Genomic DNA, 57,671 nt, shown 5'->3' on the forward strand with positions numbered 1-57,671 from the left:
ATAAGAGCAAGCTCTTAATCCATTCGCTCGACTTGCATGTATTAGGCACGCCGCCAGCGTTCATCCTGAGCCAGGATCAAACTCTCCAATAAAGTTAGTTTGTCTAGCATCATAAAATAAAAATTGACGTTTCACGTTGTTTGTTTCGTTCAGTTTTCAAAGAACTACTTAGTCGCTCATTTGCGACTTCCTTATGTTAACATCTTCGTTTTTCGATGTCAACTAAGTTTTTTAATTTCTTTTTTATCGTTTTCTGCGTTTCCGCATCAGCGACGGTTATTAATATATCATGCAGTACATACATGGTCAATACTTTTTATAAAAAAATTTCACATCCCGTTAAAAGTTTAAAAACATGTTTCAAAAATCATTATAATCTCCCTTCCTTCTGCATTTCATATCTTATCACTTTACCATATTTCTGCACGATAGAAAATTCTAAATTTTATGTTATATTATTGTTATAGGAGCGTGGTGAGAATGAGCATTAAGTATTCAAACAAAATCAATAAAATCCGGACCTTTGCATTAAGTTTAGTATTTATCGGCCTCTTCATTGCATACTTAGGAGTCTTTTTCCGTGAGAACATTATTATTATGACAACATTTATGATGGTTGGCTTTTTAGCTGTTATCGCTAGTACAGTCGTTTATTTTTGGATTGGTATGTTATCTACTAAAACTGTACAAATTATTTGTCCAAGCTGCGATAAACCTACAAAAATGCTCGGTCGTGTCGACGCATGTATGCATTGCAACCAACCTTTAACAATGGATCGAAATCTAGAAGGAAAAGAATTTGATGAAAAATATAATAAGAAGAGCTATAAATCATAGGCACATATGAGTACAGTAAGGAAAATGTATCCTTACTGAGCTAAACATTAAAAGGTGATTTCTTGGTTAAGAAATCACCTTTTGTATTTATTCTTAATTAAATTAGATCTCCACTGAACATTTTAACTCCTTCTGAACCTAACGTAATTCCCATATATAATAAAGAAAGAGGTTGACGTAAAGCCGTCAGCCTCTTTCTTTATTATATATTACGCCTTATGACACTCTGGACAAACGCCATAAATTTCTAAGCGATGACTATTAATAACGAAGCCTGTTGTTTTTGCAGCTTCCTCTTCAAGTTGTTCCAAACCTCCATAAGGAAAATCAACAATTTTACCACATTTTTCACAAATCACATGATAATGTTGACTTGTAACATAATCAAATCTACTTGAAGCGTCTCCATAAGTTAATTCCTTTACAAGCCCAACCTCTTTAAATACACGTAAGTTATTATAGACAGTTGCAACACTCATATTTGGAAACTTACCTTCTAATGCTTTATAAATATCATCCGCTGTTGGGTGCGTCATTGATTCCACAAGGTACTCTAAAATAGCATGACGCTGTGGAGTAATGCGTACACCCGTATTTTTCAGCATTTCTAGCGCTTCTTTTAATTCTTCTTTGACCACCGTCATGCACCCCGATTCTATACGGATTATTATTTTATAATTCTTATAAAGAGTGTACTCCTTTTCTTATAAATCGTCAATATTTCTACTATAAGTATGTGGTTTATTTTTGTATATAGCCTTATTCTTATGTATCTTTCCCTATTTTTTATGCATTTACAATAGAAAAAAAGTGCGACATAATCGCACTTGGAATACTATCATCTGAGGAGGTATGCCCTACACTTCACTTTATGTAAGACAATAAAATATGTATAGACACTCGCCTTACTTCTGTATATTTTATCTCCACAATGGATTTACTTTATATAAGAAAGAACATCTTCAATATGTCCCTTCACTTTCACTTTACGCCACTCTTTTACAAGCTCACCGGCTTTATTAATCAGGAATGTAGAGCGCTCAATTCCCATGTACTCTTTCCCAAAGTTCTTTTTCAATTTCCAAACATCGTATAATTCTGCTACTTTATGATCCTCATCTACTAAAAGTGTAAATGGAAGTTCATGCTTCTCAATAAATTTCAAATGTCTATTTGCCGAATCCGGACTCACTCCAAGAATAACCGTGTCCTTCTCTTGAAATAATCCATAAGAATCACGGAAATCACACGCTTCAGTTGTACACCCTGGAGTCATATCTTTCGGATAAAAATATAGAACTACATTTTTACCACGAAAATCAGCTAAGCGAACTTGTTCCCCGTTACTTCCCTCTAATGTAAATTCTGGAGCCATTTCTCCTACTGTGATCATTGTTATCACTCCTACTCTTTTCTTTTACTATAACAAATGCTTCCTTATTTTTCATTGTCTATTACAGACCTCATCACGAAAGCAAACGGTAATGTATATCCAATTAGCGCTTCTCCAATTGCAATCCACCGCCCAATTCCAATTGGAGATATATCACCATATCCAACAGACAATAAAGTAACTGCGCTAAAATATAAACAAATTTCAACGAGTTGAAAAGAGTGAGCGTTTAAGCTTTCTCCATCCTCTTTCAAAACTGCAAAACCCATTTCTTCTAATACAACATAACTTAATCCAAACGCAATTAGTACAGTTGTATAAATCAAAAATAATGTGGCTAGATTATACAGCGAAAAAAAACGCGTTGAATCTGAATAGGAACTCCATAACAATTGGACACTTCTCAAAATAGCAATTGCTACAATTAATAGAATAAATCCCCATAACATGTCCTCCACCTCATTTTATATGTATGAGACAGCCATTGGATTTATCCCTTAGAAACAAACAAGCTTTTATAATTAATTCCCTGCACCACGGTACCTTTTTACCCCTTGATTCCAAAGAGTAATTGCAATCGTAAAACAGATAACACCAACGAGCGGTGTTGCAAATGCATAGCTATTCCACTCTGTTTTTCTTAAAAAGTACGCTGCTGGATACACTCCGACAAACGCAAATGGTAAGACAAACGTTAAAATGAAGCGAATCACACGGTTATAAATATTAACAGGATAGCGGCCATAATTCCCTATGTTATACATTAGCGGCATAATCGAACTTTTCGCGTCCGACCAAAAACCAAGACTTGCAAGCGTAACAAATATTCCTCCGTATACAAGTGCGCCCCCTCCTACCATCAACAAGAATAAGAAGATATCGTACCAGTAAAAAGATAATTGCAACTCCACTGCTGCGTAGCCCATTACAATCATTCCCGTAATTGCTCCAATTAAAGATTCAAGCTCCATTCTTTCTAAAATAATTTGAAATAAACTATGAATCGGTCTCGTTAATATGCGATCCATTTCTCCTTTAATAATGTAACGATCATTAAAGTCCCATATGTTAAAGAAAGCTGAGAAAATGGCAAACGGCACTAAAAAGAAACCATAAATAAAGATGACTTCTTCTCTACTCCAACCTTTTAATGCTTGCGTATGTCCAAACACAACAAGAATAAAGATTAAATTAACAGCCTGTAGTGATAAATCAGAAAGTAATCCAACGATAAAATCGCCCCGATACTCCAATTTTGTTTTTATATATTGACTTGCATATTGCAAAAATAGTTTTATATATATCATCTCATCATCCCCCTTGTACAATTAGACGTTTTCTCGCCGTTCTCCACATGAGTACAATCGGAATAATAAGTACAATGGCCCAAATTACTTGGAATAATAATGCCTCATACAATTTACTTCCTTGTATACCTTCTGAGAAAATCATACTCGGAATATAACTAATAGCCTGAAACGGTAAAAACATCATTGCCTTTTGGGCCCATAACGGATAAAAACTAATTGGTAATAATAGACCTGAAAACAAATCAATAACAACACGTTTTGCATACATAATTCCACTATTATTAAATAAGAAGAATGTGAGCATTCCCGTCATTAAATTAATTTGTGTATTAATAATAAAACTAAATATTAAAGATAAGAAGAAATATAACCACGTTTGAAAGTTCGTTGTAATTTGCAATGAAAATAATAAGGTAACGATGACCATACCCGGAATGGAAAAGAAGGCAAAGCGAAATATTCCTTCACCAAGACCTTGCATCACTTTCATCCCTAAATAGTTATATGGACGTATCAGTTCTACCGCTACACGTCCTTCTTGAATCTCCATCGCAATTTCCCTGTCTATATTATTAAAATAAAAAGCACGTGCCATCCACGCAATTGCGATATACGTAGTCATTTGCGAAATAGATAAACTTTCAATATTCTCTTTTCCGCTATAAATTGCTTGCCATAAAAAATAATACGCACCGATATTAATCGTATAAATTAAAATCCCGCTATAATAATTTGTGCGATACGCAAGCATCATTAAAAAGCGAATTCGAATCATTTCAATGTACTTACCCATGTTTAATACCTTCTTCATAAATGTTACGAATAATTTCCTCTGTAGACACTTCGTTAATTTTTAAATCTTTAATTTGAAAGGCTTGTACCACTTTAGAAATAAGCATTGAAATAATAACTTCTTCATTCGGTATTTTGGCAATCCACGCGTTTTCCTCTTTCGCTTTCGACCAAACGACATGACTATCTGGCATAACCATTGATAAAGCCTGATAGGAAACTGGTGCGACAAACTGAAAATGTATTTCCTTCTCTGCTCCCCACTGCGTACGAAGATTATGTAAAGAACCGTCATACATAATATTTCCTTCATCCAGCATGATAACGCGCTCACATAATGCTTCAATATCAGTAATATCATGGGTTGTTAATAAAATTGTTGTTTTATAACGTTCATTCATTTCTTTTAAAAATTCACGTATTTTCAATTTCACAAGTACATCTAGCCCAATTGTTGGTTCATCTAAAAATAATAACGGTGGATTATGAATTAATGCCGCCGCTAATTCACAACGCATTCTTTGACCTAAAGATAACTTTCGAACTGGCTTGTCTAACAAAGGACCAATATCTAACGTTTCGATTACGTGCTCCATATGTTCCTTATACTGAGCGTCTGATACACCGTACACTTTTTTTAATAAACGAAACGATTCTTGCACGGCAATATCCCACCAAAGCTGCGAGCGTTGACCGAAAACAACACCAATTGTTCTTACAAATTCTTCCCTCTGCTTATGTGGGTTCATCCCATTTACTAAAATGTCTCCTGATGTCGGAGTCAAAATTCCCGTAAGCATTTTAATTGTCGTTGATTTACCGGCACCGTTCTCACCGATATATCCAACCATTTCACCTTGTTTCACAGTAAAAGATACATCATTTACTGCTGGTACTATTTTATAATTACGATTTAATAAATCGCGAAATGCACCCTTTAAACCTGGACGACTTGAATAGGCTGTAAATTCTTTACGTAACCCTTGTACCTCAATTACCGATTTCATAACCGGACCCCCTTCCTAAATGTCACAACGAATAGTTTACCCAACTGCCTTCTCTATCACAAACAATACGTCTTTTCGAAAAACATGTTAGAATAATACATAGATTTTTGTAAGGAGATGAATGGTAGTGAAATTCACAAAATCAGAAGCATTACATAAAGAAGCTTTAGAACATATCGTTGGCGGTGTTAATAGTCCTTCTCGTTCTTTTAAAGCAGTTGGTGGCGGCGCTCCTGTTGCTATGGAACGTGGAAAAGGTGCTTATTTCTGGGATGTAGACGGAAATAAATATATCGATTATTTAGCAGCATACGGTCCTATTATTACTGGACATGCTCACCCGCACATTACAAAAGCAATTACAACAGCTGCTGAAAATGGTGTACTTTACGGAACTCCAACAGCGCTAGAAGTAAAATTTGCAAAAATGTTAAAAGAAGCAATGCCTGCATTAGATAAAGTTCGCTTCGTAAACTCTGGTACTGAAGCTGTAATGACAACAATTCGTGTCGCTCGCGCTTACACAGGCCGCACAAAAATTATGAAATTCGCTGGTTGTTACCACGGTCATTCTGATTTAGTACTTGTAGCAGCTGGATCTGGCCCTTCTACACTAGGAACTCCTGACTCAGCAGGTGTACCACAAAGTATCGCTCAAGAAGTTATTACCGTTCCATTTAATAATGTAGAAACTTTAAAAGAAGCATTAGATAAATGGGGACATGAAGTAGCAGCTATTCTTGTAGAACCAATCGTTGGAAACTTCGGTATTGTAGAGCCAAAACCTGGCTTCCTTGAGAAAGTGAATGAACTTGTTCACGAAGCTGGTGCACTAGTAATTTATGATGAAGTTATTACTGCTTTCCGCTTCATGTACGGTGGTGCTCAAGACTTACTTGGCGTAACACCAGACTTAACAGCGCTTGGTAAAGTTATTGGCGGCGGACTTCCAATCGGTGCTTACGGTGGTAAGAAAGAAATTATGGAACAAGTTGCCCCTCTTGGACCTGCATATCAAGCTGGTACAATGGCAGGAAATCCTGCTTCTATGGCATCTGGTATTGCTTGTCTAGAAGTTCTTCAACAAGAAGGGCTTTATGAAAAATTAGATGAACTTGGTGCAATGCTTGAAAAAGGAATTTTAGAGCAGGCTGAAAAACATAATATCGATATTACATTAAACCGCCTAAAAGGCGCTTTAACTGTATACTTCACAACAAATACAATTGAAGATTACGATGCAGCACAAGATACAGACGGAGAAATGTTCGGTAAATTCTTCAAGCTTATGCTGCAAGAAGGAATTAACTTAGCACCTTCTAAATACGAGGCATGGTTCTTAACGACAGAACATACAAAAGAAGATATTGAATATACAATTGAAGCTGTAGGTAGAGCATTTGCTGCTTTAGCAAACAATAAATAATCCCGCCATTAAAAGGAAAAAAGAAAGCACACCTTTCTTTTTTCCTTTTTTCTATTTCATAAATCCCTCATTAATAGTATAATTATTCATAATTATCTGTTTAATTTTATTTTATATCCTTACTATCTTTGTATACAAGGCTGCTCACGCCTCAAATAGTAAGATTATTCAAACTTTCATAAGAGGGGGGATTGACGGATGCTCAATAAAACAAACACATGGACACCGTCTTTATTTCGAGATTACAAAAATGCGGAACACGATGCGTGTGGAATCGTTTCCGTTATGGAGAAACGAAAAATTCCTACAAAAGAAAATATTGACCTTTGCATACAATCGCTCGTCAAAATGAATCATAGAGCTGGTTTCATTAATGGCGAAGGCGATGGAATCGGTATTCACATTGATGTACCAAAATCACTTTGGAATGAAAAATTAAAAAGTAGCGGATATAATCCAACGATCGTGGATCATCCCCACTTTATCGTTGGACATTTTTTTCTAAACAAAAACGAAAATATAGTTAATTTAAAAAATCATATTCGTACACAACTAAACAACGAAAACTTTGCAATTCTTTTCGAAAGTGATGATGTAATAAACTCCGATGCACTCGGTCCACTTGGTAAACAAGAAGAACCTTTATTTTGGCAAGTTGCTCTTATCGCAGAAAATGAAGTTGCAAATATTGAGCAAACATTATTTACAGTAACGATAAAAATAGAAGAAAATGAAGCGATTCATGTTGCTTCCTTAAGTCGTGATCACGTTGTATATAAAGTTCTCGGTGCTGGGGATACACTTGTTGCCTATTACAATGATTTACAACACCCACTTATTGCTTCAACTATGACACTAGGACATAATCGCTATTCTACTAATACATTATCTAACTTCTTTCGTGTACAACCATTTAGTATCCTCGGACATAATGGTGAAATTAACACAATTGCAAAATTACGCGATCAAGCTGAAATGATTCACGTTCCACTTACTGCTGGGGGCAGTGACTCCCAAGATTTAAACCGCACCTTAGAAACTCTACTTGTTCAATACAACTACAGTTTATTTGAAGCAATGGATATACTATTCCCGCCAATTATTAATGAAATTAAACTTTATGAACCACATTTACAAGATTTATATACGTATATACGTGAAGCATGGGGCCATTTTGCACAAGGTCCAGCTGGCATTATTTCACGTTATAAAGATGAAGCTGTTTTCAGCGTGGATTCCCTCGGGCTACGACCAGTATGGAAAGTAGAGACAGAAAGCTCTTATATTTTCTCTTCTGAACCTGGAGTTGTATCCCCAACTGAATATGTAGCAGAACCAAAACCACTCGCTCCAGGGGAAAAAGTCGGACTAAAGTGGAATGAACAAGATGAGCTTGTTCTTTATGAATATGACAAATACCAAGCTCGAGTATATGACCGTTTTAAAAAACGAGTGGATACTAAAGATTATCATTTAAACTTATCTACCCCTGAAACGAAAGAAATCCAAGGATTATGTGATTCTATGCAAGTTGACACAAAACAATACGTTGCTTTCGGATGGGATCGTGAACATATTCAGCTTCTTGAACAGATGGCAACAAAAGGTGTGGAACCAATTCGCTCACTTGGGCATGACTCACCACTCGCTGCACTTGATACTGATAGACGAAATATCGCTGACTTCATTAAGGAAAGTGTAGCTGTTGTTACAAATCCAGCAATCGATCGCGATCGAGAAGTTGAACACTTCTCCACACGAACGATACTTGGCAAACGTCCAAGTTTATTGGCTGATGCTAAACAGCCATTTGTAGTTGAGATGCTTTCCCCAATCATTTTAGAAGGAAGTGTAGCACAATCTATTGTAGAAGAATTACACACAATTACGTACGAGCAACTTATACAACTATTCAATACTCATAGCTCTATCGCTACAATCTCTGCTACATTCAGTCAGGCAGAAACTTTACAATGTGCCTTAAGTCGAATTAGTTCTGAAGCGATAACAGCCGTGAACGATGGAGCTTCCCTATTATTAATAGACGATGCTGACGCTCACCTAAATGGACGATTATGGATTGATCCGCATTTAGTTACCGCGAAAGTACATCAAGTATTAAGCGAAAATAAGTTACGCCGAAACTGCTCTCTCGTTATACGTTCTGGTGCCCTTCGCTCCTTACACGATATCGTCACACTGTATGGATTAGGAGCAGATAGTATCAATCCATATTTACTATTTGCAACCGTAAATGATGGGACAAAAACACCAATTACGAATTTATATCATGCACTTAATAAAGGACTGGAAAAAGTCATTTCAACAATTGGAATTCATGAATTGCGTGGTTACGGTCGCCTCTATTCTTCTATCGGGTTACATGAAGAAATCGCAAATATATTGCAAATTACAAATTTCTTAGGTTCAAATGATTTAGCTTTTTCTCTTGAATCACTTGCTGAAGATGCACAAATGCGAGCGAACGATTATAACAATCCTAAAGTTAGAATGCGAAAATCTTTTCATATATTCCCGCGAATTTGGAAAGCAATCGGCGATGTTGCAAAGGGAAACTCTTATGATGATTACCGTGAAAAATTAAGTGAATTAGAAGAAAATAACCCAATCGCAATTAGACATCTTGTTCAAACGAAAGAAACAAAACATGTCGTTCCGGCTGAAGAAGTGTCCATCAGTATTCAAAATCATGATTTACCATTTATTATTAGTTCCATGTCATTCGGTTCTCAAAATGAAATTGCCTTTCGTGCATATGCAGAAGCAGCCGATCAACTAAATATGATTAGTTTGAACGGTGAAGGCGGCGAAATTAAAGATATGATTGGAAAATATCCACATACACGTGGACAACAAATCGCGTCCGGACGATTTGGCGTAAACGCCGAACTACTCAATTCATCAAACTTAATTGAAATAAAAATTGGGCAAGGTGCCAAGCCTGGTGAAGGTGGACATTTGCCAGGTTCAAAAGTAACAGCCAAAATCGCTGAAGCGCGTAATGCTACAATTGGCTCTGATTTAATTTCACCTTCTAACAACCATGATATTTATTCGATTGAAGATTTGGCTCAAATGATTACAGAAATTAAAACGGCTAATCAGCTTGCAAAAGTAGCTGTAAAAGTTCCTGTCGTCCCTAACATTGGAACAATTGCTGTCGGTATCGCTAAAGCTGGTGCTGATTTTATTAACATTAGCGGATTTGATGGTGGTACAGGTGCCGCACGTATTCACGCATTGCAACATGTAGGGCTTCCTGTAGAAATTGGTGTGAAAGCCGCTCACAATGCTTTATTAGAAGCAAATATGAGACATAAAGTAGAAATTTGGGCTGATGGTGGTATTCGAAGTGTGAATGATGCCTTGAAAATTATGCTCCTTGGAGCAAACCGCATTGGATTTGGTACATTATCCATGATTGCAATTGGCTGTACAACTTGCCGCGGATGTCATCTAGATACTTGCCACGTTGGAATCGCAACACAGATTGAATCTGAAGCTCAAGCGAAAGAACACGGATTACGCCGCTTCGTCCCGCGTGAATTAGAAAGCGCCGTGGCTGGATTATTACATTTATTCACTACTTTTGGCGAAGAACTAAAACGATTAACAGGAAATCTCGGCTATACAAATTTACAAGAAATTGTCGGGCGTTCCGATTTATTAGAACAAGTTCGAGGCAAAAATTTATTAAACTTATGTAATTTACTACAAACGATAGAACATCCATCTGGTACAAAAACAGAACACGTACTAGAAAAACAATTTGAAACAATTCATTCTCCTCATTCAAAAGAATTAGTAGGCGTTGGCGTAGAGCAACGCGTTATGGGTGGTCTAGAATCTTGTTATCGCGTTCGTAGTAAATTATATGAAGACACGAAGCTTGAACCACTTACATTAAAGTATACGAATGGCTCGATTCCTGGAAATGGATTAGGTGCTTACAATAGTGAGAACTTATTTATACACGTAAACGGCGGCGCACAAGATGGTATTGGTAAAACCTCCTTTGGTGGTGGTATTTATATAACAAAAGCAAAAGGAAAAGACGGTCTATATTATAACGGTTCTGTCGGAAAAGGTTTTGGATACGGTGCACAAAAAGGGGCGCTATACGTTCAAGGTAACGCTGATGCTCGCGCTGGCATTCGCCTCTCTGGAGCAGACATGATAATTGGCGGACGCATGATAAAGCCACTCCGCGAAAAAGAACAAGGGAATATAGGAGCATACTCTAATATTAAAGGTTTCGCTTTTGAATATATGACAAATGGGCGCGCGCTTGTTTTAGGAGATCCTGGTCCATGGATTTGCGCTGGTATGACTGGCGGTGTTGTTTATTTACGCCATGATTCAAGCTTAGGTTTAACAGAACAGGCCTTAAAAAGAAGAATCGCAAAAGGAGCAAATGTTACATTACAACCACTTAGTAAAAATGGTGTGCAAGATGTGACCGAGTTATTACTAGATTATATCCGTGTATTAAATGAACATGAGCAATACGAGGAAGTTGCTTTATTGACACCGTTATTCGATGATATGCAGCAACAGTTTTTTGAAATCATCCCGAAAAAAGAGCAGGCTGATCCATCTATCTCAACAGAGTGATATGCCTAATTTTCATCTTCAAGAAAAAAATTGACGAAGTACACTTCTCATAGTAATCTATAGTAACAATTTGAAACCTGCTGAAATTCAGCAGGTTTTTTTACTAAAAATTGATGTTTAAAAAGAATTAGGAAAAAGTATAAAATGAATCTTAATTTCTTATTAACGTCACTAAAATATCACTTGCTAACATATTGTAATGAATGTATAGTATCATGTTGTACATTCATTATGACAAGAGAAAGGATCTTATTAAGGGTATGAAACTTGGTGCTCGCATTTTAAAAACGGGTATTGCCATCACATTAGCTTTATTTGCTTGTATTTTACTTAACTTACCGAGTCCAGTATTTGCGGGAATCTCAGCTATCTTCGCTGTTCAACCGTCTGTATACCGTTCGTATTTAACTGCACTTGAACAAATTCAAGCAAACGTCATTGGTGCGGTATTCGCTATCGCATTCGCTACTGCTTTTGGACATAATCCTTTTATTATTGGATTAACATGTATATTAGTAATTGCTCTTACATTGCAATTACGATTAGAAAACACAATATCAATTGCTTTAGTAACAGTTATCGCTATTATGGAGTATCAAGGTGAAGATTTCTTTAGTTTTGCCTTACTTCGATTTGCGACGATTATGGTTGGAATTATTGCGGCTTCACTTGTAAATTTAGTGTTTATGCCGCCAAAATACGAAACAAAGTTATATCATCGCATCGTTGATAATACAGAAGAAATTGTAAAATGGATTCGAATGAATAGCAGGCAAGCTTCTGATTTTACAACATTAAAAACTGATATTGATCGTATGAAAGAAAAAATGATCAAACTAAACCATTACTATTTGCTGTATAAAGAAGAAAGAAGCTATACGAAAAAAGTAAAGTTCGCAAAAATTCGTAAGCTTGTTTTATTCAGACAAATGTTAGCGACAACAAGTCGTGCTTTAAGTACGTTAAAATCATTACATCGTACTGAAAACGAACTGCGCTATATGCCAGAAGAATTCCAGGAATCTATTCAGAACGAACTTGATTCATTAACACATTATCATGAACAAGTTTTATTAAAATTTATTGGTAAAGCAAAAAAACAACAATCTGTTGAAATGCTTGATGAAGTTGAAACAGGTAAACAGGAATTAATTGATATCTTTATGGAATATCAAAACAAGGATGATGAAGAGGCATATAAAACATGGCTACATCTCTTCCCTCTTATTTCTGCTATTATTAACTATAGTGAAGAAGTAGAGCATTTAGATTTACTTGTGGATAGCTTCTACACATACCATAAACCAGAAGCAGAACTCAAAATCGATGATAAAAAAGAAGACGAATAAAAAAACAGCTCCTTTTACGCTAAAGGAGCTGTTTCTGTTATATGTTGAAGTTGATATAAATTGTGGTAATATCCTCTTTTTTTCATTAATTCTTCATGAGATCCTGTTTCTTTAATTTCACCATCTTCAATGTAAATAATCGTATCCACATGCGTAATCGTCGCCAATCGATGTGCAATTATGATCGTCGTTCGATCAGCAGCTAACGTTTGAAGCGCCTCTTGAATATATCGTTCATTTTCTAGATCCAAAGCGGAAGTCGCTTCATCTAATATAAGTAACGATGGATTCTTTAAAAACACGCGTGCAATCGCTACACGTTGCCTTTGCCCACCAGATAACTTCACACCGCGTTCCCCGACGACAGTATCATAACCATCAGGTAACTCAATAATAAAATCATGAATTTGCGCAGCTTTGGCAGCTGCAATTACTTCTTCCTCTGTAGCTTTCGGATTCCCATATAAAATATTTGCCCCGATTGTATCGCTAAATAACAAATTATCTTGCAGTACAATTCCAATATGGCTACGTAAATTTCTCATATCATACTTTCTAACATCTATCCCATCTACATAAACTACGCCTGAAGAGACATCATAGAAACGCGGGATTAAACTAGCAAGAGATGACTTCCCTCCCCCACTCGCTCCTACAAGTGCTACCTTCTCTCCTGGTAACATAGTTAACGAAAGGTTATGTAATACCTCTTTTTCATCCGAATTGTAACGAAAAGATACATTATCAAATATCACTTCACCATTTAATTTTTTCGTTTGTACCGCACTTGGCACATTCACAATATCGTATTTTTCATCTAATAGTTCAAACACCCGATCCATCGATGCAAAAGACTGTGTTAATGTCGTAGAGGAATTGACAAGGCGGCGAAGTGGACTATACAAACTATCCATATATCCAACAAAGGCAACCATAGTTCCTAAGGTTAACTGCCCCTGAATCACTTCATACGCCGCAAAACCGATCACGAGTAACGGCCCTAAATCTGTTAACGTATTTACTGCCGAAAATGTTCTCGCCGTCCAACTCGTATGTGTTAACGCTTTCGTCAAAAATTCATTATTTCTTTTTTCAAATTGCTTCCCTTCATACTCTTCTAATGCAAAGCTACGTGTCACTTGCATCCCTTGAATACGTTCATGTAAATACCCTTGCATCGTTGCTAACGCTTGTGAACGCTCTTTCGTCAATTTTCGAAGACGCCCGAAAAAATATTTCACTGCCACTACATAAATAGGTAAAATTAATAGCGCAACAAATGTCAATTTTATATTCATAGAAAACATAACAATGATAGCGATAGCAATTGTTGCCGTGTCTAACCAAACATTCATCAAACCAGTAATTACAAAATCCTTCGTTTGTTCTACATCATGAATGACGCGCGAAATAATCTCCCCTGTTTTTGTATTCGAATAATAACGTAAACTCAACTTTTGTAAATGACCAAAAATATGTTTTCGCAAATCATATAGTATTGTATTTGCGATACGCTGCGCAAAATATTGACGATAATATTCAATCGGTGGTCTTAACACTGCAAAAATAAAAAAAGCAATCCCAATCGCTGTTACTAGTTGAGACGTCTTATCTTGAAGTGACCCTCCGCCCTGAATGACATCATCAATAATATACTTTAATAACCACGGCATAATGAGCGGGATGCCGAATTTAACTAGACCAATCATAATCGTAATAGCAATAAGCCATCGATATGGTTTAACAAATTGCAAATATCTTTTTATACCTTGCACATAATCCCCCCTCTAATAGGACAAACCTGCGGGGAAATCCCCTGCAGGTTTGTTTTAATTTCTGTACATTAAATATCTCTCATACCACATATCTACAAAGTCTGGTGCGAATGGCCCTTTTCTTTGATGAATCCATTGTGTTAATTGTGCTACATTTCGTTTTAAAATCGTATCAATCACAGGTGGATATTGCATAATTTGACTATGTTTTTCATATTCATCTTCATCTAAAAGCGTATATGTCATATCTGGATACACTTTAATATCTAAATCATAATCAATATACTTTAACGCTTCAGAATCATATGCAAAAGGTGAGCTTAAATTACAATAATAATATACTCCCTCTTCCCTTAACATTCCAATTACATTAAACCAATAGTTTGCATGAAAATAACAAATTGCTGGTTCACGAGTAATCCATGTTCGGCCATCTGATTCCGTCACTACTGTACGATCATTCGCTCCGATTACAAGGCTCTGTGTCCCTTTTAAAACCGTTGTCTCTTCCCACATTCTATGAATGGAGCCATTATGTTTATAACTATGTATTTGTACTTTTTCTCCTTCTTTGGGAAATCCCATATATGCTCCCTTCCTTCAACTGCAAATGCCCTTTGAACTGCATTCACTTTTTTTCTATTATAACTTTTTTGTCGAAATTTTAAAACTAAAGCGATAAGACTCTATATTTTACACTGAATACGATATCCTTAATCCTATTAAGAAACAAGGATCTTCGCTTAACATTTTATAAAGGAAGAAATGAGAATAAAAAAAGTCCTTCCTCATTTCCATGTAAAGAAGGACCTTTCACCTAAAGGTAACGATATATCTTATCCTAAATTTGAAATCATTTTTTCAGTTTCAAAAGATTGAATTACACTATTTGTTTGCTCTTCAAATTTCTCATGTAATAGCTTGAGCGCTAATTCTGTTCTATATATTTCTTGGCGGATAAAATGTAATTCTTTTTTATCGCACGTATCCTTTTCGCTCATTTCAATTTGCTGATACTTCTCTAGGTGAGCTTGTAACTTCAACAACTCATCCATCGTTTCCAATTGCTCTCCTACCAACTTATCAAAATCGTTCATTACTTACCCCCTTTTGGACTTATTTATCATTTATTATTCCTCATTACATATTTCTAATCTTTAACTTCCTTCTCCTTTGACTACATTTGTTGACTTATTAGAAGTTATGTCGTTCGTTTTATTTTCATTCCCATGACCAAAGCACAAAGAAAACACTTCTCTCGAATTAGAGAAGTGTTTTTCTTTCATTACTGATTTGAACTAGAAGATTGTGATTGTTTTGCAGCTGATTGTGCATTTTGTTTTTTCACAGCATGCACGTCTGTTTCAGTTGCAAATTCAGTACCATAACTAGCGTTTGCACTTTGTGCACCAGAAGCTTGTGCTTTCTTCGCTTCTGATTGTGCGTTTGCTTGTTTTACTGCTTGCACATCTGTTTCAGTTGAAAACTCTGTACCATAACTAGCATTTGTACTTTGAATGCTAGCACCAGAAGTTGCCTTGTTATAACCTTGTTGTTTTTTACTCATCTTTCTCACCTCCACAATCAATAATGTAACCAATTCAACTAGAAGCTATCCGTAATTTTCTTTTGAAAAAATTCCGCATATATCTCTTGTTACTCATTCAAACTATAGAAAATGGAGGTGGGAATATGTATGTAGGACGCGATATGACTGAACTAACGATGGTTTCAAAAAGTGAGTGGAAAGAAGATGAATTGGCTTATTTTCATCATTCATTACAACAGATTTTGCCGTATTTAAATGCAGAAGGTCAAAGTATCTACAAAGAAATTGTAATAGAAATTGAATCAAGAGGCGGCTTACAAGAAGGTGATGCTAGTTGGACTCATGGGACAAAAATTTCTTACGATTAAAAAAGTGTTCCCAACCTGGGAACACTTTTTTTGTTTATCCCGCTTTAATGGGCAGTAAGACCCCCACCTCAAAATGCAGCGAAAGCAAAGAAGTGAGGTGGGGGTAAGGCTGCCCATTAAAGCCCGATTGGTGAGGGCTGATAATCAGTGGGGATGAAGAAAACCCCCACTGATTAAAGTTTCACTTTATTGCATTGTAATTTTCTCAACACAATTCTCATAAATCGTACGATGTGATTTAGAGAAAGGTAACTGCTCAAATGCTTCTTTCGATACAAATTTCAATGTATCTGTTTCAACGATATCACCAGTTACTTTTCCGTAAAATACGAATATATCCCATGTGCGATGTGTAAATGTATGTTGTACATTCATTGCGTATTCATCAATAGAAATCGAGAGCTCAAATTTTTCTTTCATATAATCTGTAAGCTGTTCTTTCTGACTTCGAATCCCTTCGCCAAGTTCAATATTCGGAAACTCCCACATGTTAGCTAATAAACCGGTACTTGGACGTTTATTAATGACGTAACGACCATCTTCAGTTTGAAGTACTCCTGCAACGATCGGTACCATCGTAGGGGCTTTCGCTTTACTTTTTACTGGTAATTCCTTTTGAACACCTTCAGCATATCCCCTGCAATGCTCACGTACAGGACAAAGTAAGCATGCTGGATTTTTAGGAATACAAATCAATGCTCCTAATTCCATCAAACCTTGATTAAAATAAGATGGATTTTCAGCCGAAATAATTTCACGCACAATCTCTTCAAACACTTTTCTCGTTTTTGGTTTTGCAATGTCATCCCATACTGATAAAATGCGAGATAATACACGCATAACATTTCCGTCAACTGCCGGCTCTGGTATACCATATGCGATACTTAAAATAGCACCTTTTGTATAGGGACCGACTCCCTTTAATTTCTCAATCTTCTTTACATCACTTGGTACAATCCCGCCATATACTTCTTTTACTTCTTTTACGGCTGCATGTAAATTTCGCGCTCTAGAATAATAGCCTAAACCTTCCCATGCTTTTAACACTTCTTCATCATCAGCATTTGCCAAAGCTTCTAGAGTAGGAAACTTCCCCATGAAATTTGCGTAATATGGTTTTACAGCTTCTACCCTAGTTTGCTGCAACATAATTTCCGAAACCCAAACACGGTATGGATCTTTATTTTTACGCCACGGTAAGTCGCGTTGCTCTTTTTCAAACCAACCAATTAAATCATTTTGAAACTGCTCTATGTTAAAATTATTTAATATTTCAAGTGTCAAACTTGGTCCCCCTCATTTTTTTGCATATAAGTACTATTATAAAGATTTTAGGAAAAAATTTAAGTAAGATGACATAGGAAATAGAAGGCAAAGGACTTGAGGTATCGAATAAAAAGAGTTACATTAATAAAAAACGGAGGTGGATTTCTATGGACACAGCCACTCACCTTGTTATGGGCGTTACTCTAGGCAGTTTGGCCACGTTAGATCCAGCCATAGCACAAAGTGATATTGGGCCACAAGCAGTTATGCTTGCTACAATTGCCGGCTCCAATATTCCTGACATCGATACAGTTTTAAAATTGCGTAATAACGCTAAATATATAAGAAATCATCGTGGGATTACTCATTCCATTCCTGCAGTGATTCTTTGGTCTTTCCTTATAAGTGGCATCTCTTTCGCCTTCTTTTCAGACGCTCCATATTTGCATCTACTACTTTGGTCCTTTATTGCCGTCTTTCTTCATGTCTTTGTAGATATTTTTAATGCCTACGGTACACAAGCATTACGGCCCTTCACAAAAAAATGGGTAGCGCTCGGCATCATTAATACATTTGATACCGTCATTTTCTTTATCCATATACTCGCAATTGCTTGTATGCTCGTAGGTTCCCATAAAGGATATACTGCCTTAGCAGCGTATATATTAATGATTGTTTACTACATCGGACGGATTATGATGCATAGAAATATAAGAAGTGTTGTACAAAAACGTTTCAAAAATGTTGAGAAGATAATCATTTCTCCTTCTTATCGATTTTATCATTATCATTTAGCAGTCGTTACAACCGATTATTACTACGTTGCTAGATGGCATCGTGGTAACATTATGATCTATGATAAGTTCGATCGGGTACCGTTCCCAGATAATGCTATTATGCGCGCAGCTAAACAAGATGAAAACATCTCAGCATTTTTATCTTTCTCCCCTGTATATCGCTGGGACATTTTCGATTATGACCATTATTATGAAGTTCGATTCATTGATTTGCGATATCGTAGTAAAGACTATTATCCATTCGTTGCGATCGTTCAACTCGATCATAATTTAAATATTATTAGTTCCTATACAGGATGGATTTTTAGTGAAGAAAAACTTCGAAAAAAACTGGAGTTACTTCCACATTAAAAAAAGCGACTTCAGTCGCTTTTTTTAATGTTTCAAATGATCTTCTTGATTGATTAGATGGCTATATTTCGGATTATTTGTACGCATTTCATGAAGGCGTCCTCCATGATTATTAATCCATGATCGCACAACTTGTTCAGTCATTTCTTCTCCTTGATAACGACCTGATTTCGCATAAGTCGTTTGAAAATCTTCCCACAGTAATTCAACCCAAGCACGCGCTTGTGCATAAGAAAGCTTGTCATTTTTGTCTAATAGTTCTTTCGTTAATGCTTCATAAATATCATTCATGTTCTAGTCTCCTTTACCTAATTATCCCTTCATTTCTAAAGGATAGTTTCTTCTATTTTGCACATTCTATAATTGATACTTCTTCAAGAGGTATCAACTGATGATGAGGAGGGCGTTCGCAATGGGTAAACAAGCCGAATTTTGGTCTGAGTCAAAAAACAACAGCAAAATCGACGGTCAACCGAAAGCGAAATCACGCTTCGCTTCGAAACGACCTAACGGCACAATTAACACGCACCCACAAGAACGTATGCGTGCTGCAAATCAGCAGGAAGAGTAGTAACAAAGTAACTTAACTTCCTACACGAGGTGATAAAGATGAGCTACCGTGATCGCTTAGATAGTCGTTCTGAATTATTTAACCATACGTGGACTCGTCCGAAACATGCAAAAGCGCAAGTTAACGGACAGACGCAACAAACCCAGTCTCTCATTATATTGGCGAATGAATGTAAAAAACGCCAATTTTAGAATCTCCTATCTCCTGTAACGCCTACCAAAGATGAAAACCAGAGAGATATTCGCTCTCTGGTTTTTATTTTTCTTGCAATAAAGAAATCGGTATTCCAATCTCTTCATTATCATTTTGCTTATGTCCCCAAGCAAATACCCCATTGAAATACGTAATTTCAAATAATATACCAGGTTCTTCTACTAATTCATATGTCTCACCGATATGGAATTTGTTTATGTCAGTCATATAAGCGCGAGCCATTGCTATCTTTCGCATTAATACATCGAACTCATTTACAATTCCAAGTTGCTCAGCTTTTATCGCTTGCTCTTTCAAAACCCCAATTTCTTCCCTTAGCTCATATGGTGTCATTTCACTGTAGCGTTTTGGCATATTCATTTTATTCCCTCATCCCTCTTCACGTTTCATTTGCAAAAATATCTCTATCTCATCGATAGAGAATCCTTTGCGATATAACGCTTGTTTCATCTTATTTTCAAATGTCCATCCATCATACTTCTTATATTTCTCATAGTATTTATTCCCATGATAGTGTAACGCTTCTCGTTGCTTTTCGTCATCTTTTTCGTCTTTCAATTCTTCTAAACAAATTTGAATCACATCTCTAGAATATCCTTTACGAACCAGCATTTCGTCTAACTTTAGCTTCATTTGTAAAAAGGAATGCTTTTGATAAGATTTCTTCTTCTTTTCTATAAGAATTAAAGCATTCTCAATTTGCTTTTCCTTCGGATATTCTTGTAAACTATGCGTAATAATTAAATCCTGAACACCTTTATTTAACAACTCTCTTTTAATAACCGTTGGACCTTTTCGATTCACATTACTTTGCGTTCTCGTATATAAAATAGCATACTCTTTATCATTAATATATCGGTCATGTAATAATTTCGAAACGACCTCAGAGATGATGGCTTGTCCAACTTCTTTTTTTCGTAAAAAATCTTCTATTTCTAGTTTCGTTCTCATTTGATAGGATAAATAGGAGATTGCTTGTAAATATGCTTTTTGTACCTCTTCATTGTACAAAATATTTCCTAAAGCTATTTCATCAATTTCTAAGCCTTTTTGTAATCCATGTTTTATTAAGATTACTTCATTGACACTAAATCCGTATTCTTCACCTTGACCTTTATCGATATAAATATTAAACCGTTCTTTCGATCGTTTTTGCACTTCTATTTTTGTAATGACAGCCATACTCTCACCTCTCTATTATTTTAACATAGTCAAGGAACGTTTTTGCTTTTCAAGAATATATATAATGAGGAGGAAATAATTGTGAAAATCGCAATTTCTGGTGGTACCGGCTTTATAGGTAAATACCTTTCTACCTTTTTTATTCAAAAAGGATATACTGTTTACATTCTCTCACGAAAAAAAACTGCTGAAACTTCCGATCCTAACCTTCAGTATGTACAATGGACACCAGATTTACAAACCTTCCCCCTCTCTTCTATTGATGTAGTTATTAATCTAGCTGGAGAGTCTATTAATAGTAGATGGACAAAGAAACAAAAGAAAGTCATTTTAAACAGTAGAATTCAAACAACAAAAGGACTCATTAAACAATTGCAGGCACTCCCTACAAAACCACACACATTTATTAACGCAAGTGCAATTGGATACTATGGAACGTCTGAAACCGAGTCTTTTACAGAACAGCATGTGACTCCTGGAAATGACTTTTTAGCAAATACAGTATATTCATGGGAACAAGAAGCATCTAAAGCACGTGCTCTCGGAATACGGACAATCTACGCAAGATTCGGAGTCGTATTAGGTCCAGACGGAGGAGCCCTTCCAAAAATGCTACTTCCCTATCAATTCTATATCGGAGGTACAGTTGGATCTGGAAATCAATGGTTATCATGGATTCATATAGACGATGTCGCTTCCATGATTGATTTCATCATACACAAAGAAGAAATTGATGGACCTCTTAACATTACAGCTCCTGATCCTATAAGAATGAAGGAATTTGGAGAAATCATTGCAACTATAATAAAAAAACCTCATTGGTTACCTGTCCCTTCATTTATGCTTCATGCTTTATTAGGCGAGATGAGCATACTTGTACTAGAAGGGCAACATGTATTACCTAGTAAAGCAATTGAGTATGGGTATCAATACACATTTCCGTCAATAGACCATGCATTACAAAATATACTTTCGCATACAATGTAGTACTTCTAAAACACAGTTTTACAGAGGGCCCTTTCAAAACTTTTATTTTCTAGCATCCGGAGCATTATTACACAAATAATCTTTCAGTTACTTTCCCTTACATTCCATTAACATTATAAAGTAACAGAAATGAGGTACCTATGAAAATATTGCTCAAACAAGCCATTGTCTATCCTATTACATCCCAAAAATTTCAAGGGGATGTACTCGTTATAGGAGAAAAAATTGCTGAGGTCAAGCCTTCCATTCAACCTACTCAAGATATGACAGTTATAGACGCACGTGCTCTTCATCTCTTACCTGGATTTATTGATGTCCATACCCATCTTGGTCTCTATGATGAAGGTACTGGTTGGGCTGGCAATGATGCAAATGAAACGTCTGAAGTTTCAACACCCCATATTCGTTCTTTAGACGGAATCCACCCTTTGGATATTGCATTTCAAGATGCGGTACAAAATGGAATTACAACTGTTCACGTTATGCCAGGAAGTCAAAACATTATCGGTGGTACGACTTGTGTAATAAAAACAGCCGGAACTTGTATTGATCATATGATCATTCAAGAACCTGCTGGCTTAAAGATTGCCTTTGGCGAAAATCCTAAAAAAGTCCATAGTAATGGAACAAAAGAGTCCATTACGCGTATGGGAATTATGGGATTACTTCGGGAATCATTTTATGAAGCACAGCACTACGGGCATGAAGCAGATTTTCGAATGCTTCCTATTTTAAAAGCATTACGCCGTGAAATACCCGTACGTATCCACGCTCACCGAGCAGATGATATTAGTTCCGCTCTACGCTTTGCAACAGAGTTCAATCTTGATTTACGTATTGAACATTGTACAGAAGGACACTTTATTGTTGAAGAACTTTCAAAACACAATTTGAAGGTTTCAGTTGGCCCCACGCTTACACGCCGTTCTAAAATCGAACTAAAAAATAAAACATGGGATACTTACCATATATTATCAAAAAATGGAGTGGAAGTTTCCATCACAACAGATCACCCCTATACACCCATTCAATATTTAAATGTTTGTGCTGCTGTCGCAGTAAGGGAAGGATTAGACGAAAAAACTGCACTAGAAGGAATCACTATATTTCCAGCGCGAAATTTACGTTTAGAGGATAGAATTGGAAGCATTGAGGCTGGAAAAGACGCTGATCTTGTGCTCTGGACCCATCATCCTTTCCATTATTTAGCCAAGCCTGTACTAACTATGATTGATGGAAAAATAATTTACAAAAAAAATAAAAAAAACTAGTTTATTTTTTTGACTAGATAAAGTATTATACGATTATAAACTGAATGAAACCATAATCAATTTGTGTCGTGATTATCATTTTCAAATTGATGAATGGGGAAGGCAAATGGTGCGCCACCAGCGTTAGAAACTGGTTCTAGTGGGTTCGATTCCCACCCCGAAATTTTTTAAAGATTGATATAAAAATTTCGAGGGTGGGGTGTTTTTTCGTCATGCTACCCTCGTGTGAGGAGGAGTTAGTATGTTGAAAAAACGCGACTTACACGACAGCCACGTTCTATACGAGTTAATGGTGGATCCAGCTGTCTTCCCTTTTGTGCGTCAAAAGGCTTATTCTTATGAGGAATATTTATTTTTAACGAAACAAACGATTGAAGCTGAAGAGCGTGGGGAATTAATTTCACGCACAATTTTAGATGAATGGGGTAACCCTATCGGAACAATTACTTTATTTGATGTGCAAGAAAAAGCTGGATTCCTTGGAACATGGCTTGGCAAACCTTATCATGGAAAAGGCTACAATAAATTGGCAAAAGATTCATTTTTTAGCGAACTTTTCTACGAGCTAGATATTGAAACAATCTTTATGCGTATTCGCAAAATAAATATTCGTTCTATTAAAGCTGCAGAGAAATTACAATATGTAAATCTAGCAAATGAAACAAGAAAAGCTGTTTATGATGAAATTAATGCGAATGAAGAAGTATATAACTTATATGAAATTCCAAAAGATCAATATACACTTGCTACAATGCGCGATACAACGTTCCAAGATGCACATCACTTAAAAGAAGCATAATCTAAATTTTCAGAAATAATAATTAACCATTAACATTTTGATATATACGTATATCACCCCATGTCTTTGGAAACGATAGATAGTAACTTTCGGACACGAGGTGATTTGTAATGGATAAAAAGAAACGTGACAAAACAAAAAACGCGTTATCTAGTACACAAGAAGTTCTCTACCAACGAGAATTTCGTAAAGCAGATCGCGCAGCGGGTTATCGCTCGAAAAGTATTTAAAGTGAGAATGAATAATTAGAAGTTCTCCCCCCTAATTATTCATTCTCATTACATATTTTTTCTACGTGATAGAGTAGAAAAAAGGTTCCTTATAAATAAGGAACCTTTTTTTATGTGGATAACGTTATCCACATAATTTATGGAATTGTGCATAAATTCAACAAACCTTTCACAAGTTTATATATTGCAACGTACATTAAATGTTAGAATTGTGGATATTTTTCTAAAAATTGTGGATAATGTGGATATAGTTGTTAATATTCCGACTTTACTGTTTAATGAAAACGCAATCTTCATGTGGATAAGTCTTTATCTTAGAGAACAATAAAGAACCCTCTTTAAACATACAAAAGAGGGTTTCATATTAAGTAAATGATTGTGCAAGAGCAGGTGATTTAATAGGTATATGATTCGGCTTTACATGATTTTCTGCCAAAATTGTATCCACAATATGATCAGCTGGCTCTGGACGATAAATGCTTTTCATCGCTTCTTTCATTTGAAGAAGCCTCATATCATCTTGTAATAACGCCTCTGTTTTTGCAAAAACCTCACTATCATCACGAATGACAACTGCAGCCCCTTTTCTTTCAAAGTACATCGCATTTTCATTTTCTTGTCCTGGAACAGGCTTATATAAAATGACAGGTACTTGCAATGCTGCCGCTTCACTTAACGTAATACCGCCTGGCTTTGTAATCATACAAGAAGTAACACGGAATAGTTCATCAATATTTTCTACATAACCAAATACTTTTAATGCATCAGGATTTTTTTCCTGTAACCCTAACAAATCCTGTTTTAACGCTTCATTTTTCCCACAAACAACAACTACTTGTAAATCAGGTACTGACATAAATGATTGGCATAGTTCTTTTACACTTCCTAATACTCCATGAGCACCTGCTACAATTAGTAAAATCTTTTTATTCTTACATAACTGATATTTATTATATATAATATCTGAATTGATCTTTAACTCAAAACTACTACGAATCGGAATTCCAGTTTCAACAATTTGCTCCGCAGGCACACCAATATCAACCATAACTTCTTTTACGTGATCAGTTGCTACAAAATAACGATCTACTTCCCGATGAATCCATATTTTGTGCACACAGAAATCCGTTAATACATTATACACAGGAATTGAAATACCTGTTTGCTTTTTTAATTCTGGTACAGCTATAATCGGAAACGTATTAATAACAATATCCGGTTTCTCCGCTTGTAAAAGTAATTTCAAACGTTTTCTTCCAAAATTAGCATACCAAGATGCTATTTTTTTATCATAAATTTTTTCCACGCCATAATAAAACAAGCGGTACAATTCTTTTCCTATTGTATAACTTTTTAAATATAAATATTTTGTAATATCGGTTATAACCGGATGTGATTCTCCGAACAAATCGCATACAATTACATCTTTAATTCCTTTTTGGCGAAATGTTTGTTCTAATGTTTTCGCTACTTGCACATGACCGTTTCCGTAATGTGCAGTTAATATTAAAACCTTGGGGTTTTTTATCAAACAAATCCACTCCTAGCTTATTGTTTCTCCATATTGCATATACGACAATAGGAAAAACATTTTCCTTAAAAATTACATAAACAGACTCTAATATTTCTCTTTCAGCTATGTACCTGTCGTGGATATGCAAAGCATATAAGATTGACCCCTTAATCCTATCTGTGCTCATATCTTTACATTATACTTTCCTATAAGAGCTTTCGCAATAACTTACAAATGTTCTCTATTCCATGATACTCACTCTTTTACTTCTTAATTCTTTTTACTATTTTGATTTCCCTTTACAATTATGTAAATTTCTCCACTTATTCCTTACAAAAATATGGATATTCTATTTTCAGTATACTCTTTTCTCCATATATACTCTAGGTTTTATTGTAAAGAAAGCAAAAAGCCTAACCCAACATTTGGATTAGACTGCTTGTAAAATATGTCTTGCTTCTTCTACATTTTTTTCAGTAGGCGGTTCTACATTTGCGAGTGGATACTTATGCCCAAGTGCCTCCCATTTATATACACCAAGCTTATGGTATGGTAGCACTTCAACTTTCTGAACATTAGACAGACTTTGAATAAAACTAGATAGTTTTTGTAGATCCTCCTCATTATCAGTAATACCAGGAACTAATACGTGTCGTACCCAAATCGGTTTATTTTTATCCGATAAATAACGAGCAAATTGTAAAATATGTTCATTTGGTTTTCCTGTTAATTTACGATGTTTCTTTGAATCAATATGTTTCAAATCCAATAAAACTAAATCTGTGTACTCCATTAAAATATCTAGCTTATTTTGGAATTCTGGTTCTTCAGAATAACAACCACCCGAAGAGTCAATTGTTGTATGAATTCCAATTTCCTTACATTTCTTAAATAATTCAATTAAGAAATCTAGTTGTAATAATGGTTCCCCACCACTAACTGTTATACCGCCTCCGGAAGCTTCAATAAAAGGAAGGTAACATGTCACATCCTGCATTACTTCTTCGACTGTTATTTCTTTTCCTTTACCGATCTCCCACGTATCAGCATTATGACAATATTGACAACGTAATAAACACCCTTGTGTAAATATGACATAACGAATTCCTGGGCCATCAACAGTACCACAAGACTCTACAGAATGAATTCTTCCTTTTACCATGTTACTTCCTCCTTTATTGAAACAGCCTCCCTCTGCTATTTATAAAATGCAGAGGGACACTTTTTTCATTTACATGCTTTCATGCATTGTACGGTTAATTACATCGATTTGTTGTTCACGAGTTAATTTAATAAAGTTTACAGCGTAACCAGATACGCGAATTGTTAATTGTGGATATTTCTCAGGATGTTCCATTGCATCCATTAATGTTTCACGGTTAAATACGTTAATATTTAAGTGATGTCCTTCTTTTACTGCATAACCATCAAGCATTGATACTAAGTTACGTACTTGTACTTCATCCTCTTTACCAAGTGCTTTTGGAATAATAGAGAATGTATTAGAAATGCCATCTTGTGCATCTTCATATGGTAATTTAGCTACAGATAATAATGAAGCTAACGCACCTTTTGTATCACGTCCATGCATCGGGTTCGCACCTGGTGCAAATGGTTCTCCAGTACGGCGACCATCTGGAGTGTTACCAGTTTTCTTACCGTATACAACGTTAGATGTGATTGTTAAGATTGACATTGTATGAACAGAATTTCTATATGTTTTATGTTTACGAAGTTTATTCATAAATGTTTTCACAAGATTTACAGCAATTTCATCTACACGGTCATCATTGTTACCGTATTTAGGGAAATCTCCTTCAATTTCAAAGTCAACTGCAATTCCGTTTTCATCGCGAATTGGTTTTACTTTTGCGTATTTAATTGCACTTAAAGAGTCTGCTACTACAGATAGACCCGCGATACCTGTTGCCATTGTACGAAGAACATTTGTATCGTGAAGTGCCATTTCAATACGTTCATAGCTATATTTATCGTGCATGTAGTGAATAACATTTAATGTGTTTAAATATAGACCCGCTAACCATTCCATTGTCATATCAAACTTATGCATAACTTCTTCATAATCTAATACTTCAGAAGTAATCGGTGCGTACTCAGGACCAACTTGTGCTTTAGATTTTTCATCTTTACCACCGTTAATCGCATATAGCAATGCTTTTGCTAAGTTTGCACGTGCACCGAAGAACTGCATTTGTTTACCGATTCTCATTGCAGATACACAACAAGCAATCCCGTAGTCATCGCCGTAGTCAGCACGCATAATGTCATCATTTTCATATTGAATTGCTGATGTTTTAATAGACATTTTCGCACAGTAGTTTTTAAAGTTCTGTGGTAATTGTTTAGACCAAAGAACTGTTAAGTTTGGTTCTGGAGCTGGTCCTAAATTATCTAGTGTATGCAAGAAACGGAATGAGTTCTTTGTTACTAATGGACGGCCATCTAATGCCATACCGCCGATAGACTCAGTTACCCAAGTTGGGTCACCAGAGAATAATTCATTATAATCAGGTGTTCTTGCAAATTTCACAAGACGTAATTTCATAATGAAGTGATCCACAATTTCTTGTACGTCTTCTTCTGTTAAAGTACCATTTGCTAAATCTCTTTCAATATAAATATCTAAGAATGTAGAAGTACGTCCAAGACTCATTGCAGCTCCGTTTTGCTCTTTAATTGCTGCAAGATATGCGAAGTATAACCATTGGAATGCTTCTTGAGCAGTTGTTGCTGGCTTAGAAATATCAAAGCCATGAGAAGCAGCCATTTGTTTTAACTCTTGAAGTGCACGTATTTGTTCAGATAACTCTTCGCGTAAACGCATTGTATCTTCACTCATTACACCGCCAGTTAAATTTAAATCTGCTTTCTTCGCTTCAATTAAATGATCTACTCCATATAATGCTACGCGGCGGTAGTCACCGATAATACGTCCACGTCCGTATGCATCCGGAAGACCCGTAATAACACCTGATTTACGAGCAGCTCTCATTTCTGGTGTATAAGCATCAAATACACCTTGGTTATGAGTTTTTCTCCAATCTCTAAAAATACGACTAAGCTCTTTATCCATTTCGTATCCATAAGATTCACAAGCTTGTTCCGCCATACGAATACCACCATACGGTTGTAAAGAACGTTTAAATGGTTTATCAGTTTGGAAACCGACTACTTTTTCAGTCTCTTTATTTAAATATCCTGGTTCATGTGATGTAATAGAAGAAACAATTTTTGTATCCATATCAAGAACGCCACCGTTTTCACGTTCTTTCGTTGTTAAATCCATTACTTGATCCCAAAGTTGTTTCGTTGCTTCAGTTGCTCCCGCTAAGAAAGATTCATCTCCCTCGTAAACGTTTACATTATTTAAAATGAAATCGCGAACATCAATCTCTGCTTTCCATTTTTCACCTTTAAAGTTTTCCCATGCATTTTTAACATTTTCTAATACTTGAGTCATCCTAATCTCCTCCATTTTTGATTAGTACAGGACTAAGATTTTTTATATAACAGCTTACACACTTAGAATACTACTTTTTTACGAAAGTGAACGAAATAGTTGTGACATGTTTGTGAAATGTTGAGCAAACTACTATATACATAGTGTTAACTTCATTTTAAAGTCTTTAAAATTAACCCTTTCCTTAATTGTATTTTTTTGGTATTCTTATATACGAGTCCTATTTTGTAATATAAAAACAATACCCATTGTAGAGCTGTAATACTCTTATCTCCTAATCTGTTATAGTTTTTATAACAGAACAAAAAAGTGTACATATGTTGTACACTTTTTTGTTACCTATAAAATATCTCTTTTTCTATTTCCATCATGGAATCCACCACGACTGCCTGTTAATGCAATTAATTGCTCTAACCCTTCTATATGATCACCAATAATTCGAAGTACAGCTGGTGGATGACCTATTTTAGCAAAATGTTCACTGGGTCGAATACGGTTCATCTTATCGACTTCAACACGACTTACACATGCAACTTCAAATCCTGAAAGAATAGCTTTCACTTGAGCTACACACGGTGCCAGTAAAGATCTATATCCAATTTCTTTCAAACACTTACGACTAAATGCATTCGGTACAGCAATAAGAGAGCCTACGCCTAGATCTTTTCTATCACAAGCTAAATTTAATGCATATTTAAATGCAGTTACAAGATGAAGCGGTACTCTTAAATCTAAATAATGATTTAGATCATTTAATGCAACATCTGTTCCATCTGCAATAGCTTTCGCAAAAGGATATAACTCACTCGCTGGAATAACAAAATCGCCGTCTATAAATAATACAATTTCTCCTTTTGCGAAATACGTTCCAAGTGAGCGCCCCACATCATTTCCGAGTGCTTCTTTATATACGATTGTCGTTGCTCCCTTTTCTTTTGCAATCGTTGCTGTTTGATCAGACGAACCATTTACAACAACGATAATTTCAAAAGGTTCAATTTTGCGAAGTTCTTCTATAACGTTTCCAATTGTTTTCTCTTCATCTTGTACAGGAATAATGACCGATAATTGCTTTCCCTTATACAAATTCGATGTAACGCCCCATCCTTGATAAAAATCTTCAAAATCTAAAGTATGATAGACACTATCTCTTTTCCTATTTCCATCATAATACCCTCCGCGCTCATCGCTACCTACTATTCGCTCCGCTACAGCTTCTATATGGTCACCTATCATCCGTTTTTCAGAATGAGAAAGACCCGTGCCATACGCAGCATGCTCGGTCGGCCGAAATTTATTTGGTGTAATAACGTCAATTGCACAATGTCGACTAATTCTCCATTTGCTTTGAACAAGACGTAAATGAGCGACAATAGGATTAACAAAACATTCATACCCAATGCTTTGAACAACTTCTTTCGTCAACGCATGAGGTACAGATAATAAAGAGTCAATTTTTAACTCCTCACTCTCTAACATTGCATTTAATATTTGGCGCCACACTGTCACTGAGTGCGGTTTTTGTTTCTTTAAAAATAACGCATCCAAATTATTTAAAACGATGTCGGCCTGATCATGTAAAATTGGATTTAGGAATAATTGTAACTTTGAAGTTTGAATAACAAAATCTCCATCTATAAATAGTAATACATCACCTATCGCGTGTTTTGCGCCAACTGCACGGCCCACATCATTCCCCAGTAGCTCTGTATACTTGATTACTTTACACCCTAAACGATCAGCAACCTCTTCTGTACCATCGTTACAACCGTTTGCTACTACAATAATCTCTACTGGATTTAATCCTTTTGCCGATTGAATAACGTCTGAAATCGTATCCACTTCATTACATACAGGTATAATAATCGATAGTGACTTAGCCATTGTTTTCTTCACGAAACCATTTAATAGTTTCTTTCAACCCTTGTTCCCACGTTACTTTCGCTTGAAATTGAACAAGTTCTCTTAATTTCGTTACATCTGGCCTTCTATTTGGAATTTCTTCAAAGCCATGTGGATATACCTCTTCGAAAGGAACTTGAACAATTTTTGAAGAAGAATTCGTTAATTTTTTTATTACTGCTGCTACTTCTTTTATACTCTTTTCATTCTCAGAACCTATATTAATAATCTCACCATTTACCTTCTCATCCATTGCTCGAATCGTTGCCTCTACCGCATCACTTACATACGTAAAACAACGTGTCTGCTTTCCATCTCCATATACGAGAATGTCTTCTCCTCGCAGTGCTGCGCGGATAAATCGTGGGATTACCCCTGCATACGGACCATCTTTCGCTCTTGGACCATAAATATTAAAATAACGAACAATCGTTACAGGTAAACCTTCTAAAGCGTATCCTAAACATAATGTTTCTTCTAACGTTTTACAAATTGCATAACTCCAACGTATTTTAGAGGTTGCACCGTATAATCGATCTCCTTCTTCAGAAAAGGGTGGCTTTGCCTTACCATATACTTCTGAAGTAGACGCAAAAACTACTTTCTTCTTTCCTTTTAGCGCTGCTTGTAAAATGTTTCTCGTTCCATCAAAATTCGTTTCAATAAGCTCTATGCTCTTTTCCATTGTCGTTTTCACACCTAAAATTGCTGCTAAATGAAACACTACATCATGTTGATTTACTAATTCATAAATAGAATTTTTATCTAAAACACTTATTGGAATAACCCGAATTTCTTTCATTAACTCATCATGATATTTATTTTTCCCTTTATAGAAGTTATCAACGATAGTGACATCATAACCTCTTTTCACCAGCTCTTCAGCTAAATGCGATCCAATAAATCCTGCTCCACCTGTGATTAAACATTTCTTACTCATACACTCACCTTCTTTATAATTCCACGTGTATCTACGACTTGCTTTATCCCTTTAAAAACCTTCCAATCGATATTAGAGTGGTCTGTTAAAATTAAAATACAATCCGCTTGTTTAACGACTTGTTCATCCAAAGAAACAGATTGATACACCTTATCTCCAAATTTTGCAGAAGAAATATATGGATCGTGATACGCTATCTCATATCCTGCTTTTATTAACAATTCAATAATTGGCAACGCTGGCGATTCTCTTAAGTCATTTACATCTTTTTTATATGCAATCCCTACAATTAAAACCGTTGCAGGTGATTGCACCACACCTTTTACTTTCCGGACCACTTTCTCTGGCATTTCCTCATTAATTACATGTGCCGCCTCAATTAATTGACTAATTGCTCCATTCTTTTTTATTCTCCACTGGAAATATAAAGGATCTACCGGAATACAGTGTCCCCCTATCCCTGGTCCTGGCCAATACGGCGTAAATCCAAATGGTTTTGTAGATGCCGCTTCAAGTGCCTCATAAAAATCAATTCCTAAACTTTCACATAGTGTATTTAACTCATTTACTAATGAAATATTGACTAAGCGCTGAATATTTTCAAATAGCTTACACATTTCTGCTACTTTTGGAGAGCTAACTGGAACAACTACATCAAATATAGTGCTATACAAAGCCTGTACTTTTTGTTTACACATTTCTGTTTGTCCACTAATGACTTTTGGAATCGTTTGAACTGAATATTGACTATTAGCTGGGTCAATTCTCTCAGGAGAATACCCAATATAGAAATCTTCTCCTACCTTTTTTCCTGTTTGAGAAATAATCGGAATAATAACTTCCTCGAGCGTACCTGGATATGTGGAACTTTCGAAAATGAAGGTTTGTCCTTTTTGAAGGTTTTGTTGTATATAATGCGAAGCTGAAATGAGGGCACTTAAGTCCGGTTCTCTTTGTTCATTAATTGGAGTTGGGACAGTGACAATAACATAATCACTATTTTGAAAATCAGCAATACCTTGATCCGGTGTATTGACTATTAATTTTTTTCTAGTCAATAAACTCTGTAACAATTTAGAAGAAACATCTGGAATATAACTTTCTCCCTGTATAATTGATTCTATTTTTCTAGTATCTTTATCTAATCCAAGCACTGTATGTCCTCTCTCTGCAAAATGAACTGCCAAAGGAAGACCAACATATCCTAATCCGATAATGGCAACTGTACTACTAACATTCATCTGTATTCTCTTCTTCCTTTCTCAATTGTTGAATGATATTTCTATTCCGCTCTCCATCTGTAAAACCCCCGCGCTCGTCTGTGGATTGCAATAAATATGCAATCGCCTCAAGTTGATCACCGAAAATACGATCAAATGCTGGAATACGCCCATTTACAAATCCATGTTGCTCTGGGCGTACTCGATTTGTTTTTATGACATCTACAAAGTCTACCGCTGTAATAGAAAATCCCTCCAAAATAGCTTTCATTTGAGCGAGTGGTGGAATGATAAGAGAATCATATCCGATTTTCTCTATTACCTTTTTATGCATAGCATGTGGTACTGCCGTTAATGAGTTATTCCATAAATCTGGTCGTTTCGCTACCAAATTCACAAAATATTTTCCCATGCTAATTGGGTCTGCCGGATGAAAAATATCTAATAAACACTGTAAATCATTCAATGCCACATCATTTCCATCTTCGATAGCATGTAAAAATGGAATTAGTTTTTCCCCTGGAATAACAAAATCACCATCGACAAATAAACAAATATCGGCCGTAGCATGCATAGCTCCTATCGCTCGGGCTACATTATGTCCAAGCGCTTCCTCAAATTCAATAACAATGACATTCTCTAGCTTTGCTTGTTTAACTGTCTCAACGTCCGCTCCATTCGCAACAACTATAATTTCATCTACACCTGATTTTTTCACTTCTTGTATAACAGATCTTATAGTCATCTTTTCTTCTGATACTGGGATAATTGCACTATATTTCGCTTTTTTCTTTTGTAATAAAACTGGTTTATACTTTCCTATAAACTCTCTATCCCTATTTCCTTCCGAAAAACCACCACGCTTACCATATATTTCGATTACGTATTGCAAAGCACGTAAATGATCCCCCATAATACGACTAGTCGCTTTCGGATAAGGAGAGCCAGGTGATGTACCAGTATGACCGGGACGCACTTTATTTGTATGAATGACATCGACAGAAGCCATATCAACAATATCTACTCCTCTAGACATCGCTATCGCTTGAAATAGTGCTGGATCCGCTAAATTCCACCAACCAAACTTTTGAATAACTTCCCTACTCATTGCATGCGGAATTGCGATTAAAGATCCAACAACAAGCTCTTTTTTATTCAAATAACGATTCAACATAAATTTGCCAACTGTCGTATAATGCGGTCTCATCTTTAAATAAACAGACCATGTTAAATTATTCACAACAATTTGGTGACCTTGCTGAATGCCTTTTATAAAACGTTGTAGCTCTTTATTATCAATGACGATATCACCGTCTAAAAACAAAACAATGTCGCCTTTCGCTTCTCTTGCACCAATTGCCCGTCCAACATCATTACCAAGAGAATATTTATAATAAATGACATGGCAATGATGTTGTAAGGCTATTTCTTTTGTTCCGTCTGTCGATCCATTATCTACTACGATAATTTCATATGGTTTCAATTTCTCCACTTCTACTAAAACTTGTGATAAAGTACTCGCTTCATTATGCACTGGAATAATAACTGATACCCTCATACTTGTACCACGCTTACCCTTCCAAGCGAACATAAGAAATGATAGGAATACGTACAACTACATCTTCCGGTGGTCCATAAGAAGGAGAAGTACGAACACTTACTGCCCCGTCTGTCACAGATAACAGAATACCTGCAACAATTTCGGCCGCTGTCACAACTTGCACTAGCTCACCAACATGATTACGTAATTCTTCAGTAAATAACATATATAAGTCTCCTTTCTTACGCTTCTTTAATTGATATAATACTTGTAAATGGTAATAAAACTTCTGTTCCTATTCCTTCTTGCAGTGTTAAGAAATCATCACCAACTGCTACAATTACACCTGTTAACTGTCCAACTGTCACCGTAATTTCTACATTTTTACCTAAATACTGCTCTGCAATTTCTTTAAAAGGTGATGTATTACATTCTTTTAAAATGTTACAAATAATAGATTGAAATCTACTTGATTCAATAAATTCTTCCGTAGCTTGCTTGGAGTTTCTTTGGATAAACCTCGCGAAGTTTTGCGAAAACAAAAGTCGTTCCATAGCAGGCAATAACTTATTATCTAAAAAATAATCTAATTGTCTATTAAACAATCTCGATAACTTTTTCCAATACTTACCGAATAAACACATACACTTCTCCTCCTATTATTTTTAAATTATAAAAATATATCCATACATCTTAATGTATACAAAGCAGACTCTTTTTGTGATAGGTAAGACATACATTTTTCAACGAAACAATATGTTCTAACAATAAAAAAGATAGATGGCATTCCATCTATCTTTTTTACCTCTTAATTTTTAATTGTAACTATCGCAGAGACACTGTAATAAATCGCTCGTGGTAATTCTGCCCGTTCACTTATAGAAGCTGTAACAAGTGAACCACCGCTTGCCGAGAAATACTTAACAGCTTCTAACGGAATACCATCTTCTTTCACATCAATATGCGTTCCATCTCGCCATTCTATTTTCTGCATTGTTGCTGAAAAGTCCCCAGTCACTTTACCAAATTCCTTACCATCCGATCCTAGAAAGATCCATTCCCACTTTTTTAAACTTAGTACTTGTTTCAACTCTCCTAATTTCTCTCCATCTACATTAGAAAAAATATAAAAGTTGCGTACTCCCATCTTCTTTTGAACACGCAATAATCTTTCTCCCGATTGATTATATAAATAAAATTGTTGCTTATGTAGTCCCTTAAAAAGAAAAGAGAGTACAGCTTGCCATACACTTTGAATAACAAAATCATACTCTTCTTTTAAAAATCCTACTGTATTTCCATCTAATCCAAAGTATGTAATTACTTGAAATACTCCTACCTCTTTGCGAACGACAAATTTTTGTTGCTCCAATAATTCAGAGGTCTCTATATTATAATGTTCCTGTTTGAGCATTTTTGATCTTCGTTTTTCTATAAAGCTATATATTAATAATCCAAATGCCGGTAGTACAACACCTATTAATTTCAGATTTTCTTTCTCCGAAGTGAATAGCATCCCTTTTTTATATTCCATCACTAATCCAATTGCGACGATAATCCATACAATAACAGATAAAAAAAAGATGCGCTTTGCATTACGTTCATGATGCTTATGTATACTCATACCCCTCCCCCTTTTCCATTTATTTCATTATCTCATTGCACATACACTTCCTCAATAAAAAAAACTACCCAAAAGGATAGTCTCTTACACTTCAATATTTCGTAACATCGTATAAATGTCATTATTCACTTTACCAAAAGATTTAATGTTGTTTTGAATGTTAGATAATAAAACAACATACACACTACCATTTTTACTAAATCCATTTAAACAGTTCCAGCCTGGCATTACACCGTGATTCGAATAACTTCCCGGGTCTACGTACCATCCAAACCCGTAATCTTTTTTTCCACCTGTAAACATTTGATCGTAGCTTTCTTTTGAAATCAACTTTCCAGAGAAGAGCGCTTCATTAAATAAATATAAATCATGGGCACTTGTATATATATCACCACAACCATAAAGTTGTGACATACTTGGAATATTAGGTGTTGTCATATTGTTATTTACTATTTTATAACCTGTCGATGGAAATCTCGTTTGTTCTAGCTCTCTACCAAAACCAGAATGTTTCATACCAGCAGTAGCAAAAACATGTTGTTTAATATACTCTTCTAACGGTTGTCCGCTTACCTTCTCAGCAATATAGGCAAGTATCGAATAGTTAGAATCGGAATACTTCCATTTCTCTCCTGGACTTCCAATACGCTTTTGCTTTCCTATTCGTTTTATCAATTCTTCATGAGAGATATCCTCTGTTCCCTGCTCGTACTCTGGAATTCCTGATGTATGTGTTAGTAAATGTTTTAACTGAATGCCATTACCTTGAGGGAAATCTGGAATATACTTCGCAATCGTATCTTCTACGTTTAATTTATTTTGATCTTTTAATTGCATAATAGCAGTCGCTACAAAAGCCTTTGAAATAGAACCAATATAAAAAGTTGTCTCTGAATTATTCGGTACTTGTTTCTCTTTATTCGCCATACCGTATCCTTTATTCAAAAGAACCTTTCCGTTCTTCACAATAACCGCTGTCCCGCTAAATCCTGTTTTTTGCAAATATTGATCTAATTGAGCGTTTTCATTAATTTCTTGAGGTGGTCCCTCAGCAGGCTGTTCTGCAGCTTGTGCTTGCTTCACTTGTTCTTCCTGCTCTATTTGTTTTTTTGCTTCTTGCTTCTTTTTTTCTTCTTTCTTTTTTAGCTCTTCTTGTTTCTTCATTTCTGCTGCTGCTTTTAAAGTTTCTTCTTTCTTATTATGCGCAATAATTTTTGTATACATGAAATATACAAGTGAAAATAGTAAGACGAGAATGATTGTTCTTTTTATGTATACAATCGGCCGACGTGATTTCCCATTCGCATTATTTTTTTCGTGATCCATGATTACTTTTTTCCCCTTATTCACCAATAATTTAATCTCTCTACTAAAGATTTATTTTAGTAGATTATGGATAATCCATTCTATGTCATCCCTACTTTATCACGCACTGCACATATTACCAACCTATATGTATAAAAAAGAAAAAGAAAATTTACAAAAGTAAGATTCCCGTTAAATTTTTAACATAAAAAAAGAGGATATCCTCTAAAAACTGATGTTATCAATCTTTTTGGATATCCTCTTATCTAATTATTTATACGTGTTTTTTCATATCATCGGCAACAGATTCAACATTTGTACCTACGATAACTTGGACACTCGTGTTACTTAATTTCATAACACCTTTTGCACCAGCACGTTTTAATGCTGCTTCGTTTACTTGACCAGCATCTTTCACTTGTAAGCGTAGACGTGTTGCACAGTTATCAATAACTGTTAAGTTTTCTTTTCCACCTAAAGCTGCTACGTAAGTTTCACCAATTGAACCTGCAACTGGAGCTTCTTCGCCTTCAGCCATTTCCTCTTCATCTTCACGACCAGGAGTTTTTAAGTCGAACTTCTTAATTAAGAAGTAGAATACTACAAAGTAAATTGCTGCGTAAATTAAACCGATTCCTGCTAGTAACAATGGTTTTGTTGCAATACCGAAGTTTAAGACGTAATCGATTGCCCCGGCACTAAATGAGAAACCATCATGAATGCCAAGTGTTGTTGTAATGAATAGAGACAGACCTGTTAATACAGCATGAATTCCATATAGTACTGGTGATAAGAACATGAATGAGAATTCAATTGGCTCTGTAATACCAGTTAAGAATGAAGTTAATGCTAGACCACCTAACATACCTGTAACCATTTTACGTTTTTCTGGTTTAGCAGCTGCAATCATTGCGAAACATGCTGCTGGTAAACCGAACATCATAACTGGGAAGAAACCAGTCATAAACATACCTGCTGATGGATCTTTTGCAAAGAAACGTGCAATATCACCATGAACGATATCGCCTGCTGCATTTGTAAAGTCACCAAGTACGAACCAGAAGTATGTGTTCATTACGTGGTGTAAACCAATTGGAATTAATAAACGGTTTAATAATCCAAATAAACCAGCACCAATTGAACCTAAGTTCACGATACCATGTGCCACTGCATCAATACCACTTTGAATTGTTGGCCAAATTTGACCGAATACCAATCCTAAAAGTAACATTACGATTGAAGTAATGATTGGTACGAAGCGTTTTCCTGCAAAGAATCCTAACCATTCTGGTAGTTTAATCTTATGGAATTTGTTGTATAATAATCCCGCAACAACCCCTGCAATAATACCACCGAGTATGGCCATGTTTATTTTTGGCGTTAACGCCGCTGCTTTTGAAACCTTTGTCATTGTATCTGCTAATTTAGTTGGATCTACTGAACCGACTAAATCTTGAACACTTTTTAATTTATCATTTAACTCTGCTGCTGAATACGTCTTACTTAGAGCATTCGTTGTATTTTGTAAAACAAGATATCCGATTGCTCCGGCAAGTCCAGCTGCTCCACTACCGTCAACAGACAAACCGATTGCAACACCAATTGCAAAAATAAGTGCTAAATTATCAAAAATTGCTGCACCGGCCTGTGCCATAACAGGAATGTTAAATACGTCTTCTTGTCCTAAACGAAGCAATAATCCTGCTGCTGGTAGTACGGCAATTGGAAGCATTAACGCTTTACCAATACGTTGTAGAAACTGCAACATTTTAATTCCCCCTATCAAATTTATGAAATCGTTATCATTATAAGTACGCCTTAGAAAACGCTTTCTATTTACATAACCATAATAACATATAGTTGTATAGATGTGTAGTTTTTATTTTTGAATTTTTTATGGATAAATCTCCTATTTCCAAACTGTTATATAAAAGGAAATTTCTCCTTTTTCACTACAGAATATTCAAAACGAAAGACCCTCTATAGAACATGCAACTTTCGTTTTATCATTCCACTTTTTCATGTTATTATTTATTTCCGAGCATATCGGGAAAAGTAAACTTAGTTAATTCGAAATAGGAGCGTTGGTACTATGCAGTGCATTGAAACAAACAACTTACAACAGTTGTTAGAACAAGTAAAACCATATACGAAAAAAGGAAAGCTTGCTACTTATATCCCCGAACTAGGAAATGCCAATCCAGATGATTTAGGGATTGCCATTTTTCATAAAGAAACAGAATACATCCATGCTGGCAACTCACAAACACTATTCACTCTTCAAAGTATTTCAAAAGTAATTACACTTGCACTTGCCCTTTTAGATCGTGGTGAAGAATATGTATTTTCTAAAGTTGGAATGGAACCAACCGGTGATCCATTTAATTCTATTATTAAATTAGAAACGACAAGTCCTTCTAAACCACTTAATCCAATGATTAATGCAGGGGCACTAGCCATTACAAGCATGTTAGCAGGAAAAGATAATGAAGAAAAAATGGATCGCATTCTTCATTTCGTACGTGAAATAACAGATAATCCTACTATTAATTATTCTTCTAAAGTTGCCAATTCAGAATTAGAGACAGCTTACTTAAATCGTTCACTTTGTTACTATATGAAACAAAACGGAATTATTGATTGTGATATCGAAGAACTGATGGATTTATACACTCGTCAATGTGCAGTTGAGGTAAACTGTATCGATTTAGCGCGTATCGGTTTAATTTTTGCGATGGATGGATATGATCCATATAAGGAAAAACAAATTATCCCTAAGCATATTACAAAGATTTGTAAAACATTTATGGTTACATGCGGTATGTATAACGAGTCTGGTGAATTTGCGATTCGTGTTGGTATTCCCGCAAAAAGTGGTGTAGCTGGTGGCATTTTCGGCTGTGTAAAAGGCGAAATGGGCATTGGTATTTTCGGACCAGCTTTAGATGCAAACGGAAATAGTATCGCTGGCTTTAAAATTCTTGAACTTCTTTCTGCCCAAGAAGGTTGGAGTATTTTTTAATTGAGAGCTATCCTGCTATACTAGCAGGATTTTTTCATTTCATAAAAACCTTAACTGTATCAACTATCCACGCCCGTACAAAAACCGTGCTGAAAGTTTCTCTATATCATGCATATTTGCTCCCCCCTCTTGAATAATATAGTACAACCTAGCGCTATATGTGGAGGTGTGAAAGATGAAACTAATATTTCAAATGGGAAAACAACCTGTTCTTGAAAAAACAATTCTTCTTTTTATATTGAGTATTGTAGAAAGCTTGAAGTTAAAAGTCGTTTCACTCGATGAAGCTCACCGATACATATTCAATTTAGAAGTACTTGAACTATTAATGGATCGGAACATCGATGATCAAGTACTGGAACTTATTCATTTCGGAATGGGACTTGAAGACATTCATCATGTGCTTCCTGAAGAACTTGAACATACAATTGAAGAATTAAAGTGGCTTTGTATCCAAGTATTAAGTGAGTACAGTATGCATGAAGAATCGGAACAATTAATTGAAGATATACGTTAAAAAAAGCACCTATGTAGGTGCTTTTAATGTTTTTTCAAACTATTTTTATACGCTTCAATATTTACTGGTAGCTCTTCCTCTTCCAAAGTATGTTCATTTACATCTTTATGAATGAACGCACCTTTAGGTGGTTGGTGATCATGCCCTTTTTTCTTATGATCAAATGCTTTCCCGCGTCCCATACAAATCCCCCTTTCTTAAAAGAAATCCGTATTAGTATGGAGAAAAGTACGTCGATATATGCAATCCCTTGCTGTATTTCCAAGGAAATACTCGAACCTTGTTTTCTACTCTCCTTACAACAACTGATCTATCCCGATAAGAATTAATAACACGCCCGCAATAACCGTAGCCCATTTCCCTAAGTATTCTGCTAAATATCGTTTTCCTACATACGCAAAACCACTTATGCAAATAAAACTAAACACCCCAGAAATAGTTGCTGTAAGCCAAAGGTTCAAGTTTGTTACTCCAGCATCAAATCCACCTGCAATATTATTAATAGACAAAGCAATCCCTAAAACAATTGCTTCTGAAAAACTAATCGTTTTAGAACCATCAAAATCTGCTTTTTCTGGATCACGTAAAATTCCCATAAGTACATTACCATCTTTAGAGCCTACGGTATTTCTTTGCCCCAAGAAAGGCTGGCACAAAATAAACACACCGATTATCCCTAAAACGATTGCTCCAATCAAGTTTGCTGTAAACTCTGAAATAAATAACGCAATCCAGTTCCCAAAAAATCCAGCTAATAAAGTAAATAAAAAACCAAAAAATGCGATGATAAAATTGTTGAACCACGAAATTCTAATTTTACGAATGCCATATGCAATCCCAACACCTGCATTATCTAAATTAGAAGCAATCCCAATTAAAAAAATTGAAAATAGACCTGCCGTACTCATAAATAGCCACCCCTTTTTCTCACTTTTCAATGCATCTTATGAAAATGTTGAGCAACTGTGCCTGTCTGTTTCATATACATGTAATAAATGCTCAACATTTTTTCAACAATAAAAGGAGTGCCTTCGCTATGCCTAAAGAAAATCCAAATGAGCGGCTTAGTAGATTAATAAAAAAACTTTTAAAAGAACGTGCCTTATCTATGCGCCAACTCGGAATGCTTACAAATATTGATCCCGCAACAATCTCAAGAATTATGAATGGTAAACAACCGCCAAAACAAAAACACCTACAAAAATTCGCAGAATGTCTGCAAGTTCCACCCCAATTGTTATTTGATGAAATGTATCCTGATTCTCCTCACATTAATAAAGAAAAGACGGATATGTACACATCTCTTGATACAATTCAGCAAACGCTGCAATCCTCTAACTTATTCGATTTCGACTACACAACAACCCGCGTAAAACAAGAACTTGAAAACTATGAACGATATGCGCAAACAACAGAAGGTGAAAAACGTATTCATGAAAGTTTTGCAAGCAAGTTAGAACAAATTGATAGTGCTGGTCCTTTCATTGAACAATTAACGGATATGTATCAACAATTTTGCAATGAAACGATTCCAAAAGAAGAGCGTGCAGTCCTTGGCGGCGCATTACTGTATTTCATTTTATCGACAGATATTATTCCCGACTATCTCTTTCCAATTGGTTATTTAGATGATGCAATTGCTGTTGAATTAGCGAAAGAGAAATTAATTGAGCTAAAACGAAAGACATAGAAAAATAAAGAACTATTTCAGTTGTTTCTATCCAACTCTGAAATAGTTCACTAAAAAATCGTACAAGTATACATACCTGTACGATTTCAACATACTAATCTATTTTTTTCGTATGACACCATTCGTATATAAATGCTGTTATTACTTTTGTAAATTCAATTAACTGTTCTATTTCTACTTTCTCATTTATTGAATGAGCTTCCTCTAATGTACCTGGTCCGTAAATAACGGCCGGAATATGAAATTCACTAAACCAACCACCATCCGTTACCGTTGCAGACATATCTAAAATTGCATTTTTAGAAAGAATTGATTCGTGTACTAAGCTAAGCGTTTTTACAGCTGCATGTTCACTATCTATTTCTAAAGAAGGGAAAATTTCGCCACGATCCACAATCATTGATTCTCCGCCCCACTTAAAATGTGGTGGATTTTCAGTTAGCCATGGATCAGCAGCTGCCACTTTCCCAATATACTCTTCAATTTCTTTTATTATTTGTTCATGTGTTTCATTCGGATAAAAGTGTACTGTTATCCATAACCGGCACTCATCCGCAATAAATGCTGCATGTCTTCCGCCTTCAATAACAGCTGGATTAATTGTTGTTGTTCCAAATGGATAGCCTTCATATGTTTTCATAACTGCCCAGTGACGCTCTAATTCTTGTAAACTTTGCACAATTTTCATCATTTTTTCAATCGCGCTCGCTCCGAATAAACGACCCCCTGCATGGATCATTTGCCTACGTGTTGCATCATGAAACGTTTGCGGGCTTTTCACAGTAATCCACCCAGTAATTACGCCGCCCTGTCCTTGCATATGTAAATCACTCGTATCTACTACGACTGCAAAATCAGCATCATACCCTCTTTTGCAGCATTGAAGTGTACCCGCTTCTCCCACTTCTTCCCCAATTACGGATTGAAAGATTAGATCTCCAGGTAATTCAATACCAGCTTCTTGTAATAGCTGAATAGCAAATAGTGCCCCAGCCAGTCCCCCTTTCATATCTGCTGCACCACGTCCAACTAACCAACCATCTTTTATAAATGGCTCAAACGGATTCGTTTCCCACGCCTCACCTGCTGATATTTCCGCTACATCCATATGCCCATTAATAATAAGACTTTTATATGTGTCACTTTCTATCCCTTTTTTCACCCCAACAACGTTCGGATCATTCGGATATACATCCCATTTATCAACACTAAAATTTCGTTTTCTTAAAAACTGTGCAACAAATTCCTGCGCCTCATTTGTGTTTCTCGCCGGCGGTGCTGGTGTTTCAAAACGAATTAAGGTTTTTGTAAGCTCTAGTAACTCATCTTTTCGTAAATCAATCTGTTCTAATAGCTGTGAAACTTCTTCATTCATCGCTAATCCCCCTTTGCATACATAGTATGTTTCCAGCTTTATTTTCACAAAAAAAGAGACTGTTTACAATTTTACAGTCTCCAAATTACTCAATATTATAAACTTTCTACTTCTGTTGTATCTGTCTTTTCAATATGTTCTACTTTATGTGCCTTATTTCTTGTCGCACGGTAAAACAGTAAGCAAACAATCATAAATGGAATTCCACAATACAATGCCATTCTTTGTTCTGGAATAAAGGCCATACCTACAATTACCGTTATATTTAATACTAACGCAAGCAGTGGAACGAATGGATACAGCGGTGTTTTAAATTTCAAGTCTTTCACATCTCCGCCCTGCTTTATATATGACCTTCTAGCTAATAAGTTAGATAGAGCAATAGATGCCCAAACTAATATCGCTCCGAACCCAGCAATAGAAAGTAGCCATAAATAAACTGTATCTTCCGCATAAATACCTGATAGTAATGAAAGGCAACCTACAATTGTACTTACAATCAATGCATAAATAGGAACACCATTTTTAGATAACTTACCAAAAATCGGACTAATCATTCCTTGATTAGACATAGACCATAGCATACGAGAAGTTGCATATAATCCTGAATTCGCAACGGATAGAACCGCTGTAATAATAACGAAATTGATAATATCGGCTGCATAAGGAATACCAATTTTATCAAATACAACTACAAATGGACTTTCTATTACTCCCGCCTGTTGCCAAGGGAATAATCCTGCAAGAATGAAAATAGATAATACAAAGAACACGAGTATACGCCAAACTGTATTATTAATTGCCTTCGGAATTGTTTTCTCTGGATTTTCACTCTCACCTGCTGCAATACCGACTAGTTCTGTTCCTTGGAAGGAAAAGTTAACAGCAATCATCGTAATTAAAATAGCGGATAATCCATTTGGAAACAATCCACCATAATCAGTAAAACTAGAGAACATTGGTGCTGGTTCATTTCCTTTCATATCTAGAAAACCAAACATCGCTGCCCCGCCCAAAATAATAAATGCAATGATTGTAATGACTTTAATACTTGCAAACCAAAATTCAACTTCTGCAAAACTTCTTGAAGATAACGCGTTAATAGCAAAAAGTAGTACCGCAAACACTACGCACCAAACCCAAGACGGTACATCAGGAAACCAGCGTTTCATTAAAATACTAACTGCAATTAGTTCAATACCTATTGTAGCCGACCAGTTTAGCCACGACATCCATCCGACTACATAACCCGCTGCAGGGGAAATATGCTTTGTAGCATACGTTTGATAAGATCCTGCGTCAGGCATCGCAACAGCTAATTCTCCGAGACAGAGCATCGTTAAATACATAACAAATCCTCCAACAAGATAAGCTACAATCGCTCCTCCAGGTCCAGCTTCATGAATTGTATACCCCGATCCTAAAAAAAGTCCGGTACCAATAACTCCTCCAAGTGCAATCATAAATATGTGTCTGCTTTTCAATTCCCTTTTTAATCCTTGGTTTTGATCCATCATACAAATCCCCCCTTTTCCCTTTGGAAACCCATTTCATGTAAGCGTTTTTATTTTTTTTATACGAAAAATAATTATTGAAAAGAGCAAAATACATAGTATTAATCACTACCTGTTATTAAAAGATCATCCCTCACTGTTATTAATAACTTTTTATCAGCGATAGCTTGTCCTTCTACTACTTCTAATGACTCGATATACCCACTGATTCCTACCTTAATTTCTACTTTCTGTTTATCTATTGTTTCAATTAACGCTAATTTCTCCCATTCGTATACGTAAGAACTTTCCGTAACAAATAACTTCTCTACTTTCCCGTAACAAGGACTATACACGCCTTCTATAACCGTCTTCACTTTATAAATTCCTCCTTCTTATTAGTTGGTACTGAAACGTTGCATATCCCTCCTTTAAAAATTTCAATTATTATTTATGCAAAATGCGTACCAATCTCCAATTCCTATTTAAAATGAAGGTTTCTCACAAAAAAAACTTCATAACCGCAAAATTTTTCTAGCATTTAAGAAGTTTTAAAAAGAAAATAGCAAAAAAATTTTGCGGTTTTATAAGAATTTTAATAAAATTATAAAAAGTCAGTCTTCATAGGGTGAAATGAGGAGAAGATAATCTATGCGTACAGAAGAAATTAATTTAAAACAGATCATTGAAATGAATATGCTATATGAAACTTTACTCAATGAACTCGATATCGGGATTCATATTATTAATGAGGAAAGTAAAACGATTATCTATAACCGCAAAATGATGGAAATTGAATCAATGGAACGCTCAGATGTGTTATATAAAAATCCTTTAGAAGTATTCGCATTTGAAGAAAATAAAAATAGTACTCTTATAGAAGCATTAAAATTAGGAAAAACAAACAAAAATATAAAACAAACATACTTTAACAATAAAGGGCAAGAAATTACGACGATTAACAATACTTTCCCTATAATAGAAAATGGAAAAATTAAAGGCGCTATTGAAATTTCAAAAGAGATTAGCAATTCTAAACAAACAATGAAAACAAACCTTTCCCGAAAACAAAATAATAAGTTTACCTTTGATCACATAATTGGTGATTCTGAAGCCATTCAATCAATCATTGCGGAAGGGAAAAGGGTAATTCGTACATCCTCCTCTATACTTCTCGTAGGAGAGACAGGCACTGGGAAAGAACTATTTGCACAAAGTATCCATAATGAAAGCCAGCGTTCAGGCAAACCATTTATTTCACAAAACTGTGCCGCTATACCTGATACACTCATGGAAAGCTTATTATTTGGTACGAACCGCGGTGCATTTACAGGAGCTATTGATAAAGCTGGTTTATTTGAAGAAGCAAACGGAGGAACTTTACTATTAGATGAGATTAACTCATTAAGTCCAGCGCTTCAAGCGAAATTACTGCGAGCTATACAAGAAAAAACAATACGAAGAATCGGAGGCACACAAGAAAAAGAAATTGATGTTCGCATTATAGCAACTATTAATGAAGACCCTCTTGAAGCTATGACACACAATCGATTACGGGAAGACTTATATTATCGATTAAGTGTCGTTACTTTATGCCTCCCGCCTTTACGTGAACGAAAAGACGATATTCCGGCTCTTGTTCAACACTTTATCGAAAAATACAACATTCAATTTGGACTTAGTGTAACAGATGTAGATGTGCATGTAAGAGAATTTTTGTATGCATATGATTGGCCTGGAAACGTAAGAGAATTGGAACATATCATTGAAGGTTCAATGAACTTGGTTGAAGATGAAAATATTATTACAGCGTTTCATCTTCCCACTCGCTTTCGCGAACGAATAAAAAAAGAATTCAATACGCAACCTTTCCTAACTAATAACGATACTGATACACCTAAAACATTAAAACACACAATAGAAGCAATGGAAAAGAACTACATCAATCAAATTCTAAAAGAATATCACGGTAATATCTCACAAGCTGCAAAGTTTTTAGGATTAAGTAGACAAAACTTACAATATCGAATTAAAAAACTGCATTTACACATATAAAATAAGACTTTAATCAGTGGCGGTTTTGTCCATCTTCGACTGATGACTAGCCCTCACCAATTAGTCTTTTATTGCCTATTAAAACGGGATCAATCTGTTTCCAAGTACAAATAAAAAATTGGTAAAATATGATATAATTAACATATAACATACTTGAAAGGAATGATATATATGAGTAGTAATACAAAGTTAAAGTTATTACAATACTTAGCCTTTTTCCCTACCATTGTATGTATGATGTTACTAGTTGATATAAATGCCTATCCTTATGCAAAGCTACTAGCAACACTTAGCGGCTCTTTTGCAGCTATTATGCTTGCTGCTTTTTGGAATTTGAAGATACGTATGAAGAAAGAAAGATCTTCTTAACGCTAAAGCATAAAAAAATCGAGCCTACACCGCTCGATTTTTTTACTGATTATTAAAACTCAACATTCTCCAAATACAAACCACTTGCCTCAGCAAGGCAATTAATCTGATTACGTTGTTTCGCCTCTAAAATGTGTGGAATCGCCTCTGCATCTAATTGTCCTAATCCAACTTCAATTAATGCTCCAACAATTTTTCGTACCATGTTATGAAGGAATCCGTTACCACTTACTCTAATTTGTACAAATCCTGCCTCTTCCATCACATCAAGTGTATATACTTCTCGCACCATAGACTTTTTCTTTGATTTTGCATTTGAAAAAGCAGTAAAGTCATGTGAACCAACTAAATGTTTCGCAGCTTCTTTCATGCTTTTCACATTTAATTTTTTATTCACATGCATGCTGTATTTACGCATAAATGGGTTCGTATGCTCTTCATTCCAAATTTTATACAGATATGTTTTTGCTTTAGAATTGTAACGAGCATGGAATCGATCATGTACTTCTTCCACATTTGTAATGCTAATATCATTTGGCAAATATTGATTTAAATATTTTTTTACTTTATGTTCCACTAACTTCTCATCACTTTGAAAGTTAGCAACTTGATTCAAAGCATGTACACCAGCGTCTGTTCTACTACAACCGATAATTTCAATTTCTTTTCCGACCATTTCGGAAATGACACTTTCGATTTTTCCTTGAATCGTATTATCGTTATTACCTAGACGTTGCCATCCTTTAAAACGTGCACCATCGTACTGAATCGTTAATTTATAATTGTTCATTTTATTCTCCTTCATAGAAAATATTCCCTCATATCGTGAGGGAATATAAATACACTTTACTTTCTAACAAGCTTCACTACATTTTCTACATGAGCTGTATGCGGGAACATATCAACTGGTTGTACATATTCCACTTCATAGCTCTTCATTAACGCTTGTACATCACGTGCTAATGAAGAAGGGTTACAAGATACGTAAACAACTTGTTTCGGCTTCACTTTTAAAATTGTTTCCAGTAATTTATCATCGCAACCTGTACGAGGTGGATCGACAACAATTACATCTGGACGCCATCCTTCTTTTACCCATTTCGGTAGCCATTGTTCAGCTTTACCTGCTTCATATTTCGTATTTGTAAATCCGTGACGCTTCGCATTTTTTCTTGCGTCTGCAATTGCTTCTGGAATTACATCCATACCACGTACTTCCGCTGCATCATTTGCAAGCCAAAGTCCGATTGTACCAACACCACAATACGCATCTACAATTTTCTCATTGCCAGTTAAAGCAGCGGCTTTTTTCGCTTCATTGTATAAAACAACCGTTTGTTCTGGATTCAACTGGAAGAATGCACGTGCTGATAATTCAAATGATAAATCACCAAGTGTTTCTTGAATTACTTCTTTTCCAGCTAATTTAAATGTTTTATCACCGAAAATAACAGATGTTTTACGCCAGTTTACATTTTGCATAATTGATTTAACAGCTGGCATCTGTTTTTGTACTTCTGCAATAAATTGTTCTTTATTTGGCAACTCTTCTTTTGTTGTAATAAGTGTAACTTGTACTTCCCCTGTTTGAACTGCAGTACGTGTCACAATTGTACGTACTAAACCTTTTTGTTTTTTCTCATTGTAAATAGAAACATTTAATTTTTCTAAAATACGTCTTACAACTTTTGTCGCTTCATTCGTTGCTTTATGTTGAATCATACAATGAGCAATATCAATTAACTGATGTGAATTTTGTTTATACAGTCCTGTAATAACCTTTTCGTCTTTACGCCCCACTTGTAGTTGACTCTTATTACGATAATGCCATGGATTTTCCATGCCAAGCGTCGGACGAATTTTCTCTTCCAAACCGTTGTTCATATACTTCTGGAATGCTTGTACAACGATATCACGCTTTTGATTTAATTGTTCTTTATAGTCTAAATGTTGCAATTGGCAACCGCCACACTCTTCATATACCGGACATGGTGCTTTCACACGATGTGGTGAAGCTTTACGAACTTTTTTCACTTTCGCTTCAGCGAAGCCACGCTGAATTTTCGTTGTTTCTGCAACAACTTCTTCTCCTGGTAATGCCCCTGGAATGAAAACAACTTGTCTCTTAAAATAACCAACGCCTTCTCCGTTAATCCCAAGACGTTTAATTGTCACAGGGAACGTTTGACCAACTTCCAACTTACTCTCATGTTGCTTTTGTATCATTATTACACCTCTACTCTATACTTTTCCATAAATATAACGCTGCATAACTGCAGTATGGTTCACACTCTTGTTTCACTTTTTCTAAAAATGCATCATCAGGCTTATCATCTAATTGAAATACACCTTGTACTGCACGCTGAATCCCAATGTCCGCTTTCGGAAACATGTTTTTCCGTCCAAGCCCAAACATTAAAAAATTTTGCACTGTCCATGTACCAATCCCCCTAATTGGTAACAATTGTGCTGAAATCTCTTCTTCCGCCTTGGTTTCTATACTCGCTAAATTTAATGTACCGCTGGCAATACTTCGACCTAATCCTACTATATATTCAGCCTTTCGCTGACTAAACTTCTGCTCTCTCAATTCCTCTATTGAAATATTTGCTACTATTTCTGGAGTGGGGAAAAAGAATACACCGTTCTTTTCTGTTCCATATCGTTTCACAAACTGTTCTGTTAACACAGTAGCAAATTTCAAATTTATTTGTTGATGAATGATACAGCGAAGAAGACAAGCAAAATAATCAAATTCTAAAATAATTGGAGTATAAGCATATGTTTCAAATAGTGGACGTAATGATGTGTTTAAAAAATGATTTTGTATATCTTGAAACGGTTCATTCCAATGAAAAATGGCCCTCATTCGTTTCATAACTTTCTCTGGATCTCCTGTCTGACTAGAAATCCAAAACTGTGGATTTTGAACAGTACCAATTCCTTGCAGGCGAACAACAATCTGTTCCTCGTCTATACAAAGCGGGACATAAATAACTTTCTCATCTAATTGAATGACGTTAAGAGGATCAAAAGATAAACGTTTTAATACTTCTTCAAAATGATACGGATACTCTAACGTAACATGTTCGCTCCACATACGTTTCCCCATCCTTTTTACACATCATTATAGCATGAGAAAACCGCAAGCATACATGCTTACGGTTGATTGCTTTTTACTAAGTCATCTAGACTTTTAAAATGATACCCTTTCTCGCGCAAATCATCAATGATTTTCGCAAGTGCTTCTGCATTATCTTTTGATATTGCATGAAGTAATAAAATAGATCCTGGATGAATCATCGTCATAACATTATTATGCGCATATTGCCATCCTCTTTGCTCATCCACTTTCCAATCCAAAAATGCAAGTGACCAAAATACATTATAGTAGCCCATTTCTTTCGTAAGAGCTAACGTTCTTTCACTAAATACGCCGCGCGGGGGACGTACATATTTCACTTCTTTTTGCCCGGTTACTTTTTTAATTTCTTCCGTTACACTCGTTAATTCTTGACGAAGTTTCTCATCATTTACCGCTGTGAAATCAGGATGGCTCCACGAATGGTTTCCAATAATGTGTCCTTCATTCTTCATTCTTAACAATAAATCTTTTTGTGTTTTAATATAATGCCCCGTTACAAAGAAAGTTGCTGGTACTTTTTTCTCTTTTAATACGTCTAAGATTTTTCCTGTGTATCCATTCTCATATCCATTATCAAATGTTAAATAAATATCCTTTTTCTTCGTATCCCCTAAATAAAAACCACCATTTTTTTGTAGCAAATCTGTATATAACTTTCCTGCATCTGGTACTGTTTCATTTTTAGGGCGCGGGATTCCCCAGTTATGTGGAGTATTTGTATAAGCTAGTGCCGAAACTGGAACAAGTGCCATCATAATTGAAAAAATGAGACCGATATATAACCATTTATGTTTCATAAATAGTCTCCTTTCCATATATAATCGTACTCGTAGTTTCTGTTGCTACGCATTCTTTCATGCTGAACATGTTTTTCTATATATACCAAAAAAATGCATCTCGAATCGTTCGAGATGCATTTTTGTTTACTTAAATACTGGCTCTTTAAAGCTAGCTAATTTTTCAAGTGATGTTTTATCAACATCTGCATGTAAGCTATTACCGTGAGAATCCATCGTTACAACTGCTTTAAATCCATCGATACGTAAATGCCACATTGCCTCTGGAATACCAAATTGTAAGAAATCAACATCTTTCACTTCTTTAATACATTCAGCATAATATTGCGCTGCACCACCGATTGCGTTTAAATATACACCACCGTGTTCTTCTAAAGCTGCTAATGTTTTCGCACCCATGCCGCCTTTTCCAATGACAGCTCTAATACCGAATTTCTTCATAATATCACCTTGGTACGGTTCTTCACGAATACTTGTCGTTGGACCTGCCGCTTTAATTTGCCAATTGTCATTTTCATCTTTCACAACAACTGGACCACAGTGGTAAATAATTTGTCCATTTAAATCTACTGGACAATCGTTATCCATTAAATGCTTATGAATTGCGTCACGACCTGTATACATCATGCCATTAATTGTTACAACATCACCAACGCGAAGTTCACGAATTTGCTCTTCTGTAATTGGCGCTTGTAATACAATTTCACGCTGCTCCGTTTTTTCTTGTACTTCTTGCTCCAGTGTATCTTCACCTTCTTGATATAACCAATCCATAATTTCACCTGTTTCAGGATGGATTGTTACACCAAGGCGACGGTATGCCCAGCAATTATACGCCACAGATACGTAGAAACTAGCTGGCAGACGGTTATACACGCCAATTTTACAGCCAAGTAAAGTTGTTTCTCCGCCAAATCCCATCGTACCAATGCCAAGCTTATTCGCATTTTCTAATACATATTCTTCAAGTTGTTGTAATTCTGGGATTGGATTGACATCATCTAATGTACGGAATAATTGATTTTTTGCTAATTCGTAACCTGATGTGCGGTCTCCCCCGATACCAACACCAATTACACCTGCACTACATCCTTGACCTTGTGCTTGATATACCGCATGAAGAAGGCATTTACGAATCCCTTCTAAATCACGGCCAGCTCGTCCAAGTCCTTCTAGTTCACACGGTAAGCTATACTGAATATTTTTATTCTCACAGCCACCCCCCTTTAGGATTAAACGTGCATCAATATAATCTTTTTCCCATTGTTCAAACTTAATAACCGGTGTACCTGGTCCTAAATTATTTCCACTATTGTCTCCAAAAAGAGAATCAACAGAATTTGGACGAAGTTTACCATCTTTTGTCGCCCGCTCAAGCGCATTATAGATAGCTTCCTTCAACTTTAATTGATTCACACCAACTGGTGTATAAATTTTAAACGTTGGCATCCCTGTATCTTGGCAAATTGGCGAGATGTTATCATCAGCCATTTTAATATTATTTGTAATTGTGCCAAGTGCCATCGCAGAACGAGTCCCTGCATTTTCTCGCTCTTTCGCTTGTTGAATCGCACGACGAACATCTTTCGGTAAGTTCGTTGACGTTTCAACAATTAGTTGATACATGCTTTCTTGAAGCTTTTCCATTGTTACTTCCCCCTCAATTGTGAACGCTACCAAAACGTTATGAACTGAAATTTCCACTATTATGCTCTGCAGCTTTTTATTTGTTTCACGCTATTCAAGCATACATGAAATTTTTCACAACTTGATTATACCTCTTTTTCTATCGTCCTTCTATTATCCGCACAGAAAAAGGCTACCAAATTGGAATTGGCAGCCTTTTTAATATATTATTCGTCTTTTTTAAATTGCTCACATTTTAATTCTAATTCATCTAGCATTGCAAGAAGACGATCTACATCTTCTAATTCTACTTCTTCAGGTTCAATTGTATCAATTACTTCAATGAACATATTTAAACGTTCTTTTAAATATACTAATTGTGTATCTTTATCTTGAATTGCTTTTCCCATGAAGGCACTCTCCTTTTAATTCGAGTTGCTTTTATTATACCGCAAAAATGATTACAATGGGTATGTAATTTCATCAATTTTGTCACGGTTATTCACTATAATGTAAGCCCTCTCTCTTTTTCCTCTAAAAAGTTTCGCTTTATAAAAAGCACATATTCTTCTATTATAGAGGATGGACAAATTGTTATTTCAATAGTCAAAGGAGTATTTCATATGACGATATCACAAAAAATGAAGCCGATTACTCCTTCTTACGATCCATGGGAAGCGTATATGGACCTTGAAGAGTACGGCAAACTACTATTAACAAATGTTGAGTTTACAACAACGACGTTATGCAATATGCGCTGTGAGCATTGCGCTGTTGGTTACACGTTACAGCCGAAAGACCCGAATCCGCTTCCGATGGATCTTTTATTAAAACGATTAGATGAGATTCCTCATTTACGTTCTTTAAGTATTACTGGCGGAGAACCTATGCTTTCAAAAAAATCCGTCGACAACTATGTAACACCACTCTTAAAATACGCCCACGAACGAGGTGTTCGCACTCAAATCAACTCAAACTTAACTATAGATTTAGCACGTTACGAACAAATTATTCCCTATTTAGACGTATTGCATATATCTCATAACTGGGGAACAATTGACGACTTCGTTGAAGGCGGATTTGCAATGATGGAGCGTAAACCTACGTATGAACAGCGTGCAAAATTATTTGAACGTATGATCACAAATAGTAAAGCTCTATCAGATGCAGGTGTACTCGTATCAGCCGAAACGATGTTGAATAAACGAACTCTACCACACATTGAGCATATTCATCGTCAAATCGTTGATGAAATGGGATGTAAACGTCATGAGGTTCACCCAATGTATCCAAGTGACTTCGCGAGTAATCTAGAGATTTTAACAAAAGCTGAAATTCGTGATGCAATTGAGCATTTACTAGAAATTCGCGATGAAAATGTATGGATGTTATTTGGAACTTTACCTTTCTATGCTTGTAGCGATGATGAGCGAGACATTGCCACATTTAAAAAATTACAAAAGAGCAAAAATGTAACTGTTCGTAACGATCCAGATGGCCGTTCTCGTTTAAATGTAAATATTTTTGATGGAAATATTATTGTAACGGACTTTGGTGATGTTCCACTTCTAGGTAACATTCAAACAAATACGTTACAAGAAGCGTATGAAAAATGGAGCGCTTCAAAAACAGCAAAATCATTAAGCTGTCACTGTCCAGCAGTAAAATGTCTTGGACCGAATGTTCTTGTAAAAAACAGCTACTATCCAACCGAAGATTTCTTATCAAAAACAGCAAATATTACATTATAAAAAAACGTCAGCTTATAAGCTGACGTTTTTTATCTTATTGCGAATGAGAAGAAGAAATGAATTTAAAATATAAATGATCATGAATTGGGATAGCGGCTCCAATTCCTTGAGAAGTAATATTTTTTACAACAAGCCTTTTTTGATTTCCTTTTAATACGAGATATACTTCTCCAAATGTTACTTTTCCTTTTTCATTTACCGCTGGTGTATAAGCGTATAAATATCCAAGTTGACTCGGACTAATATTATACACACGCTCATGCCCTGTACCATAACCAATAGTCGTTTTAAATGAAAGTGGCAATTGTACTTTTTCAAGTGCTTTGAGAAGCATCATTTTTTTCACATCTGCAGCATCTTTCATATCTGCTGTTAAATCACCTTCAACCGTCTTTTGTGTTTCTTGCTTATAGCGTAGTGGATATAGGCGATCTCCTCCGCGATTATCGTACACATTGCGATTCACTTGTTTATATTCCCAATTAACCGATGTATCAATCGATTCATAATGTAAAGCCCATTGCCCTAAATAAATCTTTGCTCGGTACCCTACCGCAAGCGGCGCATTCGAAATTGTTGTTTCATTAAACATTCGAATTAAGTCCGGATTTTCAATTTTAATATTTGCTGTTTTTAATAATTCTTGAGCAAACTTACTCGGCTGTAAACGCGGTAAATCTTGCGCATCATTTGGAAACGTATTGTCTTTAGAAATATTTAAAACAGATGAAGGCATTTTTGTTTCTACTGTTGTCTTTGCAAAGCCACTGTTAGGAAATAATAAAATAAACGAGACCATAGTTGAAAGACATATGCTGTATACTCGTTTCACCTGTCTGGCTCCTTCCTACATAAAGGTATATATACTACTTCGTTTATTGTTTTCTCTGAGCACAATTGTTATGCCTATTTTTCATAATAAATAAAAACCAATTCCCATAATGACATACGCAGCTAATAAAGTACCGCCTTCAAACCAGTTTGTATCTCCATCATTTGAAATCGCAATCGTTAAGAAAACAGCTGTAATCATAGAAACAAGTTCTGGTATTGTAAATACTAAAGGCATCCTTTGCGTGAAAAACATAGAAAGCAGTACTAATACAGGAGCAACAAACATGGCAATTTGTAATGTAGAACCTATCGCAATCTCAACTGCAATATTTACTTTATTTTTATACGCCATAATAATTGCAGATGCATGTTCTGCTGCATTTCCAACAATCGCAACGATAATAACACCTATAAACAATTCTGACCAACCAAATGATTTTGCAACTGTCTCAAATGTATGCACGAGCGCCTCTGACACATAAGCTACCGCAATTGTTGCTATCGCTAAAATGAGTAATGCTTTCCCTTTCGACCACTCTGGTTCTTCCTCATGAGCGACTTCATCACTTTTCTGCTGATATACACCACGGTGCGTAACTAACTTAAATAGCAATGCAGCAAGGTACATAATAATCATAATAATCGAGACACCTATACTTAACTGATACGTCTTTCCAGCGTCCATCTTCATTGAAAAAATCTCTGGAATAACAAATGCTACTACTACAGCAAAGATTAATAAAGCCGAATTATGCCTTGCATCATATACATTAAAACTTTGTCTCTTATATTTAAGCCCTCCCACAAAGAAGGATAGCCCTCCTACTAATAATAAATTTCCAAGTACAGAACCCGTTAAAGAAGCTAACACAACTTCAATTAATCCTGCCTGAAGGGCAAAAATTGAAATGATTAGTTCAACGGCATTACCGAAAGTAGCATTTAATAATCCACCTATTCTAGGACCAGATACAATTGCCAAACTTTCTGTCGCTCTCCCCATAAAACCCGCTAATGCGATAATCGTAATACAATACACAGCAAACATAATTGTTTGAGGCCAATGAAGTGTTTTCCCAAGTACAGACAGTGGTACACCTATAAGCGCCACTATAAGAAATATTTTATTAAACATGCTTTCCATCCTTCCATCGTATGTATTTCTCCTCGATATTATTATTATTCTTCTCCTAACTTGTCCGATTTCATCACAATTGCGTTTAAAAAATCGGATTGAAGAAAACAGTATGAAAGATATTTAAATTACCTTGTTGAAACAGACAGAATTATAAATTATGAAAAGGGGTTAAAATTATGCACTTAAAAGAAAAAATCGCAACTATTATTCAAGGTCAACGTACCGG

Annotated in this window: 58 protein-coding genes and 1 rRNA gene (1 of these 59 running past the window's edge); 19 read left to right on the plus strand and 40 right to left on the minus strand. The window is 35.7% G+C overall.

Annotated features, from left to right (window positions below):
- Positions 1-92 (minus strand): 16S ribosomal RNA (locus PDQ40_RS19140); the annotation flags it as partial.
- A gap of 388 nt (positions 93-480) precedes the next feature.
- On the opposite strand from PDQ40_RS19140, the gene PDQ40_RS19145 reads away from it, so the two are divergent.
- Positions 481-837, plus strand: coding sequence for a YgzB family protein (locus tag PDQ40_RS19145; protein WP_000025063.1), 357 nt, complete (start codon positions 481-483; stop codon positions 835-837).
- Positions 838-1,046: 209 nt separating this feature from the next.
- Here the strand turns inward: PDQ40_RS19145 and perR are convergent, their stop codons facing one another.
- The 6 genes from perR to PDQ40_RS19175 form a co-directional block, all read right to left on the minus strand.
- Entirely contained in the window at positions 1,047-1,475 is a 429-nt protein-coding gene (gene perR, locus PDQ40_RS19150; RefSeq protein WP_000237831.1) for a peroxide-responsive transcriptional repressor PerR, read from the minus strand.
- Between the two features lie 299 nt (positions 1,476-1,774).
- Positions 1,775-2,230 carry a thioredoxin-dependent thiol peroxidase gene (gene bcp / locus PDQ40_RS19155; protein WP_000633725.1) on the minus strand — a complete coding sequence of 152 codons (456 nt, stop codon included), beginning with the start codon at positions 2,228-2,230 and terminating at the stop codon, positions 1,775-1,777.
- A 44-nt stretch (positions 2,231-2,274) separates the two neighbouring features.
- Positions 2,275-2,679, minus strand: coding sequence for a potassium channel family protein (locus tag PDQ40_RS19160; protein ID WP_000964357.1), 405 nt, complete (start codon positions 2,677-2,679; stop codon positions 2,275-2,277).
- A gap of 72 nt (positions 2,680-2,751) precedes the next feature.
- Positions 2,752-3,537, minus strand: coding sequence for an ABC transporter permease (locus PDQ40_RS19165; protein WP_000639354.1), 786 nt, complete (start codon positions 3,535-3,537; stop codon positions 2,752-2,754).
- A 4-nt stretch (positions 3,538-3,541) separates the two neighbouring features.
- Positions 3,542-4,333 (minus strand): ABC transporter permease, encoded by a 792-nt coding sequence (locus tag PDQ40_RS19170; protein ID WP_000521517.1) that lies wholly within the window; start codon positions 4,331-4,333, stop codon positions 3,542-3,544.
- Complete coding sequence (locus tag PDQ40_RS19175; protein ID WP_000843642.1) at positions 4,326-5,339, minus strand: ABC transporter ATP-binding protein; 1,014 nt, start codon at positions 5,337-5,339, stop codon at positions 4,326-4,328. The genes PDQ40_RS19170 and PDQ40_RS19175 overlap by 8 nt, the downstream gene beginning before the upstream one ends.
- Before the next feature lie 121 nt (positions 5,340-5,460).
- Here PDQ40_RS19175 and hemL point away from each other — a divergent pair, with 121 nt between their 5' ends.
- The 3 genes from hemL (at position 5,461) to PDQ40_RS19190 (ending at position 12,749) form a co-directional block, all read left to right on the plus strand.
- Positions 5,461-6,765, plus strand: coding sequence for a glutamate-1-semialdehyde-2,1-aminomutase (hemL, locus tag PDQ40_RS19180; RefSeq protein ID WP_000260535.1), 1,305 nt, complete (start codon positions 5,461-5,463; stop codon positions 6,763-6,765).
- A gap of 198 nt (positions 6,766-6,963) precedes the next feature.
- Positions 6,964-11,400: a glutamate synthase-related protein gene (locus tag PDQ40_RS19185; RefSeq protein ID WP_061185482.1), complete on the plus strand. Its 4,437-nt coding sequence runs from the start codon at positions 6,964-6,966 to the stop codon at positions 11,398-11,400.
- A gap of 260 nt (positions 11,401-11,660) precedes the next feature.
- The gene (locus tag PDQ40_RS19190; protein ID WP_000765784.1) at positions 11,661-12,749 is read left to right on the plus strand and encodes an aromatic acid exporter family protein; all 1,089 of its coding nucleotides are present in this window, start codon (positions 11,661-11,663) and stop codon (positions 12,747-12,749) included.
- A gap of 14 nt (positions 12,750-12,763) precedes the next feature.
- Here the strand turns inward: PDQ40_RS19190 and PDQ40_RS19195 are convergent, their stop codons facing one another.
- From PDQ40_RS19195 to PDQ40_RS19210, 4 genes are all read right to left on the minus strand, one after another.
- Positions 12,764-14,524: an ABC transporter ATP-binding protein gene (locus PDQ40_RS19195; protein ID WP_001161627.1), complete on the minus strand. Its 1,761-nt coding sequence runs from the start codon at positions 14,522-14,524 to the stop codon at positions 12,764-12,766.
- A 54-nt stretch (positions 14,525-14,578) separates the two neighbouring features.
- A complete protein-coding gene (gene ntdP, locus PDQ40_RS19200; RefSeq protein ID WP_000506631.1) occupies positions 14,579-15,109 on the minus strand; it encodes a nucleoside tri-diphosphate phosphatase in 531 nt (176 codons plus the stop codon).
- A 251-nt stretch (positions 15,110-15,360) separates the two neighbouring features.
- A complete protein-coding gene (locus PDQ40_RS19205) occupies positions 15,361-15,621 on the minus strand; it encodes a YgaB family protein (RefSeq protein WP_000997582.1) in 261 nt (86 codons plus the stop codon).
- 188 nt (positions 15,622-15,809) lie between these two features.
- Positions 15,810-16,091: a gamma-type small acid-soluble spore protein gene (locus tag PDQ40_RS19210; protein WP_000039045.1), complete on the minus strand. Its 282-nt coding sequence runs from the start codon at positions 16,089-16,091 to the stop codon at positions 15,810-15,812.
- A 125-nt stretch (positions 16,092-16,216) separates the two neighbouring features.
- Here PDQ40_RS19210 and PDQ40_RS19215 point away from each other — a divergent pair, with 125 nt between their 5' ends.
- Complete coding sequence (locus PDQ40_RS19215; protein WP_000289263.1) at positions 16,217-16,441, plus strand: hypothetical protein; 225 nt, start codon at positions 16,217-16,219, stop codon at positions 16,439-16,441.
- A 186-nt stretch (positions 16,442-16,627) separates the two neighbouring features.
- Here PDQ40_RS19215 and mutY read toward each other — a convergent pair whose 3' ends face one another.
- On the minus strand, positions 16,628-17,725 hold the full coding sequence (gene mutY / locus PDQ40_RS19220; RefSeq protein WP_000171405.1) for an A/G-specific adenine glycosylase: 1,098 nt from the start codon (positions 17,723-17,725) through the stop codon (positions 16,628-16,630).
- A 149-nt stretch (positions 17,726-17,874) separates the two neighbouring features.
- Between mutY and PDQ40_RS19225 the strand changes: the two genes are divergently transcribed.
- Positions 17,875-18,855: a metal-dependent hydrolase gene (locus PDQ40_RS19225; protein ID WP_000379131.1), complete on the plus strand. Its 981-nt coding sequence runs from the start codon at positions 17,875-17,877 to the stop codon at positions 18,853-18,855.
- A 24-nt stretch (positions 18,856-18,879) separates the two neighbouring features.
- Here the strand turns inward: PDQ40_RS19225 and PDQ40_RS19230 are convergent, their stop codons facing one another.
- Positions 18,880-19,146 (minus strand): YfhJ family protein, encoded by a 267-nt coding sequence (locus PDQ40_RS19230; protein WP_000998157.1) that lies wholly within the window; start codon positions 19,144-19,146, stop codon positions 18,880-18,882.
- Between the two features lie 121 nt (positions 19,147-19,267).
- On the opposite strand from PDQ40_RS19230, the gene PDQ40_RS19235 reads away from it, so the two are divergent.
- Together PDQ40_RS19235 and PDQ40_RS19240 are read left to right on the plus strand one after the other, a co-directional pair.
- Positions 19,268-19,426, plus strand: a complete 159-nt coding sequence (locus tag PDQ40_RS19235; protein WP_000517891.1) for a small, acid-soluble spore protein K — start codon at positions 19,268-19,270, stop codon at positions 19,424-19,426.
- A 38-nt stretch (positions 19,427-19,464) separates the two neighbouring features.
- A complete protein-coding gene (locus PDQ40_RS19240) occupies positions 19,465-19,617 on the plus strand; it encodes a YpzG family protein (RefSeq protein WP_000122093.1) in 153 nt (50 codons plus the stop codon).
- 64 nt (positions 19,618-19,681) lie between these two features.
- Here the strand turns inward: PDQ40_RS19240 and PDQ40_RS19245 are convergent, their stop codons facing one another.
- Together PDQ40_RS19245 and recX are read right to left on the minus strand one after the other, a co-directional pair.
- A complete protein-coding gene (locus PDQ40_RS19245) occupies positions 19,682-19,999 on the minus strand; it encodes a YfhH family protein (RefSeq protein ID WP_001057035.1) in 318 nt (105 codons plus the stop codon).
- A gap of 9 nt (positions 20,000-20,008) precedes the next feature.
- Positions 20,009-20,821: a recombination regulator RecX gene (gene recX, locus PDQ40_RS19250; protein ID WP_000268522.1), complete on the minus strand. Its 813-nt coding sequence runs from the start codon at positions 20,819-20,821 to the stop codon at positions 20,009-20,011.
- 81 nt (positions 20,822-20,902) lie between these two features.
- Here recX and PDQ40_RS19255 point away from each other — a divergent pair, with 81 nt between their 5' ends.
- From PDQ40_RS19255 to PDQ40_RS19270, 4 genes are all read left to right on the plus strand, one after another.
- Positions 20,903-21,808, plus strand: coding sequence for a TIGR01777 family oxidoreductase (locus tag PDQ40_RS19255; protein ID WP_000684392.1), 906 nt, complete (start codon positions 20,903-20,905; stop codon positions 21,806-21,808).
- Between the two features lie 140 nt (positions 21,809-21,948).
- Entirely contained in the window at positions 21,949-23,079 is a 1,131-nt protein-coding gene (locus tag PDQ40_RS19260) for an amidohydrolase (protein WP_000698303.1), read from the plus strand.
- Positions 23,080-23,320: 241 nt separating this feature from the next.
- Positions 23,321-23,878: a GNAT family N-acetyltransferase gene (locus PDQ40_RS19265; RefSeq protein WP_000914736.1), complete on the plus strand. Its 558-nt coding sequence runs from the start codon at positions 23,321-23,323 to the stop codon at positions 23,876-23,878.
- 110 nt (positions 23,879-23,988) lie between these two features.
- Complete coding sequence (locus PDQ40_RS19270) at positions 23,989-24,108, plus strand: YfhE family protein (RefSeq protein ID WP_000358485.1); 120 nt, start codon at positions 23,989-23,991, stop codon at positions 24,106-24,108.
- A 364-nt stretch (positions 24,109-24,472) separates the two neighbouring features.
- On the opposite strand, the gene PDQ40_RS19275 is transcribed toward PDQ40_RS19270, so the two are convergent.
- From PDQ40_RS19275 to nagE, 12 genes are all read right to left on the minus strand, one after another.
- Positions 24,473-25,639, minus strand: coding sequence for a diglucosyl diacylglycerol synthase (locus PDQ40_RS19275; protein ID WP_000594703.1), 1,167 nt, complete (start codon positions 25,637-25,639; stop codon positions 24,473-24,475).
- 412 nt (positions 25,640-26,051) lie between these two features.
- Positions 26,052-26,783 (minus strand): pyruvate formate-lyase-activating protein, encoded by a 732-nt coding sequence (gene pflA / locus PDQ40_RS19280; RefSeq protein WP_000238472.1) that lies wholly within the window; start codon positions 26,781-26,783, stop codon positions 26,052-26,054.
- Positions 26,784-26,852: 69 nt separating this feature from the next.
- Entirely contained in the window at positions 26,853-29,102 is a 2,250-nt protein-coding gene (pflB, locus tag PDQ40_RS19285; protein WP_000195487.1) for a formate C-acetyltransferase, read from the minus strand.
- A 339-nt stretch (positions 29,103-29,441) separates the two neighbouring features.
- A complete protein-coding gene (locus PDQ40_RS19290; RefSeq protein WP_001129992.1) occupies positions 29,442-30,986 on the minus strand; it encodes a glycosyltransferase family 2 protein in 1,545 nt (514 codons plus the stop codon).
- A complete protein-coding gene (locus tag PDQ40_RS19295; protein WP_000037033.1) occupies positions 30,979-31,944 on the minus strand; it encodes an NAD-dependent epimerase/dehydratase family protein in 966 nt (321 codons plus the stop codon). The genes PDQ40_RS19290 and PDQ40_RS19295 overlap by 8 nt, the downstream gene beginning before the upstream one ends.
- Complete coding sequence (locus tag PDQ40_RS19300) at positions 31,941-33,185, minus strand: nucleotide sugar dehydrogenase (protein ID WP_001103215.1); 1,245 nt, start codon at positions 33,183-33,185, stop codon at positions 31,941-31,943. Before PDQ40_RS19300 ends, PDQ40_RS19295 begins: the two co-directional genes overlap by 4 nt.
- Positions 33,175-34,755: a glycosyltransferase family 2 protein gene (locus PDQ40_RS19305; RefSeq protein WP_000458461.1), complete on the minus strand. Its 1,581-nt coding sequence runs from the start codon at positions 34,753-34,755 to the stop codon at positions 33,175-33,177. Before PDQ40_RS19305 ends, PDQ40_RS19300 begins: the two co-directional genes overlap by 11 nt.
- Positions 34,736-34,930 carry a hypothetical protein gene (locus PDQ40_RS19310; RefSeq protein WP_000899480.1) on the minus strand — a complete coding sequence of 65 codons (195 nt, stop codon included), beginning with the start codon at positions 34,928-34,930 and terminating at the stop codon, positions 34,736-34,738. The genes PDQ40_RS19305 and PDQ40_RS19310 overlap by 20 nt, the downstream gene beginning before the upstream one ends.
- A 16-nt stretch (positions 34,931-34,946) precedes the next feature.
- Complete coding sequence (locus PDQ40_RS19315; protein ID WP_000335513.1) at positions 34,947-35,348, minus strand: hypothetical protein; 402 nt, start codon at positions 35,346-35,348, stop codon at positions 34,947-34,949.
- Between the two features lie 164 nt (positions 35,349-35,512).
- Positions 35,513-36,328, minus strand: a complete 816-nt coding sequence (locus tag PDQ40_RS19320) for a hypothetical protein (protein WP_000022142.1) — start codon at positions 36,326-36,328, stop codon at positions 35,513-35,515.
- Positions 36,329-36,412: 84 nt separating this feature from the next.
- Entirely contained in the window at positions 36,413-37,654 is a 1,242-nt protein-coding gene (locus PDQ40_RS19325) for a serine hydrolase domain-containing protein (protein ID WP_000349472.1), read from the minus strand.
- A gap of 253 nt (positions 37,655-37,907) precedes the next feature.
- Complete coding sequence (nagE, locus tag PDQ40_RS19330; RefSeq protein ID WP_000938883.1) at positions 37,908-39,401, minus strand: N-acetylglucosamine-specific PTS transporter subunit IIBC; 1,494 nt, start codon at positions 39,399-39,401, stop codon at positions 37,908-37,910.
- 324 nt (positions 39,402-39,725) lie between these two features.
- Here nagE and glsA point away from each other — a divergent pair, with 324 nt between their 5' ends.
- Together glsA and PDQ40_RS19340 are read left to right on the plus strand one after the other, a co-directional pair.
- Entirely contained in the window at positions 39,726-40,655 is a 930-nt protein-coding gene (glsA, locus tag PDQ40_RS19335) for a glutaminase A (protein ID WP_001149849.1), read from the plus strand.
- 175 nt (positions 40,656-40,830) lie between these two features.
- Complete coding sequence (locus tag PDQ40_RS19340) at positions 40,831-41,172, plus strand: DUF3969 family protein (RefSeq protein WP_000766603.1); 342 nt, start codon at positions 40,831-40,833, stop codon at positions 41,170-41,172.
- A gap of 23 nt (positions 41,173-41,195) precedes the next feature.
- Here PDQ40_RS19340 and PDQ40_RS19345 read toward each other — a convergent pair whose 3' ends face one another.
- Positions 41,196-41,354, minus strand: coding sequence for a hypothetical protein (locus tag PDQ40_RS19345; RefSeq protein WP_000532409.1), 159 nt, complete (start codon positions 41,352-41,354; stop codon positions 41,196-41,198).
- Between the two features lie 114 nt (positions 41,355-41,468).
- A complete protein-coding gene (locus tag PDQ40_RS19350) occupies positions 41,469-42,080 on the minus strand; it encodes a manganese efflux pump (protein ID WP_000100725.1) in 612 nt (203 codons plus the stop codon).
- Positions 42,081-42,208: 128 nt separating this feature from the next.
- Here PDQ40_RS19350 and PDQ40_RS19355 point away from each other — a divergent pair, with 128 nt between their 5' ends.
- A complete protein-coding gene (locus tag PDQ40_RS19355) occupies positions 42,209-42,862 on the plus strand; it encodes a helix-turn-helix domain-containing protein (RefSeq protein ID WP_001123717.1) in 654 nt (217 codons plus the stop codon).
- A 94-nt stretch (positions 42,863-42,956) separates the two neighbouring features.
- On the opposite strand, the gene PDQ40_RS19360 is transcribed toward PDQ40_RS19355, so the two are convergent.
- The 3 genes from PDQ40_RS19360 to PDQ40_RS19370 all read right to left on the minus strand — a co-directional run bounded on the left by PDQ40_RS19360 (position 42,957) and on the right by PDQ40_RS19370 (position 46,107).
- Complete coding sequence (locus tag PDQ40_RS19360) at positions 42,957-44,237, minus strand: acetylornithine deacetylase (RefSeq protein WP_001001582.1); 1,281 nt, start codon at positions 44,235-44,237, stop codon at positions 42,957-42,959.
- A gap of 95 nt (positions 44,238-44,332) precedes the next feature.
- Positions 44,333-45,754 (minus strand): amino acid permease, encoded by a 1,422-nt coding sequence (locus tag PDQ40_RS19365; RefSeq protein ID WP_000969259.1) that lies wholly within the window; start codon positions 45,752-45,754, stop codon positions 44,333-44,335.
- A 98-nt stretch (positions 45,755-45,852) separates the two neighbouring features.
- Complete coding sequence (locus PDQ40_RS19370) at positions 45,853-46,107, minus strand: biotin/lipoyl-containing protein (RefSeq protein ID WP_000859492.1); 255 nt, start codon at positions 46,105-46,107, stop codon at positions 45,853-45,855.
- 274 nt (positions 46,108-46,381) lie between these two features.
- On the opposite strand from PDQ40_RS19370, the gene PDQ40_RS19375 reads away from it, so the two are divergent.
- Together PDQ40_RS19375 and PDQ40_RS19380 are read left to right on the plus strand one after the other, a co-directional pair.
- Entirely contained in the window at positions 46,382-47,785 is a 1,404-nt protein-coding gene (locus tag PDQ40_RS19375; RefSeq protein WP_001258442.1) for a sigma-54 interaction domain-containing protein, read from the plus strand.
- Between the two features lie 171 nt (positions 47,786-47,956).
- Positions 47,957-48,154, plus strand: coding sequence for a hypothetical protein (locus PDQ40_RS19380; RefSeq protein WP_000097847.1), 198 nt, complete (start codon positions 47,957-47,959; stop codon positions 48,152-48,154).
- A gap of 52 nt (positions 48,155-48,206) precedes the next feature.
- Here the strand turns inward: PDQ40_RS19380 and truA are convergent, their stop codons facing one another.
- The 6 genes from truA to PDQ40_RS19410 all read right to left on the minus strand — a co-directional run bounded on the left by truA (position 48,207) and on the right by PDQ40_RS19410 (position 54,132).
- Complete coding sequence (gene truA, locus PDQ40_RS19385; RefSeq protein WP_001067307.1) at positions 48,207-48,944, minus strand: tRNA pseudouridine(38-40) synthase TruA; 738 nt, start codon at positions 48,942-48,944, stop codon at positions 48,207-48,209.
- A 56-nt stretch (positions 48,945-49,000) separates the two neighbouring features.
- Positions 49,001-50,380 carry a 23S rRNA (uracil(1939)-C(5))-methyltransferase RlmD gene (gene rlmD, locus PDQ40_RS19390; RefSeq protein ID WP_000615223.1) on the minus strand — a complete coding sequence of 460 codons (1,380 nt, stop codon included), beginning with the start codon at positions 50,378-50,380 and terminating at the stop codon, positions 49,001-49,003.
- A gap of 10 nt (positions 50,381-50,390) precedes the next feature.
- On the minus strand, positions 50,391-51,254 hold the full coding sequence (locus tag PDQ40_RS19395) for a DNA-3-methyladenine glycosylase family protein (protein ID WP_000269439.1): 864 nt from the start codon (positions 51,252-51,254) through the stop codon (positions 50,391-50,393).
- Between the two features lie 59 nt (positions 51,255-51,313).
- Complete coding sequence (pdaA, locus tag PDQ40_RS19400) at positions 51,314-52,096, minus strand: delta-lactam-biosynthetic de-N-acetylase (protein WP_000681213.1); 783 nt, start codon at positions 52,094-52,096, stop codon at positions 51,314-51,316.
- A gap of 126 nt (positions 52,097-52,222) precedes the next feature.
- A complete protein-coding gene (gene fumA, locus PDQ40_RS19405; protein ID WP_000413517.1) occupies positions 52,223-53,743 on the minus strand; it encodes a class I fumarate hydratase in 1,521 nt (506 codons plus the stop codon).
- A 206-nt stretch (positions 53,744-53,949) separates the two neighbouring features.
- A complete protein-coding gene (locus PDQ40_RS19410) occupies positions 53,950-54,132 on the minus strand; it encodes an SE1561 family protein (protein ID WP_000513558.1) in 183 nt (60 codons plus the stop codon).
- 213 nt (positions 54,133-54,345) lie between these two features.
- Between PDQ40_RS19410 and yfkAB the strand changes: the two genes are divergently transcribed.
- Entirely contained in the window at positions 54,346-55,473 is a 1,128-nt protein-coding gene (yfkAB, locus tag PDQ40_RS19415; protein ID WP_000156010.1) for a radical SAM/CxCxxxxC motif protein YfkAB, read from the plus strand.
- A 34-nt stretch (positions 55,474-55,507) separates the two neighbouring features.
- Here yfkAB and PDQ40_RS19420 read toward each other — a convergent pair whose 3' ends face one another.
- Both PDQ40_RS19420 and cax read right to left on the minus strand, forming a co-directional pair.
- Positions 55,508-56,305, minus strand: coding sequence for a YfkD famly protein (locus tag PDQ40_RS19420; RefSeq protein WP_001992424.1), 798 nt, complete (start codon positions 56,303-56,305; stop codon positions 55,508-55,510).
- Between the two features lie 81 nt (positions 56,306-56,386).
- A complete protein-coding gene (cax, locus tag PDQ40_RS19425; RefSeq protein ID WP_000482147.1) occupies positions 56,387-57,442 on the minus strand; it encodes a calcium/proton exchanger in 1,056 nt (351 codons plus the stop codon).
- 179 nt (positions 57,443-57,621) lie between these two features.
- Between cax and PDQ40_RS19430 the strand changes: the two genes are divergently transcribed.
- Positions 57,622-57,671, plus strand: the beginning of a protein-coding gene (locus PDQ40_RS19430) for a pyridoxamine 5'-phosphate oxidase family protein (RefSeq protein ID WP_000550222.1). 367 nt of this gene lie beyond the right edge of the window; 50 of the gene's 417 nt are visible here — the first part of the coding sequence; the start codon lies at positions 57,622-57,624; its stop codon lies beyond the right edge, outside the window.

It is taken from the genome of Bacillus cereus group sp. Bc061 (assembly GCF_027715825.1).
Classification (GTDB): Bacteria; Bacillota; Bacilli; order Bacillales; family Bacillaceae_G; genus Bacillus_A; species Bacillus_A paranthracis.

Coding starts and splice junctions, on each gene's coding strand:
- cax (WP_000482147.1), bottom strand. CDS start 57,442: ATGTTTAATAAAATATTTCTTATAGTGGCGCTTATAGGTGTACCACTG.
- PDQ40_RS19340 (WP_000766603.1), top strand. CDS start 40,831: ATGAAACTAATATTTCAAATGGGAAAACAACCTGTTCTTGAAAAAACA.
- PDQ40_RS19395 (WP_000269439.1), bottom strand. CDS start 51,254: ATGTGGAGCGAACATGTTACGTTAGAGTATCCGTATCATTTTGAAGAA.
- PDQ40_RS19410 (WP_000513558.1), bottom strand. CDS start 54,132: ATGGGAAAAGCAATTCAAGATAAAGATACACAATTAGTATATTTAAAA.
- yfkAB (WP_000156010.1), top strand. CDS start 54,346: ATGACGATATCACAAAAAATGAAGCCGATTACTCCTTCTTACGATCCA.
- PDQ40_RS19260 (WP_000698303.1), top strand. CDS start 21,949: ATGAAAATATTGCTCAAACAAGCCATTGTCTATCCTATTACATCCCAA.
- PDQ40_RS19145 (WP_000025063.1), top strand. CDS start 481: ATGAGCATTAAGTATTCAAACAAAATCAATAAAATCCGGACCTTTGCA.
- PDQ40_RS19185 (WP_061185482.1), top strand. CDS start 6,964: ATGCTCAATAAAACAAACACATGGACACCGTCTTTATTTCGAGATTAC.
- recX (WP_000268522.1), bottom strand. CDS start 20,821: ATGGCTGTCATTACAAAAATAGAAGTGCAAAAACGATCGAAAGAACGG.
- PDQ40_RS19350 (WP_000100725.1), bottom strand. CDS start 42,080: ATGAGTACGGCAGGTCTATTTTCAATTTTTTTAATTGGGATTGCTTCT.
- rlmD (WP_000615223.1), bottom strand. CDS start 50,380: ATGATACAAAAGCAACATGAGAGTAAGTTGGAAGTTGGTCAAACGTTC.
- PDQ40_RS19225 (WP_000379131.1), top strand. CDS start 17,875: ATGGACACAGCCACTCACCTTGTTATGGGCGTTACTCTAGGCAGTTTG.
- hemL (WP_000260535.1), top strand. CDS start 5,461: ATGGTAGTGAAATTCACAAAATCAGAAGCATTACATAAAGAAGCTTTA.
- PDQ40_RS19365 (WP_000969259.1), bottom strand. CDS start 45,754: ATGATGGATCAAAACCAAGGATTAAAAAGGGAATTGAAAAGCAGACAC.
- PDQ40_RS19300 (WP_001103215.1), bottom strand. CDS start 33,185: ATGAATGTTAGTAGTACAGTTGCCATTATCGGATTAGGATATGTTGGT.
- bcp (WP_000633725.1), bottom strand. CDS start 2,230: ATGATCACAGTAGGAGAAATGGCTCCAGAATTTACATTAGAGGGAAGT.
- PDQ40_RS19355 (WP_001123717.1), top strand. CDS start 42,209: ATGCCTAAAGAAAATCCAAATGAGCGGCTTAGTAGATTAATAAAAAAA.
- PDQ40_RS19310 (WP_000899480.1), bottom strand. CDS start 34,930: ATGTTATTTACTGAAGAATTACGTAATCATGTTGGTGAGCTAGTGCAA.
- PDQ40_RS19325 (WP_000349472.1), bottom strand. CDS start 37,654: ATGGATCACGAAAAAAATAATGCGAATGGGAAATCACGTCGGCCGATT.
- fumA (WP_000413517.1), bottom strand. CDS start 53,743: ATGGAAAAGCTTCAAGAAAGCATGTATCAACTAATTGTTGAAACGTCA.
- PDQ40_RS19375 (WP_001258442.1), top strand. CDS start 46,382: ATGCGTACAGAAGAAATTAATTTAAAACAGATCATTGAAATGAATATG.
- PDQ40_RS19175 (WP_000843642.1), bottom strand. CDS start 5,339: ATGAAATCGGTAATTGAGGTACAAGGGTTACGTAAAGAATTTACAGCC.
- PDQ40_RS19165 (WP_000639354.1), bottom strand. CDS start 3,537: ATGATATATATAAAACTATTTTTGCAATATGCAAGTCAATATATAAAA.
- PDQ40_RS19360 (WP_001001582.1), bottom strand. CDS start 44,237: ATGAATGAAGAAGTTTCACAGCTATTAGAACAGATTGATTTACGAAAA.
- PDQ40_RS19170 (WP_000521517.1), bottom strand. CDS start 4,333: ATGGGTAAGTACATTGAAATGATTCGAATTCGCTTTTTAATGATGCTT.
- PDQ40_RS19270 (WP_000358485.1), top strand. CDS start 23,989: ATGGATAAAAAGAAACGTGACAAAACAAAAAACGCGTTATCTAGTACA.
- PDQ40_RS19205 (WP_000997582.1), bottom strand. CDS start 15,621: ATGAACGATTTTGATAAGTTGGTAGGAGAGCAATTGGAAACGATGGAT.
- PDQ40_RS19160 (WP_000964357.1), bottom strand. CDS start 2,679: ATGTTATGGGGATTTATTCTATTAATTGTAGCAATTGCTATTTTGAGA.
- PDQ40_RS19380 (WP_000097847.1), top strand. CDS start 47,957: ATGAGTAGTAATACAAAGTTAAAGTTATTACAATACTTAGCCTTTTTC.
- pflB (WP_000195487.1), bottom strand. CDS start 29,102: ATGACTCAAGTATTAGAAAATGTTAAAAATGCATGGGAAAACTTTAAA.
- PDQ40_RS19215 (WP_000289263.1), top strand. CDS start 16,217: ATGTATGTAGGACGCGATATGACTGAACTAACGATGGTTTCAAAAAGT.
- PDQ40_RS19240 (WP_000122093.1), top strand. CDS start 19,465: ATGAGCTACCGTGATCGCTTAGATAGTCGTTCTGAATTATTTAACCAT.
- pdaA (WP_000681213.1), bottom strand. CDS start 52,096: ATGAAACATAAATGGTTATATATCGGTCTCATTTTTTCAATTATGATG.
- PDQ40_RS19315 (WP_000335513.1), bottom strand. CDS start 35,348: ATGTGTTTATTCGGTAAGTATTGGAAAAAGTTATCGAGATTGTTTAAT.
- PDQ40_RS19190 (WP_000765784.1), top strand. CDS start 11,661: ATGAAACTTGGTGCTCGCATTTTAAAAACGGGTATTGCCATCACATTA.
- nagE (WP_000938883.1), bottom strand. CDS start 39,401: ATGTTGCAGTTTCTACAACGTATTGGTAAAGCGTTAATGCTTCCAATT.
- glsA (WP_001149849.1), top strand. CDS start 39,726: ATGCAGTGCATTGAAACAAACAACTTACAACAGTTGTTAGAACAAGTA.
- PDQ40_RS19235 (WP_000517891.1), top strand. CDS start 19,268: ATGGGTAAACAAGCCGAATTTTGGTCTGAGTCAAAAAACAACAGCAAA.
- PDQ40_RS19230 (WP_000998157.1), bottom strand. CDS start 19,146: ATGAATGATATTTATGAAGCATTAACGAAAGAACTATTAGACAAAAAT.
- PDQ40_RS19290 (WP_001129992.1), bottom strand. CDS start 30,986: ATGGCTAAGTCACTATCGATTATTATACCTGTATGTAATGAAGTGGAT.
- truA (WP_001067307.1), bottom strand. CDS start 48,944: ATGAACAATTATAAATTAACGATTCAGTACGATGGTGCACGTTTTAAA.
- PDQ40_RS19305 (WP_000458461.1), bottom strand. CDS start 34,755: ATGTTCGCTTGGAAGGGTAAGCGTGGTACAAGTATGAGGGTATCAGTT.
- pflA (WP_000238472.1), bottom strand. CDS start 26,783: ATGGTAAAAGGAAGAATTCATTCTGTAGAGTCTTGTGGTACTGTTGAT.
- PDQ40_RS19245 (WP_001057035.1), bottom strand. CDS start 19,999: ATGAATATGCCAAAACGCTACAGTGAAATGACACCATATGAGCTAAGG.
- PDQ40_RS19265 (WP_000914736.1), top strand. CDS start 23,321: ATGTTGAAAAAACGCGACTTACACGACAGCCACGTTCTATACGAGTTA.
- PDQ40_RS19320 (WP_000022142.1), bottom strand. CDS start 36,328: ATGAGTATACATAAGCATCATGAACGTAATGCAAAGCGCATCTTTTTT.
- PDQ40_RS19295 (WP_000037033.1), bottom strand. CDS start 31,944: ATGAGTAAGAAATGTTTAATCACAGGTGGAGCAGGATTTATTGGATCG.
- PDQ40_RS19345 (WP_000532409.1), bottom strand. CDS start 41,354: ATGGGACGCGGGAAAGCATTTGATCATAAGAAAAAAGGGCATGATCAC.
- PDQ40_RS19210 (WP_000039045.1), bottom strand. CDS start 16,091: ATGAGTAAAAAACAACAAGGTTATAACAAGGCAACTTCTGGTGCTAGC.
- ntdP (WP_000506631.1), bottom strand. CDS start 15,109: ATGGGATTTCCCAAAGAAGGAGAAAAAGTACAAATACATAGTTATAAA.